Source organism: Paenibacillus sp. sgz302191 (genome assembly GCF_057749925.1).
Window position 1 is genome coordinate 57,672 of sequence record NZ_JBYLHY010000023.1, and the last position, 57,671, is coordinate 115,342.

Here is a 57,671-nt window from a genome sequence, read left to right on the forward strand (position 1 = left end):
AGCAAGAGCTGGGCCTTCAGACGAAGACGACGGGCCGGGATATGGTCCGGCTGGCCGCCGGCCAGTTCTCGCAATCGTCGATCGCCGTGCACAATATGCCTTATATCGTAAGGAGCTCAGGCGCCACGTACGGTGCAGTTACGTCGGAAAGCGGCGATTGGTCAGCGCCCTTTGCGGTCAGCGCCGGCCGTTTGGCCTATGCGCCTTATTTCGAGCAGGGCAACCTGAGCGAGCTGGCGCTGGCCTCCTTGCTCAGGGACTGGCTGGGGGTTAGCGGGGAGAGTCATACTTACCTCGTATTCAAGGCGATTTCTCCGTTCTCCAATCTCGATCTATTGGTGAAGCTAGCCGATAAGCTGTACGATGCCGGCATTCCTTTTGTCGTCAGCGCAAGTCCTGTATTTGCGAATACGGACTACCCGGCCATGCAGCGCTATCTGGAGACGCTGAAATATGTGCAGTCCAGAAACGGCAGTATTTTGGTGAACGCGCCTGTCGTGGCCCAGGCGATCAATCAGGACGATCCCGAGCTGAAAGCGAAGATGGCGGCTTTCGTGGACCGGCTGGCCGAGTACGGAGTTGCCCCGCTGGGTATGGGCGCGGAGTTGTATTGGTCGTATGACCGGCAGTATGCGGCGGCTGGAACCGGTTTTTTCGATTCCGCCGTGCTGTTTCCGAGCGTTCGGCCGCTTTACAAGGCGCAAACGAACGAATCTCAGCCGTTCGCGTCCTCAATGTACAGCGTGGGGCCCGGTTTTTTGCAGCAGTTTGACCGCAAAGGCAAAGCCGTGCAATCCTTGCCGATGGATACGGCGGTCACGATGGATTTCTTCGAGAATGAGGCGCAGCTCGATGAGGCCGTCCGGACGCTCTCCGGCAGTTGGATTACGTTTGCCGATTATAAGGACGGCGCTCATGCGGTACATACGGACGCTCATTCGATTGCTTCGCGCGGCAGCGTACTGCTGCTTGACGGAAAAAGCCTGGATCTGAACGGCACTTTGCAGGAAATCAGTCCGAAGTACGCTTACGCGGAAGCACAGAAACAAAGTTTAACGACGCTGTTTAATGTGCAAAATAATGTGTTTATGGTCATTATTTTGGCGACGCTTCTTATTTTCGGATTCTTTTTCACGATCGGGTCGCGGCTGTACAAACGTAAATTTTTCAAATAGGAGACGTTATGACTATTGCCGACATTTTAATGCTGATTGCAGTTACGTGTATTTGGTCGCTGCTGCTTGTGAACGTCGCCCTTATTATCGCCGGTTACTTGTACTATATGCAGAACGAGAACGAAGCCGCGCCGGACATTGAAGGAGAGGCGCCGTTCGTCTCGATTTTGGTGCCCGCCCACAACGAGGCCAAAGTGATCGGCCAGACGGTTGAGGCGCTGCTGGCGCTCGATTATCCGCACGACCGGTATGAAATTATCGTCATCAACGACAATTCTTCCGACAACAGCAGCACCCTGCTCGGGAATTTGCAGGCGGGTTATCCGGATCGCAATTTGCATGTCATCAACACGGACGCGTTAACGGGAGGCAAAGGCAAATCCAACGCCCTGAACATCGGGTTCGCGCGAAGCAAAGGCGAGCTGATCGCCATTTACGATGCCGACAATACGCCGGAGCGAAAGGCGCTGCGTTACCTTGTCGCCGAGATTACGCGCGACCGCTCGCTCGGTGCGGTAATCGGCAAGTTCCGTACCCGCAACCGCAATGCAAGCCTGCTGACGCGGTTTATTAATATAGAGACGCTGTCGTTTCAATGGATGGCGCAAGCCGGGCGGTGGAAGCTGTTCAAACTGTGCACCATTCCGGGCACCAATTTTATTATGAGGCGCCACATCGTGGAAAGCATCGGCGGCTGGGACATTAACGCGCTGGCCGAGGATACCGAAATCAGCTTTCAAATTTATTTGCTCGGCTACCGGATCAAATTTCAGCCGAAAGCCGTTACCTGGGAGCAGGAACCGCAAACGGTCAAGGTGTGGTTCAGGCAGCGGACGCGCTGGGTAAAAGGCAATGTTTATGTGCTTGTGAAAAATACCCGGCTGCTGTTCAAACGCTCGGCGAAGAACATCCGCTTCGATATCATTTATTTTTTATCGATCTATTTTTTGATGCTTACTTCGCTGGTCATGTCCGATCTGCTGCTGATTCTTCATGCATTAGGCTACGTGTATACGACGATCGCCGGTTTCAGCTCGTTTTTATGGATGCTGGCCATTCTGCTTTTTATCGTTGGCACTTATATGACATTAACGACGGAAAAGGGGGAAATGCGGTTTTCCAACGTGTGGATCATCATGCTCATGTACGTTTCCTATTGTCAAATGTGGATGGTTGTCGCGGCATACGGCTTGATCACGTTTTTCAAAGAGCGGTTGTTGAAACGGGAATTCAAATGGTACAAAACCGAACGTTATTAAGAAGGGACAGAAGACACGTGAACAAACGAGTGATCGTCGCATGGATGGCCTGCTTGTCATTGCTTTTCTCACAGCTCCCCGGGGCTTCGGCCGAAGAAGCGGGGGCGGCGAATCCGACCGGCTACGTCATGTCTTTAACGGATACGAACACCTCCTTGTCGGGGTTGATGTCATCCAAGCAAGTGTATTTTCAAATACCCGAATATTGGAATGTCGACGGCGTGACGGTGAATCTGGATTACAAAGCATCTCCTTTAACGAAAAACGACCGCTCAAGCGTTACACTGGTGATGAACGGAACTCATTTTTATTCGTTCAGACCTGCGGTCAGCGACGATCCCAAGCAGCGTCTGACGGTTACAGTGCCCAAGGAGCTGGTGATCAAAGGCACGAACACGCTATCCATCGAAGGCTCGATTCAGACGGTGAACGAGGTCATGGCCTGTACGCCGGATCAGTCGCAAGACAATTGGCTCCAGCTTTACAGCACTTCCAGCGTCGATGTGCAGCATACGAAAGCGCCGCTTACCGGAAGCATCAGCGATTTTAACCGGCATTTTACCGGGATGGACACCGTGATTCAGGGTCAAAATGCGGTTGCGGTGCCGGAGCGCAGCAACCAGACCGAATTGGAAGCGGCGGTGTACGCGCTGTCCGGCTATGCCAAAGCAAACGGCGTGAAAGACAAAACGATCCCGCTGCTTACATACACCGCGGATAATTTGAAAGATAAGACGGCTGTCGTGGCCGTAGCTTTGTATGACAACTTGCCGGGCGATATTAAAAGCTTGCTCGGTTCCCGGGATTTGAGCAAACAGGCGCTGATTCAACTGGTGAATAAGGATACGCAGCCGACGCTCGTCATCACGTCCCAGGACCCCGCTTTATTGGTTAAAGCCGGTCGTTTAGCGGCCAATCAGACGTTGATGGGGCAATTGGACGGCGACGCTAAAGTGGTGGATGCCGAAACGGATGTGTCAACGCCTCCGGTAAGCATCAGCAAAAACGTGCCGCTATCTGCCGGCGGGGACGAATTGAAGGGGCCGATGCACCAGGAGAAAACGTACTTCGTGCCGATGCCGGCCAACCGGGCTATTGCGGACGCCAGCAAAATCAGCCTCGATTTCCGCTATGCGCAAAATCTCGATTTTGACCGCTCCATGGTGACCGTTCTCGTCAATAATACACCGATCGGCAGCAAAAAATTAACGAAAGAGCTGGCCAATAACGACACGCTGACGCTGACGATTCCGCAAAATCTCGATATTGCCGGCAACTTTTCCGTCACGGCCGCATTTGACCTGGAGCTGAAAAACGCTCCCTGCACGCAGAACCAAGACCAAATGCCGTGGGCATTCGTCTCCAAAGATTCGCTGCTGCAGCTGAACATGAAAGACAGAACCGATTTGCTGTTCAACAATTATCCGTATCCGTTCCTGCGCGACGGCATTTACAACCAGGTTGCGGTCGTGCTGCCGGAGCAGCTTGATGGGTACACGTACCGGACCATATCCAATCTGTTCAACCTGCTGGGACGGTACGCGGAAGGCAATACGGGCGAAGTCCGGTTTTTCGCAGACAGCGCCGCGCCGGCCGATTTGCAGGACCGCAACATTATTGCGATCGGGACGTATCAGAACAACAAGCTGATCCGCGACAATAACGGCAAGCTTTATTTCCGGTATAGTCCGGACGGCAGCGGCATTGTATCCAACGAAAAAATAAGCATTGATGCCGGTTACGGCAAGCGGATCGGCACGCTGCAGCTTATCGATTCGCCCTTGAAAAGCGGGCACGGCTTGCTGGCTGTCACAGGCGCCGGCTCCGAGTATTACTACCTGGCTTCCAAATCGATCGCCAGCGAAAGCACGATGTGGAAAGTATACGGGGACGGCGTCATTGCGGACAAGGACGGCAATATCAACGCGTACCGCTTCAAAAAGCAGGCGGGCCAGCAGCAATCCACGCTCGTGAGCGACGTGCTCGCGCGGACCGATGTGCTCGGATTTATGGCCGCGGCCGTGCTGACCATGGTTCTGGTCCTGATGTCGCTGATTCTCATGATTCGCAAATACCGGAAGAAACGGAGGGAGAGCGATGAAACGCAATCAAAGTAGCCTGCTGTCGGACGGCGCCTTCCTGCTGCTGTTCGTGCTCTGTTTTATCAGCATTGTGTTCACGTCCGGCGATCCCAATCGTTACATCCAAAACATCATATTCCTGAACGTAGCCTTCCTTATTGCGGTCGTCACTTACTTTACGACGGTGACGACGGGGCTGATTTTGAATATCGTCTTTATTTTCGGCTACGGTACGTTTATTTTGTACCAAAGCGTCGTTCAAGGCGCTCTTGTCGGGGGACAGAGCTATTTTTGGCTCGTCATCACTCCGGCGTTCACCGTCGTGACGTGGATGCTGACACTGGCGAACAAGCAGTTGCAAAGCGAAAACGATCAGCTGCAAAAAACGAACGCGCGGCTCGCAACCATGGATGAAAACACAAATTTGAAAAACAGCCGCTCGTTTCAAAATGACGCCGCTATTTTCATGGCGCTGTCGGTCCGCTACAAAATCCCGCTGACGCTGCTCGTCATCAACGTGAAGTACTGGGACGAATTGCGGCGACTGATCAGCGAAGAGCAGATGACGGAGGCGATCCGGGACGTATCGAGGCTGAGCCAGACGAGCATCCGTACGAACGACTCCTTATACTTGTTCGACAAGGAGAACCCGACCTGGGGCATGCTGCTCTTCACGGACCGGGAAGGAGCGTCGGTCGTCATCGACCGGTTGAAGCAAAATGTAACAACGTTTAATAACGTTGATTTTGCCGACAAATACAAGGTCGAACTGAACCTGAAGATCGGGGCTGTAGAATACACTCCGGAGGAAATTCCAACGCCGCTTGATTTTATCGTACAGGCGAGACGAAGGCTTGAGTACGACGTGTAGGGTGGTGGGCGCAGAGGCGGGTGCGTGTGTGAGTAAGGGCGCGGTGCGAGTGTAGGTGCGGCGTGAGCTAGAGCGCGGGGGCAAAGTGTGAGTGCGGCGCGGGCACGGGCGCAGGTGCGGGTGCGATGCCGCTGAACTGGTGACGTGCCACCCACCATCGGTGTCTACGCCAGTACGCCGGTGTTCAGCAGCTCCAAGTGCGCACTAACGCCCGTGCCTGTGAGCGCGGGCACGAGCGCGATGCCGCCGAAACGAATGCAAAAACGCCGGAGACGATGACGTCTCCGGCGTTTTTGTGGTGCCCGGCTTGGCAGCGAGAGCAAAAGCCTGCAAAAGTGCAGGCTTTTACAGCGGCCGAAGCCGGAATGGAGGCAAAGCCTGCAAAAGTACAGGAATTTCCGCTCATGACGGGCCTGGAGCCCGAATTTTAGCGGGAAAGCCTGCACATTTGCAGGAATTTTTGAAGGAAAGGGGCATCAACGGGCAAAAAGATGCACTTTTGCAGGTTTTTTGCACTGGTGCTGGCGCCAGTAAGGTTGATGCCAGCGCCAGCACCACCGTCCACGGGTCCTTCGCCAGCGTCCTTACCCCGCGCGGCCGCGGTGGGTGCCAATTAGTAAGCGAGTGCGAACAGGCCGTGGATGTGGGACAGGTAGCGGATGTTGCTCGCTTCCTTCATCAGTGTGGCCGGCAAACCTTTGAGCTGCGTGCCGTTGCCGCCGATCATGCCGACGCCGTCTTTGCGGCCAAGGCTGCCCAGCGTTCCGGAGAATACCGGCACGAATTTGTCCATAACGCCGCCCTTGAACAGGACGGACAGGTTGTAGCCGACGGTTTCACCCATCTGCCAAGCAAGCTGCGCTGTCGGCGGATAAGGACGGTCGCCGCCTTCAGGGAATACAACCGCGCAGTCGCCTGCGAGGAATACATCCGAATGCGAAGTCGATTGCAGCGTCGGTGTAACCGTCGCGCGGCCGCGGTCTTCGGCAAGGCCGCTGCTGCCGACAACCGGATTGCCTTTTACGCCGCCTGTCCAAATAATCGTGCTGGACTCGATCGTGCGGCCGTCTTTCAGCGATACCGCCGTTTTTGTCGCTTCCGTAATGGCAACGCCTGTGATGAAGTTCACGCCGCGTTTCTCGAGGCTCGTTACCGCGCGCTCGATCAGCACTTTCGGGAATATCGGCAGAATGGAAGGACCGGCTTCTACGCAGTACAGCGCAATGTCGTTAAAGTCGATGCCTTTGCTGCGGCAAACTTCAGGAAGTTTGTCGGCGAATTCGCCGACAAGCTCGACGCCGGTCAAGCCGCCGCCGCCGACAACGATCGTCGCATCGGCTTTATTGCCGGATTTTTTGTAAGCGTCCAGACGGGCTTCGACATGCTCGCGAATGCGTTTGGCGTCGGCGGCCGATTTCAGGACGAGGCTGTTTTCTTCCAGTCCCGGAATGCCGAAGTAGTTCGTTTCGCTGCCGAGCGAGACGATAAGCGCATCGTAGCTGTGTACGGCGCCGCTTTCGAGAACGACACGCTTGTCGTTCGGTTTGATTTCTTTAACTCCATCAACAACAATGTTTATATTTTTGTCGCCTAGCAGCTTGCTGAGAGGAAGCGCAACCGCTTGCTCTTCAATTGTGCCTCCTGCAAGACGATGCAGTTCGGTAATAATTTGGTGAGTCGGAAAACGGTTAACAATCGTAATGTTCGCTTCCGCTGCCGACAAATATTTGCGTGCCGTTAAAGCCGTAAGAACTCCGCCATAACCGGCGCCCAGAATCAAAACTTGTTTCGACATGTCCATCCTCCATTATTTGTCAACGAATCCGTTGGTATCAGTTTGCGGTTTTGCGCTCAGCCAGCACGTTCAGGAAAGCTTGAGCAAAACGAAGCGTTTTTTGCACTTCGGGATCTTTCATCATTTTGAGAATAGCGAACAGGCCGACGGTGGAGCTTGCTTCGGCTTTCGAGCGTTCGCCGGCTTCGATAGCCGCTTGCGCGATATCTTTGGCTTTCTCTTGTACCGGTTTGACGAATTCGCCGATTCCTTGCGCAAAATCGTTGATCAGCACTTTATCCGTCGCGATATTTTGGGCAAAATCGTAAGCTTTGGTCATCAGCGTTACCATTTCGGCCAATTTAGGCAGGTTTTCCACCAATACGGTCAAAGATTGCTGAACCTCCGGCTTCAATAACTGATCCAGTACGTCGAGCGATTTTTTTTCTTCCGCGAGGCTTACAGCTACCTCTTGTTGAGCTGTTTGTGACATAAGAAAACGTCCTCCTTTGCGTAAAATTAAAATGTAGGTTGCTGTTTCGATTGTGTTAACCAACCACTCAACGAAAGCCGCATGTCCAGAGGATTGTAACATTTTTCACATATGAGACGGCAAGAATGCCGTTCTTTTTTGAAGGGCATCACAGCTTATTCTCGGTGAATAAATGAAGCGACAACGAACATGGTGTAATCGTCTTTCAACCATCTCTGTTTATTTTACACCTTTTGCGCCTAGAATTAAAATAAATTTTTTTTCTTGTCGAATTAGCGCGGCCGCGAACGTGAAAAATCCCCTCCTGAAAAAGATCATGGAGGGGATTTCCGCAAATTGTATAAATGCGATTAAATGATTCCATGCGCGAGCATGGCGTCCGCAACCTTGATAAATCCGGCAATGTTGGCGCCTACTACGAGATTGCCCGGGTGGCCGTATTCCTCTGCAGCGTTGACGGCATTTCGATAAATATTTTTCATAATATCATGGAGCTTGTCGTCAACTTCATGGAATCTCCACGAGTACCTCATGCTATTTTGCGACATTTCCAGCGCAGACACCGCTACGCCTCCCGCATTTGCGGCTTTGGCGGGACCGAACAGCACGTTCGCCTTCAAGAAGACGTCGATAGCTTCCAAGGTGGAAGGCATGTTGGCGCCTTCTCCGACCGCTTTAACGCCGCCATTCACCAGCAAAGCTGCCGACGTTTCGTCAATTTCATTTTGCGTGGCGCACGGAAGCGCGATATCGCACGGGATCGTCCAAATGTTGCGGCAGCCTTCTACATAAATCGCGTTCGGGTGCTCTTTGACGTACTCGCTGATGCGCACTCTCTCGACTTCCTTCAGTCTCCGAACCGTCTCAAGCTGAATCCCGTCTTTATCATAAATATAGCCGTTGGAATCGCTGCAAGCTACGACTTTCGCTCCCAGTTCGGCAGCCTTTTGCATCGCGTAAATAGCCACGTTTCCTGAGCCGGAAACGACAACGGTGCTGCCTTCGAAGCTCAATCCTTTAGATTTCAGCATTTCATTGACGAAATAAACGGCTCCGTAACCTGTAGCTTCCGTGCGAGCAAGGCTGCCGCCGTAAACGATGCCTTTACCGGTCAATACGCCGGCTTCATAGTTGCCGCGGATTCGTTTGTACTGGCCGAACATGTATCCGACTTCTCTGGCTCCTACGCCGATATCTCCGGCAGGCACATCTGTGTCGGGGCCGATATATTTGTACAATTCGGTCATAAAGCTTTGGGTAAACCGCATGATTTCCCCTTCGGATTTCCCTTTCGGATCAAAGTCGGATCCGCCCTTGCCGCCGCCGATCGGCTGGCCTGTAAGAGAGTTCTTGAAGATTTGCTCGAATCCGAGAAATTTGATAATGCTGGCATTCACGGAAGGATGGAACCGCAGTCCGCCTTTGAACGGGCCGATAGCGCTGTTAAATTGTACGCGGAATCCGCGATTCACTCTGACCGTACCCTGGTCGTCTACCCAAGGCACTCTGAAGGAAACCAACCGTTCCGGTTCGACGATCCGTTCCAGAATGCCGTTTTGTCTATACTTCGGATGTTTGGCAATGACAGGGACTAACGACTCGAGAATTTCCTTTACCGCTTGATGAAACTCACTTTCGTGAGGATTGCGTTTCACAACGGATTCGTACACTTCCTGCACATAATTTTTTGCGCTTACTTCTTCGTTGACCATAGTTTGAAGATTACTCAATGTGTTCTACCGCCTTCATTCGTTATTGTTCTGCATCCATCCAAAAAGAGGATATTCACCTTATTTATTTTTACATAATCCGCCAAAAGCTTCAATAATTATTTACAAGGCGTGTTAGGTTTATCGAATAGGAAGCGAAAAGAAGACTTGAGCGTGCCGGAGGGATAATCCTGAAATAGCGGGGGCATTGCCCCATTCCTTTTGCTCTGCAATGACATATCATAATCCAACCGAGCTAAATGGAGATGAAAATATGGCAAGCAGCAGTTCGCGAATAGACATCCTGATTCCGGCGATCGAAAAAGATTTGGCGACCCTCCCCTATGTCATCGATGCCGCAAGAAAACATGTGAAGCATCCGATCGGAAGCATCCTCATCGTAGCTCCCAAAAGCAAAAAATTGATGAAGCTGTGCCGCGATAAACAGTGCAAATTCGTCGACGAAAATACAGTTCTCCCGATTACCAAAAATCATATCCGCTACCGCTCCGCCAAATGGGACCGCTCCGGCTGGCTGTACCAGCAGCTCCTGAAGCTGGGCGGCGATTCCGTCTGCCGATCGGACGCTTATCTGGTTATCGACGCCGATACGGTGTTCATCCGCCCGCACGTTTTCAAATCGGGCGGCAAGACGGTGTTCTTTTGCAGAAACTGGAGCCAGAATGAATATTTTAATACGTATCGCAAGTTGTTGAAAAAAAAGCCCCTCTCCCCCAGGTCCTTCGTCACCCATTACATGTTGTTTGAGAAAGCGAAGCTCGCCAGGTTGAAAAAAGCGATCGAAGCGAAGCATAATACGCGCTGGTATTCCGCGATTTTGCGGAACATAGACAAAACGAAGCAGTTTTCGTTTTCGGAATTTGAAACGTACGGGAACTTTCTGTATGCTAGGTCCCCGGGATCGCTCATTCTCAAGCCTGCTTTGAACAAAAGCCTGAATATGAACGCCCGGCAGCTTTCATCTTTGCAGCTGCGGAACCTGGCGGCAAAGTACAGGTCCGTCTCTTTTCACAAACGCAAATGGTATACGAGAACGCCAAAGGGGGGAAGCCGATGATCCAGTATCAATGCGTCTGGAAAGGCCCGATGCGCAAAGCAAGCGGCTTGGGCATAGCGAGCAGGGAATACTTTCGAGCGTTAAAACGGCGGGGCGTCGACATCCGAACGGAGCCGCAGACGAACGGATCGCCTGGCGGCAGAAAAACAAACAAGCGCCGGGTTTTAATTTACCATTTCTTCCCATATATGATAAATATCCAAAAGGAAAGAAAGCATTTTGACCATATCATTTTGAATACGGTTTGGGAAACGACGAAAATACCGAACCGGTGGCGGCCGAACATAAATAAATTCGACGCCATATGCGTGCCCTCGGTTCAAAACAGGCAAGCCTTGAGAAACAGCGGCGTTAAGGTTCCAATATTCATCGTTCCCCATGGCGTCGATACGAGAAAATATCACCCCGGCAATAAGAAGATGCCGCTGCCCGGCTCGCAGGGGAAGTTTATTTTCGTATCCGTATTCGGCTTCCAGCACCGCAAAAATCCCGAAGCTTTGCTGCGCGCGTTTTGGGAAGAATTTTCCCCGGCCGACAAGGTAATGCTCGTCATCAAAACGAGCGGAACTGGCCTTTTTGAAAACGAACAATGGATTTTGAACCGGATTAAGCGCTATAAAAAGAAGCTTGGCATCCGCAAGCAGACGGCTCCGGTCAAGGTCATTGCCCGGCATTTGTCCCCTGAACGGCTTAAAGGGGTCTATACGCTCGGCCATGCGTTTGTGCTTCCTACCCGCGGAGAAGGCGTCGGCCTGCCGTTCCTTGAATCGTTGTCAAGCGGCGTTCCCGTTATCGCTACCGGGTGGGGCGGGCACATGGATTTCCTGACCCGTAAAAATTCATTTTTGATCAACTATAAATTAATGAATCCGGTGGTTAAAATGAGAGGAGGACAATCGATAGCGTATCAATTTCGCAAATTTTTTGCCGAAAAAGGCCAGCGATGGGCGGAGGTCGATATCGCCAGCCTGAAAAGGCAGATGCGGACCGCTTATAGGAATCCGGCGCTGTGCAGGCAAAAAGGCCGGCAAGGCCGGCTGGATGTGAGCAAGCTATCGTGGGGCAGAGCCGGCTTATCGTTGAAGCGGGTCGTGGAAAAAGTGGTGGCGTCTAAAAAATAACGGAAACCGGCTTGAAAGCGAGTGCCCGGTATACTATACTTTTGGGGAAACTTGTACCGTACAGGAGACCAAGCGCATGGAACATCCGGCTCCATCTTCTCATTCCATTAACGATATCGCCCAGGTGTGTTTGCTGGCCGGGAAAATCATGCTGGAGAACGGCGGGGAAACGTACCGGGTCGAAGATACGATGACCCGCGTTGCCGATGCTTTCGGCGTCGCGAACTCCCACAGCTTTGTAACCCCGACGGGCATCATCTTTTCTATAGACGGTGCGGAATCTATAACCCGGTTGGTCCGCATTTCGCAGCGCTCGACGGACTTGCGCAAAGTTACGGTCGTGAACGCCGTCTCCCGCAGAATAAGCCGGGGAGAGCTGTCGGTGGCGGACGCTTGCCGGCTGCTCCAGGAAATCGATGCCTCCAGCCGCGGCTATCCGGTTTGGCTCAAAATCTTTGCCGCAGCCATCGCGAGCGGCTGCTTCCTGATCATGTTCGACGGGACCTGGAACGACTTCGTCCCTGCAATGGCGGCGGGCGGAGCGGGCTTCGCGTTCCTGACCGCAATCCATCGTCTGATCCCGATCAAATTTTTTGCCGAGTGTCTGGCTTCTCTGTTGATCGGGACGATGGCTTATTTGTTCGTGAAAGCGGGGTTTGGCCGCGATCTGGACAAAATGATCATCGGCTCTGTCATGCCTCTGGTGCCGGGGCTTCTTATCACCAATGCGGTGCGCGATTTGATGGCCGGCCATTTTGTGTCCGGGCTTTCGAAGGGAGCGGAAGCGTTTCTGACCGCTTTCGCCATCGGAGCGGGAATCGCCTTTGTGCTTTCCTTTTACGGCGGGGAGGGACTCGCATGATGATCGAGCAGCTGCTGACGAGCTTCGTTGCTTCGGCCGCCTTTGCGATCCTGTTCAACGTGCCGAAGGGCACTTTGCTGCAATGCGGCTTTGTCGGTATGTTCGGCTGGCTGTTGTACATATCCTTTTTGAAAGTTCCCGTCGATCCGATTGTGGCGACGCTGATCGCATCTTTTTGCGTGACGGTGACGAGCCAATTGTTCGCCAAAATTTATAAAACGCCGATCATCGTCTTCAGCGTATCCGGCATCATACCTTTAGTTCCCGGCGGACTGGCCTTCGACGCTATGCGGAACGTGGTCGAGAACCAGTACGATCAGGCCGTTCAGCTGGCGGCCAAAGCGTTCATGCTCTCCGGCGCGATCGCGTTCGGACTCGTTTTTTCGGAAGTGATCAACCACGTCATCAGAAAGTCGCGCCTGTAGCCGGCACCAGCGCAAAAAAAAAACAGCCCGCGCCCTCATCGGGCCGGACTGTTTTTTTTTGCGCCGTTCGCATACTGCCGTTTATTTATAGTTTCCGTCTTTTTCTTAAATACCATACCAGCATTTGGATGGAGTCCCGGATTGAAACGGTTGGTTGAAGAACAAATACATTTGTCATAAGCAAGAAGCCTCCCTGACCCTGAAAATGATCGTGCATAAATGAATACTACGTAAAGAGAATCGAGTTGGTTTTATTTTTTTTTCGCGCTGCCGGGAAAAGAAGTTGACACCTCTTTTTAAATATGTCATATTGATAATATCAAATAGAAATTATAAGACTCATTTCAAGGAGAGTGACTGACGATGAAAGCACTTCTTGTAATCGATTATACGGTTGATTTTATAACGGGGAAATTGCCGTGCGGAGATCCCGGCATTGCCATCGAGGGGCGCATTGCCGAGTTGACAAGGCAGTTCGTCCGGCAGGGCGATTTTGTCGTCATGGCGGTGGATTTGCACGACGAGGCGGATACGTACCATCCCGAGCATCGCTTGTTCCCTCCGCACAACATTCGCGGCACCGAGGGCCGGCAGCTGTACGGGAAGCTGAAAGAAGTTTATGACGCTGACGCGCAGCGGATATATTGGATGGATAAGACGCGGTACAGCGCCTTTTGCGGGACGGACCTGGAACTGCAGCTCCGGGCAAGGGGCATTGACGAAGTTCATTTGGCCGGCGTTTGCACAGACATCTGTGTGCTGCATACGGCGGTGGATGCGTACAACAAAGGGCTGCGGATCGTCGTGCACGAGGACGCAGCGGCGACTTTTAACCCGCAGGGCCATGATTGGGCGCTCGGACATTTTCGGACGGTGCTGGGCGCAGAAGTCGTCAGCGCATGGAACGGCAAGGACAACGGAACGGAGTGAACTCTTATGAACTACGATAACCTGACGCTTCATACGGATAAATATCAGATCAACATGATGTACGCTCATTGGGCGCAAGGCTCGCTCAACGATAAAGCCGTTTTCGAGGTATATTTCCGCAAGCTGCCGTTCGGCAACGGCTACGCGGTGTTTGCCGGGCTGGAGCGCATTGTGCATTATATCCGCAGCTTGCGGTTCGGCGAAGATGAAATCCGCTACCTGCAAAGCCAGGAGGAAAATTACAAGGAAGCTTTTTACGATGAGCTGAGGCGTTTTCGTTTCACGGGGAATTTGCACTGCGTGCCCGAGGGAACGCTGGTTTTTCCGGGCGAACCGCTGATCCGTGTGGAAGCGAGAGTGTTTGAAGCGCAGCTGATTGAGACGGCCGTGCTCAATTTCATGAACTATCAGACGCTCGTCGCAACGAAAGCGTCGCGGATCAAGCAAGTGGCTCCGCACGATGTGCTGCTGGAGTTCGGAACGAGGCGGGCGCAGGAGGCTGACGCCGCCGTATGGGGAGCGCGGGCCGCCTATGTGGCGGGCTTCCATGCGACAAGCAACCTGCGGGCGGGGATGCTGTTCGGCATTCCGACCAAAGGGACGCACGCTCATGCCTGGGTACAGGGTCACGACACGGAGGAAGAAGCTTTTCGCAAATATGCGGAAGTGCTGCCCGATCAGGTGACTTTGCTGGTGGACACTTACGATACTTTGAAAAGCGGAGTGCCCAATGCCATTACCATTGCCCGCTATTTGCAAAGCCAGGGGAAAAAAATGAACGGCATCCGCCTCGACAGCGGCGACTTGGCGTACTTGTCGCAGCAGGCGAGACAAATGCTGGACGATGCGGGGTTCCCCGATGTGCAAATCGTCGCATCCAACGACCTCGACGAGAATATTATTTTCAACCTGAAGGGTCAGGATGCGCGCATCGATGTGTGGGGAGTGGGCACGCAGCTGATTACCGCAGCCGACCAGCCCGCATTGGGCGGAGTCTACAAGCTGGTAGCCCGGGAGAAAAACGGCGCTTACGTGCCGGTCATCAAAATTTCCGGCAACCCGGAAAAAGTGTCGAATCCCGGTTTTAAAGACGTGTACCGGATCGTCAACCGGAAGACGGGGAAAGCGGAAGCCGACTATTTGGCTTTGCGCGACGAGGAAGATATCAGGCGCGGCGAACGGATCAAGCTGTTCGATCCCACCCACCCCTACATTCATAAATATATCGAAAATTATGACGCCGTGCCGCTGCTGGAGCCGATTTTTGCGGACGGCGAGCTGGTCTATGAGCTTCCCTCCCTGCAGCAAATCCGCGAATACCATGCCGAGCAGAAAAAACTGTTCTGGTCGCAATATTTGCGCAAGCTGAATCCGGAAGTGTACCGCGTCAATTTGAGCACGAAAGCATGGCAGCTGAAAATGGACCTGATTCATGCGCATCAGGAGTAATCGCCGGCGCGGATTTTGATTTACAATGTTTGGGTGGTATGATGGATGTGTTCATATGAATTGAAGGAGGTATCATTCATGTCTTTGCAGGCAGGCCATGCTTTTACCGAAGGAGTTACGCTCAATAACGGTGTGAAAATGCCTTGGCTCGGACTTGGCGTCTGGAAATCCCAGGAAGGCGATGAAGTGATCAACGCTGTCAGAACGGCTTTAAACGTTGGATACCGGAGCATTGATACCGCAGCCGTATACGGCAACGAGCAAGGCGTCGGACAAGGAATTCGCGACAGCGGCGTACCGCGTGAACATATTTTCGTGACCACCAAAGTGTGGAATGCGGACCAGGGCTACGAGTCGACGCTGCAAGCGTTCGAAACGAGCCGCAAAAAACTCGGCCTTGATATGATTGATTTGTATCTCGTTCATTGGGCCGTTCCCGGCAAATACAGAGAAACCTGGAAAGCTCTTGTCCATCTCTACAATCAAGGGTATGTGCGGGCGATCGGCGTGAGCAATTTTCAAATTCACCATTTGAACGATATTATCGAAGATACGGGTGTCGTTCCGGCCGTCAATCAGGTGGAATTTCATCCGAACCTTTCGCAGAAAGAGCTGCTGCAGTTCTGTAAAGACAAAGGCGTACAGTTGGAAGCGTGGAGTCCGCTGATGCAAGGCCGCCTGGATCATCCGGCGCTCGCCGGGCTTGCCGCCAAGTACGGCAAAACGCCGGCGCAAATCATTCTCCGCTGGGACATCCAGAACGGCGTCGTGACGATTCCGAAGTCCGTTACGGAACAGCGTATCCGCGACAACGCGAACATTTTCGACTTCCAGCTCAGCGACGAAGATATGAGCGCCATCGATGCACTGAACAAAAACGAGCGTCTCGGCCCGAATCCCGATAACGTGACGTTCTAATCCATACGTATCCGGCCGAATCCGCCTCATTCCTTATAGGAAACGGGGCGGATTTTTGCTGCGATGCGGGCCCAAAACGTGCGAAAGCGAAAGTCAATCGCGCTCGAGCGAGCTGGCAGCACAGCTGCTTGGCGAAGCGCGGAAGCGAAAGTCACACACTCTCGAGCGAGCTGGCAGCACAGCTGCTTGGCGAAGCGCGCAGAAAGCCTGCAAAAGTGCAGGTTTTTGCTTCTCAAAGCGCTCGCCGCGCAACATTCCTGCAAAAGTGCAGGCTTTTTGCCGCGCGCGTGGGTTTAGGCTCGTTTTAGGCGAAAATTCCTGCACTTTCGCAGGCTTTTTGCCAAAACGAGCCACTTTCCCGGAAAAAGCCTGCACTTTTGCAGGCTTTCCGGCATGCGTAGCCGCTGCACAGAGCCTACTGCGCTCCCAATTGAGGGCGCCCCCTCCCCCGCCGGCAGCCCTAACGGAAAATCATGATTGTCACGGTCCATCTGACAATCGCAGATTTTCCCGGCACCGCGCGCTAAGAGCTGCACGCGGTGCGCAGCTTGCCAAGCCGCTGCACAGAGCCTGCTGCGCCTCTAATTGAGGGTGCCCCTCCCCCAACGGGCAGCCCCCTCCAATCCCCGCCTTCAGTTCAACAGTGTGATCATCTGGAACACTTCCCGGTGGTCGCCGGGGAGAGCGGCGTTGGCCAGCTTCAACTGGGAGGAGCCGTCTCCGTCGAGGAACAGTCCGTCTACCAAGCGGCCCTCTCCGACCTGCTCCCGCACGGCGCTGCGGAATTGCTCGCCGGTGCAGGGTGTCGGAGCGACGACGAGATAGACGTTGTTGCTTTTGTCGTAAACGATGCCCGAGCGCATTCTTTTCTCGTCGATGACGGGCATTTCTTCCGAAACGGCCTGCGCGGCCCAGCCCTGCTCGTTTTGGAGCCCCATGCTTACCCCGCCCTGCGCCCAATACTTCGTCCGGTCGGTCATCTTCAACTCCTCCGCGCTTTCCACGACTTGTATCGAAAAAGCTTTCGCTTTTTCATCCCACACGAGCGTTCCCCGCTTGCGGTCGATATTATACCAGCCTGAACCGTAGTCCCCCTGCTTCCCTTTGACCGGCTGATCGTTAATCACCGCTATGCTGAGCAAGTAGCCCTGCCAGAAAAATCCCCCGTTGATCCCGTTGAACGACAGATCCGTCACATTGGAAGTTATCGCTTTTAATCCGATATTTTGCGGGCTTGTCCGAATGGTATGGAGCTGAACCTGGTTGGTGGCGGTGAAGGTTTCGTATTCGTATGGAGCTGGCGGCGGTTGTGCCGGGCGAAAGCGGGTCGCCAAAATGATAGTAAACATGAAGCTGACGAGCATGATCAAAAAATAGATGAAAATTTGCTGCGGTTGTATGCGAGCGGCCCGGAAATTCTGCATATTTCAGCTCCTGTTCTGGGAAGATAAGCTCCTTTTTCTATCAGTCTATGAAAGTTTGCACCGGAATATACCGGGATGACTAACAAACTTCTAAGGATAAACTAAAAGTTTCCAAACATTTATTCGATATACTCACCGTATAGAAGGATTAGGAGGTTGAGAGATATGGCACAGAAATTGCTCGATAAAGACGTTCAAGAGCTGGTGAATCATTTGCACGAAGATGACAGAGAAATTTTGAAAAAATTCAATTTCACACTGGATGGGGAACAGTTGACGGAATCGGCTTCTCTCCGGTTTATCCAATTCGTAAAGCAGGAGTTTTTTAAAAATCAGTGACCGTCCCCGCCGAGGGTACGCCATATACGAGCATGGCTGAAGGCGACCGTTTCCTTGCATGGAGGAAGGAGCGGGCGTCTTTTTTGCCGATTCCGGTTGCGAATCAGAAAATACAACAATTTTCGATAATTTATGCTATAATTTTGGTAAAATTTACTTATTCAATTATCGGATAAAGAGGGAATCCTGGATGCTTGATTTGCAGAATTTCGATCAGCTTGAAGTTTTTATTGTCATCGCAGTGCTAATCTCCTTATCGATGTATGTTTTTTTTGCCTATTATGAAATTCGGAAAAGCAGACAAGATGCGCAGACAAACTTTATAGATAACATCATTTCCTTCTCTTTGATATGGATTATCGAATGCATCGTGATGGTTCTTGGTCTTCTGTATGCGGATCATCAGAAACAGATCGCTCTTTTGCTCGATATTACGATTTTTGCGGGCGTTGTGGCATCGGGGGTTTTGTTCGGGGCGATCGATTTGTACCGCAAAGGAAAATTCCATTTGATTCCACTAGTGCCGGCGACTCTAGTTATTACGTTTTTGGTGCATATAGCTTTTTATATCGGGCTCTCGCTGCATCTCATTTTGAATTTGGCACTGACTCTTTTTTTTGTAATGTCCGTTTTATTTGCCAGAGCGGCTCTAAAGCAAAACAAGCAAGTTACCCGAGTCGGCCTTTATTATTTAATAAGCGGGGCCATCGTCATTATTTTGATCAATAACCTGAAGTCGTGGGTAAGCTTCCACCTTACGTTAACCCTTGATCTTGCTTTTTCGCTGCTGCTGATCGTCGGTTTTTTTCTGTATTACTGCGAGATTTATTCCAAAAATATTTTGGACAACGTCCGGAAAATTCAAGCGAAAAACGAGCGGCTGCTGGCGGCGGAGAAGCGGATTGCGCAGCTGGCGTATTACGATCAAATTACGCAAATCAAAAACGTGCACCAGCTCCGGGAAGACCTGGCTTCGTTCCGGCAACAACGCAGCGAGCAGCCGGAAGAGGGGGCACAGTTCATTTTAATCAATTTGCACAGTTTTAAAAGCTTCAGCAATTTTGTAGGCTATGACAAAGGAAACGCGGTTTTGTGCGAAATTGCGCAAAAGCTCAAATTTTTGTGCGGCGGCAATGACGAAGTATACCGTTTTTATTCCGAGCGTTTTATTTTGGTGCATGCCGGCAATCGTCAAACAGGGAATCGGCTTATAGAGGCGATCCAGGACATGTTCAGCGTTACGCGCTTCTATGGCCGGCACTTTCGTCCTTACCTGGGGATTACGGAGCTGACGGATGCGGCCAAATCGCTCGACGTTCTGATCAAGGAAATGGAATTGGCGGCGCAGGAGGCGCACAGTCAAAACCAGTCGTTTGCTTATTACTACGATGATATGTATCAAGCTCTTGAGCAGCAGCTGGCTATGGAAAACGATCTGCGCAAAGCATCCGAAGAGAACGCCTGGGAGGTCGTCTACCAACCGAAGGTGTCTCTGAAGCATAACCGCGTTGTCGGCGCAGAAGCGCTCATCCGCTGGCAGCGGCACGGGGAACACGTGTCCCCGGAACTGTTTGTTCCGATGGCCGAGAGGCTGGGGCTGATTGGCGCGATCGGCATGCACGTTATGGAAACGGTATTTTCTTTTTTGCGCGAAATGGAAGCAGGCGGCGGCGCTTCCTTAAGCCTGGCCATCAATTTATCTCCCTATCAACTGATGGAGCCTGATTTCGCAGAGCACGTCAATCAAGCCGCCAGCCGTTACAACGTGAATCCGCAGCTCATCACTTTTGAAATTACCGAATCGGCTTTGATCAGCAATCTGGCCAAAGTGAACGAAACGATACAAACTTTGAAAAGCGCCGGCTTCTCTTTTGCGCTGGATGATTTTGGGGTCGGCTATTCATCGATTCATTATTTCTCCCAGTTGGACCTGGACGAAGTCAAGCTGGACAAAACGTTTACGAAAAGTCTGCTCCATGACAGGAAAAGTCAGATCATTTTGCGTTCCGTCATAGCGATGGCCAAACAGCTCGGTATTGAAATCGTCATTGAAGGCGTGGAATGCAAAGAACAGCTTGACATGATCCGCGAAATGAACTGCGACTACTACCAAGGCTACTATTTCAGCAAGCCTGTCGAGGCTGGAGAATTGGTCCGCCTGATCATGGCTGACGCGCCGCAAGTACGTTCCTGAGACCTGTTCGGCCCCATATTCAACGGCTGTTCGGGTCCGGATTCCCCGATAAGTTTCCCCCTAGCCTTATTTGTGCTCGCCATACTTTCACCCTGTTCGATCCTTTCCAAATGAGCGATGATAGTACCTGTCAGTCAGAGATCAGGATTGACAAGATCGGGATTTATGCACGGGTGACTGTACCAAGGCGGGGATTTCCGACAATTCCGCAGTGCTCGCTCATCCTATGTGCTTGTATATTGTATAGATTCGGCCGGCATAGATCTAACAGGGGAGCAGAGCCCCAAGATATCGCCTTCCACGCGAAAAATCATTGAGAAAAAACCTTTTTGAAGAAATCCTCGGCGGGCATTCGTGTCCGCGCTGCGGCAAAGCTTTGCAATCGGCAGATACCGATAAGAGTAAATTGGTTTTTATTTGGCCGGCATGACGCGGAACGTTTTCGGGTTTGCAGTTCGGGCTCGAAATGTTTCGCCGTACGGTGCCGGACGATAGGACATATGAACTCTTTTCTCAAGCTTGATTCCGCCAATGCTTCAGGAGGATTTCTTACATAAGGTTCAAACAGCCGTAAATCGGTTCATGGGGGAATGAACATGTTGAAAACAATAAATATTCAGACGGACGAACGCGGTTTGTTGTTTAAAAAAGGAAATTACGTCCGGCACTTGCAGCCGGGAATGTATCGGTTCGGGCCATTTTCGGATACTGCGGTAGCGGTCCAAAATGTAATGAAACCTTTTGACGCCGCGGGCAAAGAGCTTGTGCTGTTTTTGCAGGATGAGCAGCTGCGGAAGGAACTGAGCACGATCGATGTCGCCGATCACGAATATGTGCTGCACTACGAAGACGGCAAATTTGCAGGTCTGCTTACGGCGGGAACTTATGCGTTCTGGAACGTGCTGAAGAAACATGATTACGTGCGCTTCGACATTCGCAAGCCGGAACTGCCGCCGGAAGTGGATCTGGCGATCCTGCCCAAGTTGACCGGGTATTTCCACACTGTGGAAGTCGGGAGCTACGAGTCCGGCATCCTATTTTACAACAATGTGATGCAAAGAGAGCTTCGACCTGGCAAATACTATTTCTGGAAAAGCCCTGTCGCCGCAGCTGTAAAAACGGTGGATTTGCGCCAGCAGCAGCTGGACATGACGGGGCAAGAGATCATGACCGAGGACAAGGTCGCTCTGCGCTTGAACTTTGTCTGCCAGTACAAAATCGTCAATCCCCTCAAAGCCTTGAGCATCAAGGGTTTCGAGGATCAAGTTTATATTGCGCTGCAGCTGATTTTGCGCGAATATATCGGAACGTTGAAACTGGACGATCTGCTCCGCATGAAGCAGGAAATCGCCGGCTTCGTACTGTCGCGCCTGAACGAAAAGGAACAGGAATACGGCGTACAGTTTTTGTCGGCCGGCGTCAAGGATATCGTTCTGCCCGGGGACATCAAGGACATTCTCAACACGGTGCTGCTTGCGGAGAAAAAGGCTCAGGCCAACATCATCACCCGCCGCGAGGAAACGGCGTCTACCCGCAGCCTGTTGAACACTGCCAAGCTGATGGATGACAACCAAACGCTTTATCGTCTCAAGGAGCTTGAATTTCTGGAAAAAATATGCGAGAAAATCGGTACGATTTCACTGACCGGCGGCGGCAATTTGCTGGAACAGCTCAACTCGCTGCTAGGAGACAGAAATCATTATAATTAATATTTCCGCCCGGGCCGGATTGACAGGTTGCGGGGTGCGACTTTATGATGTTTGTAAATGAATGGAAAGGAGGCCGATGGATATGATCTCGAGATTAAATAACATCACAATTGCACAAACAACTCCGATTCATCGGTCTCGACGGGACATGTGAGAGCTTGGCGGGTGTCAGCCTATGTAATGCGGGCGCCTGCTTGCAAGGTTTCTGCGCACAGCCATGGACGATGACGTCTATGGCTGTTTTGTTTTGACCGGACCTAATGGATTAAGCTGAAAAAAGAAAGGATAACTGATAGATGGACGAAAATTACTATCGGCAGGTGCAGCTCCCTTCGGGTGTCGTGCACGTATACGCAGGTCCCGACCTGTATAAATCTTTGGATTACAAAATATTTGAAATGGCTAACAACAACTTGCAAATCCCGAATCAAGTGTATATGAGCTATACACCGGACGTTCACGTCGGCGTGGGTACGTGTATCGGCACTACGGCGGTGTGGAACGCGCACGACGGCTATGTGTCGCCTTCGATCGTGGGCAGCGATATAGGCTGCGGCATGAGAGTCCATTTAACGAATTTGCACAAGGAAGAACTGAAGGAAGTGAAACTGCGCCGCAAGCTCGTAAAAACGATCGAGAAATATTTGCCTGTAGAGGACCATGCGCGGGGGCATTTCTCAGATATTCGGCTCGAGCACGTCGTTGCCAAAGGGCTGCACGGCTTGCCGAAAAAATATATCCCGGACGGCTACACCCCGCGAAAAGCGACATCGCTCACGCATGTGGAACAAAGCAAGTTCGCTTTGGACGAAAACGCGCTGAACCGGTTCCCGGAGCGCATTTGGCATCGTTCGCACCGGCAGCTCGGCACGCTCGGGAACGGCAATCATTTTGCCGAAATCCAGTATGTGGAGATCGATGAGGAAAACCGGGAAACCGCCGAAGCCTGGGGGCTGTTTGACGGCCAGGTCATCGTGATGATCCATTCCGGATCACGCGCCTGGGGCGGTTCGGTGAGCCAGTACTGCGGGAGCGATATGGCGAAAGCGATGCGTTCCCTTGGGCTCGGAACGGCCGATCCGAAGCTGCTGTTCGCTCCGCTCGAGCATCCGCTGGCGCAGACTTATGTGAACCTCATGTACTCCGCATTGAATTATGCGGTCGTGAATCGGCACCTCATCGCTTACGCCGTCAGAGAGGCGTGCAAGGATGTGTTCGGCTCGAAATTTGAAATGACGACGCTGTACGATCTGATGCACAATTATGCGTGGGAGGAGCGGCACGAGGGCAGCGCTTATTTTGTCCACCGCAAAGGGGCTACAAGGGCGCTTCCCGCCAACCACCCGGATAATCCCGAACCGTATGTCAGCACCGGACATCCGGCCCTGATCCCCGGCTCCATGGGGACCGCTTCCTACATTATGGCAGGCGCTCCCGGGGGCCAAGCGAACTACTACTCGATCTGCCACGGAGCGGGCCGGATCCGTTCGCGCAGCGCGACAAAGCGTTTGATTACGCTAAACGAATTTTCGTCTTCCATGCGGGTCGGCACTGACGAGGAAATCGTCGTGAACCAGCGCTCTCTGGAGACGCTGCTGGACGAATCGCCCCAGGCTTATAAAGACGTGGATCAAATCATAGAAAGCGTCGTAAGCGCCGGGCTGGCTCAAGTTGTAGCCAAATGCAAGCCGATGGCGGCGATAAAAGGCGCTTAGGGTGAGCTCGCCGGCACCGGCGCAGGATCAATTAATGAAATCAGGAAGTGATTACATGTTAAACAAACAAGAAGAAACGAGCTTAAGCAAGCTCATGAGCAAAATATTGCGGCATGCGCCGGAACAATTCGGCATCAGGTTAGATGCCGAAGACGGATCTTGTGCGGTCGAGGATCTGCTGAGAGCGCTGCGCGCGAAAGCAAAATGGTCTGCTTTAACTTTGGCGGACATTGAGCAAGTCGTCGCCAACTCGGAAAAGCAGCGCTATGCGATAACGGATGGCCGAATTTGCGCCCGCTATGGGCACAGCCACACCAAAATCAGTTATCCTGCGGCTGTTCCGCCTGCTGTTTTGTACCACGGGACGAACAAACAGGCGGCGCCGATTATTTTAAAAGAGGGCATTGTTCCGATGCAGCGGCAGTATGTGCATTTGTCGGAAGGGCTGCATTTCGCGGCCCTCGCCGGGAGGCGGAGAGGGGAGCTTGTCATTTTGGCGGTCGATACGGCCAAAGCCGCAAGCTATGGCGCAGCCTTTTACTATGCGGGGAATGAAGTTTGGCTCGCCGATGAAATCCCGGCCGATTGCTGCGCTGTATATGAAACATCCGGAAAGGTTTGATCTATTATGCATACACAGATGATCGATATCGGAGTCAATTTGATGCATCGTTCTTATCAGCATGATCGCGACGCGGTTGTTGCACGGGCGGAAGCGGAGGGCGTGTCGCCGCTGATTTTGACAGGAACGCATTTGCGAAACAGCGAAGAGGCTGCGCGCTATGCTGGGCGATTTCCCGGGAAATTGTACGCTACGGCCGGCATTCACCCGCACGATGTCCGGAACTGCACGGCAAACACGATTGAGAAGCTTCGGGAACTTGCCGCACTCCCTCAGGTTGTTGCCATCGGGGAGTGCGGCCTGGATTACAATCGCGATTTTTCTCCGAGGGATATGCAGAAGCACTGGTTCGAGGAGCAAATCCGGCTGGCGTGCGAGCTGCGAATGCCGCTTTTTCTGCACGAACGGGAGGCGCATTACGATTTTACGCGCATTCTCAGGCCGTATTTGCCGCGTCTGAATAAGGCGGTCGTGCACTGTTTTACAGGCAGCTTGCAGGAACTGCACGTATATTTGAACATGGGCTTCCATATCGGAATTACAGGATGGATTTGCGATGAGCGCCGTGGCAAGCATTTGCGGGAATTGGTAACGAAGGTGCCGCTTGACCGGTTGATGGTGGAGACGGACGCCCCGTTCCTGACGCCGAGGGATTTGCCGGCGAAGCCTGCGGAGGGACGCAACGAGCCCATGTTTTTGCCGCATATTGTACGGACAGTAGCGGCATGTATCGGAAAGACGGCCGATGAGGTGGCGGAAGCTGCGACGAGGACGGCGAAAGCGTTTTTTGGGGTGGAGTGAGGCGAATGCCGCCGAAGGCCCCGCCCCGCCTCGCGCCTGGAGCGACGGAGAAGCGGCTTGCACGCCGGAGGCAGCGCAATCTACCGAGTGCGTGGAGAAAGCCTGCAAAAGTGCAGGTTTTTGCACGTCGATGAGCTGGCAGCGAAAAATTCCTGCAAAAATGCAGGTTTTTCAGCTCATACACGAGCTTAGCTCCGTTTTCATCGAAAATTCCTGCACAATCGCAGGCTTTTCGCCAAAACGAGCCACTTTTATGGAAAAAGCCTGCACTTTTGCAGGCTTTGCGTCTTGCGTAGCGCCAGCTGCCTATCGCACGGGCTGCGCCGTGTCTTTGGCGGCAAAGCTTTCGCAGGCTTTGCTTTGCGGCTTGCCAAGCCATGCGGTCGGCGGACCGCCGTCATGCAGCGCAGCACCGAGCGCTGGGAGCTGCGCGCTCAAGCCCCAGCGGCAGCCTTACCGCAGCGCTGCGCAATAAAAAGACGCCTCCATCCGCGGCTGGAAGCGTCTTTTTATTGGCTCGGGTCCCCCCTCCCCTTACAAAAACCTCCGATGATGCTTTTTCCCGTCGTAGGTAAACAACACGGGCTTATCTTCCACTAATGTGTGCAGATGGATTGGCTTACCCCAAAGCTTGTTGACGTAAGGCAGCGTCTTTTCGATATATTTCAAGTCAAGCTCTACACCCTCGAACGCATGGCTGAGGTACAGCTCGCCGTTTCGCTGGTAGTCGCCGTCCTCCACGACGATATAGGGGAAACCGCCGTTGACTCGGGAGTACACCAACTGGTCGCGGATGTTTTCCCACGATTTGTCGGTTATTTTCCACTCCGGGCCTTTTTTCTCGAACACGTACAGATCAAGCTCCTCCACAAGCTCTTTGTTCATATAGTTGCGGATGAAGGAGGTGTCGGATTCGTATTCGCGGACTTCGAACATTTTGCGCCGGCCTTCGCCCGGTTTGCGGCCATGCCTGCGGATTTCCTCCTCGGTCGGATTGTCCCAACGCTTCTCGATATCCTCGTAAATTTTCAGCCCGAGGTAATACGGATTGAGGCTGTGGCGGGACGGCACAACGACGGAGGAGTTCAGCTTGGAGTACTCGATCGTCTCCTCCTCCGTCAAATCCAGCTCGCGCAGAATGCGCTGGTGCCAGTACGAGGCCCAGCCCTCGTTCATGATTTTGGTTTCCAGCTGCGGCCAAAAATACAGCATTTCATCGCGCAGCATCGTCAGCACGTCCCGCTGCCAATCTTCCAAATAAGGAGCGTGCTCTTCGATGAAGAGCAGCAAATCTTTTTCCGGCTTCAGCGGGAACCGCTTTGCTTCTTCTTTCTCAGTCGCATCCGCCGTACCGCTGCGGTCCAACTCCCACAAATCCTCGTAGCCGGATTTTCCTTCGGCCGGCGCTTCGGGAACAGCAGGTTTACGGGCTTCCTGCCGGGCCCGCGACTGCTTATAGGACAGCATCAAAACAGGATCGATGTGCTCCTGAATCGCCAGGACGGCGTCGATGAACTGTTCCACCTCTACTGCGCCGAACTCCAGTTCATATTGGCGAATCCGCTCCGCGGTTGCGGACATGCTCTCGACCATGTTGCGGTTCGTTTTGGAGAAACGGACGTTGTTCTTGAAAAAATCGCAATGCGCCAGCACGTGCGCGACGATCAGCTTATTCTGGATCAGCGAATTTCCGTCAAGCAAAAACGCGTAGCACGGATCGGAGTTGATGACCAGCTCGTAAATTTTGCTGAGACCGAAATCGTATTGCGTTTTCATGCGGTGAAAATTCTTTCCAAAGCTCCAGTGGCTGTATCGGGTCGGCATCCCGTATGCGCCGAACGTATAAATGATGTCTGCCGGGCAAATTTCGTACCGCATCGGGTAATAGTCGAGTCCGAAACCGCTGGCGATTTCCGTAATTTCCGCTATGGCATATTCAAGCTGTTCGATTTCCGATGGACTCATTTGGCAGTCTCTCCCTCTTGCTTCGAGAAGAAGGTTCGCAGCGCTTTATAAACTTCGCCTTTTTCCCGGATTACATAGTGAAGAAATTTAGGGTCCTGAATGTGGCGGAACGCCGACATGAGCGTACTGCTGCGGTTGTATTGATTCACTTCGCCGTAGCCGAACATATTCGCCCTTTCGATCAACTGGCCGATCAGTTTCACGCAGCGTTCATTGTCCGAAGTCAAATTATCTCCGTCCGAAAAGTGGAACGGATAAATGTTAAACTGCGAAGGCGGGTAGCGCTTGTCGATAATATCGATGGCCGCTTGGTAAGCCGAGGAGCAGATCGTTCCGCCGCTTTCGCCTTTCGTGAAAAATTCTTCCTCCGTCACGACCTTTGCTTCGGTGTGATGGGCGATAAAAATAATTTCGACATTCTCGTATTTCGTGCGCAAAAAGCGCGTCATCCAGAAAAAAAAGCTTCTTGCAATGTATTTTTCAAAGGAACCCATGGAACCGGACGTATCCATCATTGCAATAATCAAAGCATTGGAGTGCGGTTTTTCAACCTCATCCCACGTTTTGAAACGCAAATCATCGGGCGAAATACTATGGATGCCGGGGCTGCCCGTTTGCGAATTGCGCCGTAAATTTTCCAGGATGGTGCGTTTTTTATCGATGTTGGACATAATCCCTTTTTTGCGAATATCGTTGAAGATGACCTCTTTGGTCGACAAATTGCGTTTTTCCTTCTGCTGCAAATTGGGCAGCTCCAGCTCGGAGAACAGCATCGTTTGCAGTTCTTCCATGGTCACTTCCGCTTCGTAATAATCATCCCCGGCTTGATCGCCGGCACCTTCGCCTTTGCCCGGACCTTGCGCGGGTGTCGGGTCGACACCGAGCACATCTCCGACCTGGGAATCTCCGTCCCCTTGCCCGACGTGCTTGCTCTTGTTGTAATTGTAGCGAAAACGGTATTCATCGAGGCTTTTAATAGGGACCTTGACGACTTGTTTCCCGCTGGACATCACGATGCTTTCGTCGGTAACGAGGTCCGGCAAATTTTGTTTGATCGCTTCGCGCACTTTCTCTTGGTGCCTGTTTTGATCTTGGTATCCTTTACGATGCAGCGACCAGTCTTCACGGGAGACGATAAATAAAGGCTCAGACATGCGGGACACCTCCTTAGAGCTTTCCCTCGGAAAAGCTTTCTTCGCAAGCACAGGCTGTGTGAAACCGATCTCTCTATGGAAAGCCGGCTTGCAAGCATATAAGCAAACAGCGATAAGCTTCAAAAAAGAAGCTTATTACTAACTATATTCAAGCGCATGGCGGATATGTGACAATATCTTTCATGCCGTTATAAATATGTGTATTTCGCAGAATGACGCTTGCCGGGTGCGGGAATCTTTAGATGGCGAGTGGTTATGAGGCGGCTTGTTAGGTCAAGCCAGGGGGAAAACCTGCGAAAGTGCAGGCTTTTGCTATGGAAATGGTCTGTTTTGGTAAAAAGCCTGCGATTGTGCAGGAATTTTCGCTGAAAATGAACCTTGGCCCCTGTACGCTGGGAAAAGCCTGCACAATTGCAGGAATATTTCGCTGCCGGGCGTTACAACGAGCAAAAAGCTGCACTATTGCAGGCTTTTTTCGGCGCATCTAGTCAGAGTGTAAAAGAAAGAGGGTTAAGTACAGCAAAATATTGGTAGATGGTATGAAACAACTGTTATTATTCGGGTAATACTGATCTTAAATACAGGAGTAAAAATTCGCGACGCCCGGCTTGATCATATGTCGCCTGCCCTGACTTCCGTGCATCAATTTATTGTAGGAGAGCTTCATTTCGCGCTGCGGACATTTCTTCAGAATCGGAGCCGCCTGGTGTTCGTGGCTCCATTTGATGTTTTTTTTAGTGAAACCGAAGAGTATGAAACACCCGATCATGTTACGCAGCCGGATCTCTCGGTTGTTTGCTCGAAGAATCAAATAGCCAAGAATGGCTGTTATGGCGCCCCGGCTTTAATCGTTGAAGTGCTGTCGCCGTCCACCGCGTTGAAGGATTTTAATGAAAAATTCAACTTATATCAGAAGTACGGGGTGCAGGAATATTGGATTGTCGATCCCGGGAATCGAACGGCTCACGTATATTCACTGGAGGATAACGCTTATCAGGTACGGAATCTCTATACTGAGCAGGAAAAGATTCAATCTTTCGTTTTTAAAGACTTCCAAGTGCCCATGAGCAGGCTGTTTAGTCTGGGGTCATTTTAATCATGTCAAAGAAGAAGAAGAAAAACAAAGAGTTTGAGCTGAATGAATATGAGCTGATTGAACAAGACGAACATTATTATTTTATTGCCGGATATACCGACGGTGGGTTTGCCTATGGGATAACTTGGGAAGAACATGAAGCAGATCAAAAACGGTTTGCGAGGAATAATGCGCGTTTGGAGGAGTTAAAGAAGAAGACGGCAAATCTCAAACTAACTGAGGATCAAATGAATGAGCTCGTTGGAACTTACGGCACTTATGTAGAAGAAGTCGAGTTTTTTCTAAATGTAGAGACTGGCGAAACTGTCACATTAAGATCTTTTGACATGGACGAGGAAGACGAAGAACTGAGTGATCTCATCGAGGAAGGGTTTAACGAAATTTATTTTCGCGTACCCCATCTGGAATCCCATGAAGGCTTTAAAGATATGGTTGATTTTGCGGAAACGGTTTCGAACGAGAAGCTGAGGAGACGGCTTGAAGGGGTATTTTCCGGCGGCCGTCGAACATTCCGTAGATTCAAAGACACGTTATCAGCGTATAGCGGCGAGCTCGATAGGTATTATGCATTTATGGAAAGCCGCATTCGCGAGCGCGTTTTGGAATGGCTGCAAGAACTCGGGTTCCAGGTGGAGATAGTCAGCTCTCGATAACAAGCGGTACATAGATTTAAAAAAAGTCTGCCCCGCCTCCCGCGGCAACGCCTCGGGGACCAGGCAGGCTTTTTCGTTTGTTTTTTCTGATATAATAGACACATCTTTGCAAACAGGAGCATATGTTCATGGAAGCCAAATCGCGAATACGGGGTTACCTGCAATCTTCAAAAAAACATACGGCATTGCTTTCAGAGTTGGAGGCACTGTTTGTCGGGCAGTCTTGCACGTATGAGGAATTTTCCGAGGCTGTGCTGGATCTTGAAGCCGATGAAGTGCTGCAAATGGTTCAAAGCAAGGGCAGAACAGGCAAACAACCGTCCCTTGCCTATCAATATAGAGTGCAGAAGAGCCGTCTGAAGGAAGATTTGCATAAGGAAATCCATCGGGCCAGACTTCTCGTACATTCTTTAATCGGGTTGGATGCCTATTATGCTTTGGAGCCAAGCGATTGGCAGCAAGACTGGCCCTATATTGAACGCATAGATGGTTATTTGAAAAGGCATGCGCTGCCCCAGACTCCTGCACCGGCTCCGGAGCGAAGCTTTGAGCTTGTCGGCGATGAGAAGTGGATAACGGAGAAGCAGGGAAAAGAGCTGCTGATCCGAACGGGGCTATGGGATAAGCTTCGGATTATTCCCGCCGCCGACCCGTTGATGATGGCGGTCAATCCGGGCTGCATAGCAAACGCTGTGCACAGGCACCTTATCGTCGAAAATAAAACGACCTACCTGGCATTGCTGCAAGCACTGCCGGATGTCCCGTTTACGACGCTGATTTTTGGCGGCGGCTACCGCATTGCCAAAAGCATCGAGCTGCTTCCTATGCAGCTGCCGCTTAGGGACGCCGCACATCAATTCTATTATTTTGGCGATATCGATAAAGAAGGGATGGCCATTTGGCATATGCTCAGCGGGCGCGTGCTTGAATGGTTCGGCTCACCGGCGAATCCGGCGCTGCCTTTTTACCGGGCGTGCCTTGCGAGGAGCTTCGCCTGCGGCAAAGAGAATCAACGGGATCATGAAGAGGCTGTTCAAGCGTTTATGCGCCACTTCTCCCCGGAGGAGCAGGTTTTGATAAGCGATTGTTTGGCCGCCGGAGGCTACTATCCGCAGGAAATTTTACATACGCAAGAGCTTTGCGCGATATGGAGGAACACGCAATGGATTACGTAGAAATCGGGCAGATCGTTTCCGGGTTCAGGGAACGCATGACCAAGCTGGCGCTGTTTGACCCGCTCTACGAGCTGCAGCGGAAACGGCAGACGGATCGGCAAAACAAGCCGATTGATTTCATGGAGCTTGGGCTGCTGACGCTGCTTTATTTCTTCGAGCAGAAGCTGATGCGCAATAACAAGGCGGGCGTCAAAGACCTGGCTCAGTTTCTGTTGAAAACGACGGGAATTTTCATCGACTTGGACGATGACGGATTCGAGGATTTGGCCAGGCAGATCATTCAGATCTTTCGGCCTGCGACAGGGAAGAAACGGGATTTTTCTTTCATGAATTGGGAGACCGGGCGGCAGGATCATATTTACATTTCGATTTTGAAAGCGAATGCTTTCGATCTGAAAACGAATACCCAATATTATACACTCGACGACGACGGTTTGGAGCTTATTTTTGCGACCAAGGAATTTTACTCGGAGTTTCAGCTGTCGATTCATCAGTTGGTGCTGCGCAAACAATTGGAAAAAGGCGAGTTCGAAGGCGCTTTGCGGCAAATTAATGAAATGCGCATCGACGTAGAGGCTTTGCAGGAGCGGATGGTCAAGCTGGAGCATGAGTTGAAAAGAAACATTGTGTCGGAGGACACGTTCGGACGCTATAAAAGTCTGCTTGAAGATATTTATCTTCGGCTGCACATGGAGAACGACGAATTCGAGGAATTGCGCCAGTTTGTGAAAGAGACGAAGGACCGCGTCCAGGCGGAAACGGTCAGGCAGGCGGATCAGCGGCCTTATGAGTTAATTTTGCGCATATCCAACGAACTGGAGATGGTGCATGGCGAGCATTCGATCCTTTTCCAGCAAAGCATGGCGCTGAAATCGCATGCATTAGGCGCCGCTCAGGAATCGCTGTACTACACCGGACTGGATTCCTTTAATTTTGACCAGGATATCGGTTCGTTGATTTTCAGTACGCCGTTGCCTTTGGAATCGATGAAGGGCGTGCTGGCCCCGTTCCTTCCCGTTCAGGAGACGAAGATGTGGTCGCTGCTGACCGTGTGGGCTGAGCAAAATGTTGTGGAAGACGGGAACGGGCAGGAGCGGGACGACAAGTTTCTGGAAATTGGCGGGGACAGCGATGAGCTGCGTTATCATGCGGTCCAGCAGAAGCTGTACAAGCTGCTCATGGAGCAGCTTGTACAGCTGATGGAAGAAAGCGGCAGAGCCGAATTAAAGCAGTTCATCAGCGGCTTTGAAACGGGCGAGCATGCGCGGCTGCTTCACGAGCGTTCGTTTTATGATTTTTGGATCTACCTGCACCAAAGAAGTCCGCTTCAGGCGGGCGATAGCGAGGCGCAGCAGAGCGAAGCGCAAGGTGCGTGGCTGGATGATATGTACGCGCTTCTCGGAAATCGCTGTCTGATCGTGACCGAGCAGCAGGATGCGATTCATGTCAACGACAGGTTTACGATTCAGAATATGCAGATTGTATGGGGAGATACCGACAATGGAGCTTGATAACGGGACAATCATGAGAGCTTTTCGCATCTATACGCTGCTTGCCCGCGACAGCGCGGTGGGGAAGGAGTGGCTTCAGGAATACATGGCGGATGACGCGGTGCGCGGCTTGGTCGATCAATTCGCCCGCGAGGTCGACTGCGCGACGATTATTGCCGGAGAACAACTGCATATGATTCCGGAAACGCGGTTATCGCCTTTTCATATCAACAATGATACGCTCAAACGCACCTATCTGCGGGCTAACGCCGTCAATGCCGATCTGTATCTGATGTATGTGAGCATCATTGTGCTGATCGGCGCTTTCTACGACAGCTATCAAACGATGGAGCCGACCCGAAGCTTTATCGGGCTGGATGAATGGACAGCGCTTGTGAATGAGCGCATCGAGCTGCTGAAGACGCATCCTGAGGCCGAGCTCAAAGAAATGGAGCGGGAATTTTCCTACAACTGGACGTCTTTGATTGAAAAATGGAGCGCTATGGACGATATTAAGGAAACGGCCTCCAGGCAAAGCGGCAATACGATCAGCCGGGTGAGCTTTATGGATACGGTGCGGAAATTTCTCGTCGCGCAGGAACTGGTATCCGATATCGGCAATCAGGAAGTCGCGTTGACGGAAAAGGCGAAAGTGATTGTGCAGCGATATTTCATGGAATTGGAGTATAATCGCGGCATTTTGGAGTTTCTATACCAATTCGATGCTGAAGATAAGGAGGGAAGCGGTCATGCCGGCCATATCTAAAATACGTTTCACCAATGTCGTCTATGAGGATGGCAATAAGCGGTACAACGACGAAATGTTTCATTTTGACGGACATAACGGAGCGATATTGCTGGAAAATGGCGGCGGCAAGACGGTTTTTATACAGACTGCGATGCAGGCTGTGCTCCCGCATGCGGATCTTGCCGGGCGGAAGATGAAGGATACGCTGAGTCTGGAAAATGGCCCCGCTCACATTGCGATTGAGTGGATTCTGAGCGAAAGGCCGCGCAGATACGTCGTTACTTGCGTCAGTTTGTTTCTCACGTCAACCGGTCTGGATTCGTACCGCTATTTGTACGATTATCCGGCGCTTGACCCTGATGCGATTGATCGGATTCCTTTTGTTAAAGAAAGCGCAGGCAAGCTTCGGGCGGCGGATAAAGGCGAGATTTATGACTACTATCAGAGCATGACGTCCAAACGGATGAACGCCAATCTGCCCACCACGATCAAAGAGTACAAGCAATTATTGGAAAAAGATTACCATATTATTGCCTCGGAATGGGAACGCATCGCCAAGATCAACGGCTCGGAGGGCGGTGTGGAGAGTTTTTTTGACGAGTGCAAAACGACCAGCCAACTGTTTGACCGCCTGCTGATCCCGACGGTAGAAGATGCCATGGCGGGATACGAACAGGGCGAGTTTGCCGATGCCTTTGAATCCCACAGAGACAGCTTCAAAAAATATAAAGAACTCAAAGAAAAGATCGAAGAAAATAAAAAAATTCTTGCTGAATTGGACAGGTATGTGCACATTTTTGCCAAATCGGACGCCAAGCAGCAGGAGTACGCCGCCGCTCAAGCCGAGGCGAAAGCTTATTGGCTGTTAGCGGGCGAGCAGAAAGAGGAAGAATCCGCGAAGCTGATTCAACTGCGCAATCAAATGTCGGAGTGCGAGCGGCAGCAGCAGCTCTTGACCCAACGAAGAGAGTCGCTTCATATCGCGAAGCAGCAGCAAGAGCAGTCCGCTTTGGAAACGAAGCTGAACATGGCCGAAGATGAAGTGGAACGAATCGTGACGCAGGTTCGAGCCGCCAAGCAGCGCTACTATTCCCTGCGGCTGGCTGACTATAAGCAGCAATGGAAGCAGGCGGAGGAGCGCATGAGCTACTTGCAGCGCGAGCTGGAGCAGTTCGGGAGCACCAAAGAGGAAGGTGAGCTTCAAGCGGCATGGGAAACGAACAGCGGGCAGATTCGCGGCTTGATGATGAACATGGAGCGGGAGTGGCAGCTTGAAGAAGCGAAGCTTCAGCAGGATGCGGCCGCCCATGAGGAGCGAATGCGCCTGGAAGCAGCGCTTCTGGAAGAGCTGATCGGGCAATTGGAGGACTTGAATAACCGCATCATCGAACACAGGTCCATCGTGCAGGCGCGCGAGAAGGACAGAGACATGCTGCGCAAAAACGTACTGGCGAATCCCGCTGCCCAAAACATGGAAGGAAGCCTCAAGGAGTGGATTCAGCGTTATCAAAAATTGGATGACAGCAACGTCCTGCTCGTGCAGAAAAACAGGGAATTGGCCTCAGGCAAGGAGGTGAGCGGCAGGGAGCTTGAGCAAATCGGCCTGAGCCTCAAGCAAGCCTACGGGGAACGCGCCGGCTTTGAGCGGAATCTGGAGGTTTTCAAGAACGAGCATCAAGTTTTGCTGGCGAAGCTTGCCATGTACAGGCCGTCATGGGGAAGACTCGCGTCGGTTTACGATAAGCAGAGCTCCATTGAAGAACAACTGAACGACGATATCGAGAAGCTGCGCTTGGAAAAGGAAGCCTACCTGCTCAAAGAGCGCCTCGCTTTTCGCTATATCGATGACTACAGCGGCCAGCATACTTTTTTCGCGGACGTCTACGTGGCGGGATTGCTGGATAAATGGAGAAATCAGTTCTCTCTGCTGGAGACAGGCATTCAGTACTTGCAAGGCATAGGCTTGACACAGCAGGCGTCGCTTCATCCTCTCTGGTCCGTGACCTTGATCACGACTGAAGGGGAAGTCGCCCAATTGACGAACAAATTGCTTCACCATGCGGAGGATATGCAATTTCCGATCCAGATCATCTCTTCGCAGGAGGCCTCACGCCTTGCCAATTTGGAAAAGCCGGTCGCCGCGGCAGAGCAAGCTTGGATTGAACCGCAGCATTGGCGTGAGAACGCGGATGCCGCGGCATTCGCGAGCTGGAAGCAAGCCGTTTCCCGCGAAGGCGAAGAGGTGCTGACAGCAAGACAGGCCAAGGAACAGGAATTGCAGCGCGTTTCGGAGCTGCAGACGGCGTTCAGCCGCTTCATTGCCGCATACCCGCTTGAAGCCGTACAAGAGATGGAAAAGCAGGTTGGACTGGGGCGCGAACAGGTTCGCGAGCTGGAGAGCCGGGAGGATGCGCTCAAGCAATCGGTTCGGCTGGCTGAGCATACGATGGATCAGCACAGTAAAATGATAGACGAACAGAAGGATGAGATGGTTCAGCTCCAGCAATGGATTGAGAAAGGGCAAAAATATCTCGATCTGGGCAAAGAAATCGGTACGTACAGTCTGGCTATCGATGAGCTGACCGAGCAAGCCGGCGGGCTGCAAAGCAAAGTGAGCAGCAGCCGGCGCTCTATGGACCATGTCAAGCAGATGCTCGAATCCGCCAAAGAGCGAATGACCTATTTGAAAATGGAAAAGGCGAGTCTTCAAGGCCAGGAGCTGTATAGTGAGGTTCTTGATGTGCAGCCGATTCCGGCGGATCATAGTCTGGATTGGTTAAAAAATGAAAGGAAAGACCTGCACCTTAAGCTGCATCGCATTTCTCAGGGACGACAGCGGCTTGAAGCGGATTGGAACCATGCCAGAACCAGCAGCGTCTCTCTGGAAAAGGAAATGAACAAGCTCCGCCTGGAGCAGGCCGATCTGGAGCTGGACGAGGAGCTCTCGTTCTCTGCGACAGGCGAAGAGCAGATGTCGGCGCTGCTCGGCGAGCTTAGAGATCAGGAAGCCCGGCTTGTGCGGGAAAAGCGAGATTTCGGCCGTATCGAAAAGGAGCGCAATGAGCAGGCGGCAAGGGTTGAGCTGTTGATCGAGCAGTATGCCGAAGCCCATTCCGGGCAGCAGCCGATAGTCTTTCATGAAGCGCTGCATGCGGTGGAGGAGCAGGTTCAAATCGAGGACCGGCGCTTAAAAGAGCAGCAGCAGGGCTTGCAGCAGCTTTATGCCCGGGTTCAAGCACAATTGAGCGAGATCGAAGAGGTCATTCAATACTTCAATCAGTACAAAGTCATGCACGGATTTGAAAATCCGCTCATTCAGGCGGCGCTAATGACGCAGGAGGCGAAAGCGGAATTCCCTTATGGCAGGATGGCCATTGCCCGCAAATCATTGACCAAGCTGACCACCGCTATGGACGGACTGGAAATAGAACAAGCATCTGTCAAAAAGGCGAGAACCCATTTCGTTGACTTTTGCCGGAAGCACGTCAAAGATGTGAAGCTGAGAGAAATGGCCGAGCAGGGCGTTGAGAAAAAAGACAGCTACCAGGAGGCGACGCTGTTTCAGCAAAAAATGCACAGCAGAATCGAACGCGTCAACCATGTCGCGGAAGAGACGATGCGCACCCATAATCAACAACTGGAGCAGTACATAATCCATGTGCACAGCCACCTCAAGCTGATCGCTTCGGAGCTTAGAGATATCCCGAACAAAACGAAAGTGAAAGTCGAGGATCACTGGAAGCTGGTCTACTCGTTTCATATACCGGAATGGGATGAACTTGAGGCTAAAGACCATCTGCGCAAACATCTGGAATGGATTCTGGCCGAGTTGGAAAAAGCCCATTACCGGGACGATATCGGGCAGGAGGTAAAGCCTGCGGTTCGCAAAGAGATTGAAAAGTGGCTGGATACCAAGCAGCTTTTGCAAATCGTTTTACAGGAAAGGCCGATGAAAGTATCGTGCCGGAAAGTGACGAACGAGAATAACGTGACGAAGGCTTCTTTCTCGTGGGAGCAGTCGAACAATTGGTCGGGCGGTGAAAAATGGAGCAAGAATATGACGCTGTTCCTGGGGCTGCTCAATTATGTCGCGGAGAAGCGCCAGCATATCCAGGCGAATATGAAAAGGCACCGTACCGTCATTCTGGACAATCCTTTCGGCAAGGCTTCCAGCGATCACGTGCTGAGTCCCGTATTTTTTATCGCCGAGCAGCTCGGCTTCCAGATCATTGCCCTTACGGCCCACGCCGAAGGCAAGTTTCTGAAAGACTACTTCCCGGTCGTCTTTAGCTGCAGACTCAGGCAGGTTGCCGGCGGAAACAAGCTGGTCATGACCAAAGAAAAAGAAATTAACCATGCTTATTTCCGCGATCATGCGCCAATTTCCCTGGAAAGACTGGGGGACGTCAAGCAGATGGAGCTGTTCGTGTAGCAATGTCCGGGTGAATAGTAAATAAAAAGTCTGCCAAACCTCCCGCGGCTGCGTGGAGATCGGGCGGACTTTTTGTTGTGCGCTTTGCAGCATTGCGACCGGCGCCAAAGCTCAAGTGCGGGTGCGGAAAAGCGCAGGCGTGTAATAGAAAAACTCTATTCGACGAGTGGCAGCCTTAGGTGTTAGAATATTTGGGGAGTAAATCATACTTTATCGATATGAATTATATGATTTAAATGAATTGCGGTTGAAAAGTTGAATATGGATCAAGCGCTGCCATTTTGGAGGAGGAATACGAAAGATGAAATTCGCACTGTTCAGTCTGATGATGAATATTCGGAACGCTGTGACCGGGGAAACTTTGACGACGCAGCAAAAATTTCAAAATGTGCTGAAGCAGGCGGTCCTTGCCGAGGAGCTCGGCTTTGAAGCTTACGGCGTCGGCGAACGGCACGGCGCGCCGTTCCTGTCCTCCGCGCCGCCGGTCGTCCTGACGGCCGTCGCAGCCAAAACTTCCCGGATCCGTTTGCTGACTACGGTGACGGTTCTGAGTGTGCTCGACCCGGTTCGGGTGGCCGAGGATTACGCGACGCTCGATCACCTCTCGGGAGGGCGGCTGGAGCTGATCATCGGCAAAGGCAACGATCCGCGCCATTATCCGCTTTTCGGCATTGCCGAGGAGGAGCAATGGGAATCTCTGGCCGAGCGCTATGCGCTTCTCAAGCGGCTGTGGAATGAGGAAAACGTCAGCTGGCAGGGACGCTACCGGGCGCCGCTCGATAACGTGACCACGCAGCCGCGTCCGTTTCAGCAGCAGATCCCGGTGTGGCACGGCAGCGCGTCCAGCACGCTTTCCACCGAACTTGCCGCCAAATACGGCGAGCCGATTTTCTCATCCAACAGCTTTCATCCTCAAAGCAAGTATAAGGCCCTGATCGATCATTACCGGGAACGCTTGGCTTACTACGGGCACGATCCCCGGAATGCGATCGTCGGCGCGGGCTGCGGCAGCTTGTACCTGGCGAATACCGACGAGGAGGCGATCCGCCGATTTCGCCCCTATTACGACGCTTTTCATTCGACGGCATCCGCGCAGCATAATCAATCGCCGTTCATCGACCTCGAGGACAACATCAAAAACGGCCCGTCGTTGGTCGGCAGCGCGGAAAGCGTAATCGAGAAAATACTGAATTACCATGATGCGTACGGGCATCAAGTGCTCAGCATCAGCGTGGACGGGTTGAGCGAAGCGGAGCAGCGCGAGCAAGTCGAGCGATTTGCGGCCGACGTCATGCCGGTGCTAAGGCGCGAGATTCCGAGCACAGTGTGGAACGATCCGCCGGCGCTGCGGCGGGAGGCGGTTGCGGCGCAGGCAGGCGGGGCGGGGTAGGAGAACCCCGGGTTTAGCGGCGAAACCGAGTGATGCGAGGCATTTTAACAATTTGCCTGCTAGAGGGGCTCATCCACTTGGCGCGAGGGGAAAACCTGCAAAAGTGCATCCTTTTGCCCGTTGGAGATGCTGGCAATGGACAATTCCTGCAAAAGTGCAGTTTTTCCATCGAACAACCGGGTCCAGACTCATTTTCATCGATAATTCCTGCACAATCGCAGGCTTTTCTGCTAAACGAAGCGGTTTCGTCGAAAAAGCCTGCACTTTCGCAGGCTTTTTGGTTTGCCATGCCGCTTAATGAACGGCTGCGCCATCTTTGACGGCAAAATGTGGTCGACCGACCGCCGTCATGCAGTGCAACACCGCGCGCTGGGAGCTGCATGCAGTGCCCTTCTTTTAGCTAATCTGGCAGAGTGGAACGCTGAATGCTTTTTTCGGCGAGTACTTATTCACTTCTTTGTAAAAAATTATAAAATAAGTAAAACCCTTTAGTAGAAAGGGATTTGAGCGCCTAGTAATTTAGCAACCGGAAAAAATGTTAAAATTCTCACAGAATTACTCTATGAAATAAGATAATATAGGTCATTGGGACATGTGACAGTTCAACTCAGGACCTGTCCTACACTTGGTGTATGATTTATTTTACAGAAAACTGCGATTTTTGCTGCACTAAGGCCCTGGTTAGAATTTTTAAACTACATACTTTGGAGGCAACAACATGAAGAAACGATTGGCTGGTTTGGTTTTGGCATTTTGTATGGTTTTGACAGGCGGTGGCAGTGCCTCTGCGGAGACGACCTACAACTGGATTGAAGGCGGCAAAAAAGTTGATTTGAAGAGCATGGCGGAGGTCGATCTTGGCAAAGATTTTGTATTTCTGAATGCGGCGGACACGATCAAAATGAAAAAAGAAAATCACGAAACGCCGACGGGCAATGAACTTGGCAGCATTTTTCCGGTGGATGAAAAGCAAACGTGGGCCGTGATTTTCCGATATGAAGAAACCGGCCACATCAAGGATGCTGAAAAAGAGAAGATCGACGCCAAAGCGATTTTGAAGAGCTATAAAGAAGGAACCGAGGAAGCGAACAAGGAGCGGCAGGCGGGCGAGCGTATTTATGTGAAAGGTTGGGATATTGAGCCGTTTTACGATGCCAAGACGCACAATTTGACCTGGTCCTTGCTGGCTGAGGATGACAACAAAGAAGAGCTGCTCAACTACAACGTCCGCCTGCTGACGCGAAAAGGCACGATCTCGGCCGTTCTCGTCTCCGACCCGCAGCACCGGGAAGAGGACAAAAAAATATTGAACGAGCAAATTTTGCCGAAGCTGGCGATCAAAACGGGGGAGCGGTACGAGGATTTCGACGCTGCGAAAGATAAGGTGGCGGAGTACGGCCTGACCGGGCTCATTTTGGGCGGAGCCGGGCTTGCGGTAGCGAAAAAAGTGGGTCTGATCGGTGTACTCCTCGTTTTGGTCAAAAAGTTCTGGTTCGTCGCCCTGATCGCTATCGGAGCCATAGGTTCTTTGGTGAAAAGGCTGTTCCGCAGGAAGCCCGCAGAGCCCGTTCAGAACGATGCTGAGAAGCAAGGGGAATCGTCTTCGCAGTAAGACGGTCCCTTTATTGCAACCAATGGGAGACGCTGAAAAAGAAGTCGGTCTTTCGCGGTGAGATTACATCATCTAATTTGATCGAGCTCAAAGATGTTTTGTAGCTTTGTTTAAAATTACGGGTGATTATGTCTCTGACGAAGAAATTATCGGAGTTTTTTTCCCAACCGGCAATGGCGCGATATATAGCGCGAGCCTTAGAGCCGTAAGACTTAGGGGCAATTCAGCTGTAAATTTCTCTAATACTATCTCCGGTTGGGAAAAAATTGATAAATCCTTATGGCTGTAGTAGAATTTGGATGTGGATGATTTAAGAAAGCTTGATTTTATTAGCATTTAACCGTAACACTACGTGTATTGAAACAATTGCTGACGAGTTTTTCAATGTTCATATTTTCCTCATTTAACCGTAACACTACGTGTATTGAAACAGCCTGGGGACCGGATCGTCATGGATAGCAAGAACCATTTAACCGTAACACTACGTGTATTGAAACATCGGCACGCCAAACATTTGAGAAGCCGAAGATTCGATTTAACCGTAACACTACGTGTATTGAAACTATGCATTCGGCGCATGGAGCGAGCTTTTCAGAATATATTTAACCGTAACACTACGTGTATTGAAACTTTGCTTTTCGACGATTGAAAGGAAATCGGGTTGACCATTTAACCGTAACACTACGTGTTTTGTAGTCATGTGTTCAATTTAACCGTAATACTAAGCTCATTGAAACAGCGTTCTTGTAAAAAGTTATCGTTGCCTTTTTTCGGTTTAGCCAAGCCGTTTCATGAACGGCTCATGTGTCGATTACACAGGTATTGCGACTCATAGGGGGGAATTCCTGTAAATTTGCAGCAATATTGCGAAGCAAGAGCATCAAGGAGCTGAAAGACGCATCTTGACAGGTTTTCTGCGCGCTGTTGCCGGCTGTGACTTACCGAGCAAGCTTTACCGAAAGGCCAGTTATCTCTCTGACCCAATTAACAAAAACAAATTTAGAAGGCAGCCGCGAGGCTGCTTTTTCATTTTCTGAGAATATTTTACGTTTTAATTTAATTTGATATTTACATATCTTACCATTGTATGATATTGTAATTTTATGCCATAAAAAGGAACTGATCAAAGGGGGGCAATACGCATAAGCGTTACGGTTGAATATAGCGTGGTACGCGTTAATGTAATTATTTCAATACACTAACGTAGCGTGTGTTAAGGTTATTACCAGAAGTATACAGTATTTTACAGTAAATCTCAACAGGTAATTATAGAAACAGAGGTGAAGCAAGATGTATGAAGAGCTTAGAATCACGCTTCTTTTAAAACAATCCTCACATCACCTGGACATACAGGAGCACATCGGACATTGGCTTCATCAGGCGCAGTTGTCGGATGACGGCTTCAAGCAAACCCATTATGACAGGGATTACAAACATCTCGCATTCAGCAGCTTGTATCCTATTGAGAAAGATGGGGTTTACCGGCAGGGCCGGGTTTATATTCTGACGGTACGCAGCCCTCTGCGGGATACGATCAACCGTATGAGAAACTGTTTGCAGCAATGCCGTGAGAACGCCTACTTTCAGTTGATCAGCAGCGAGCAGCGCTCGAAGCGTTTGGCGCACATTACGGAAATGATCAGCATCACCCCCGTTATCGTGACCATCGCGCATAAACCTTGGCTGCAGGAGAATAGCATCGAGCTTTTGAGGCAGCAGCTCCATGCGAACGCCGAGAAGAAGTTGAGAAGCCTTGACCCTCACGCGGAGGGGCAGGCTGTTCAATCATTTATTCAAGGCATACTAAAAGAGAACCGTAAGCCCATCGCATTGCGTTACAAAGACCGCAAGCTGCTTGGCAATAAGTTGCGGTTGTTCGTACATGACGATCCATTCTCGCAGAAATTGGCGCAGATTGTATTGGGCAGCGGAGTTGGAGAAAAATCAAGCTCCGTAGGAGCCGGATTTTGCCTGGCTAAATAATCGTTCCAGCGCAAAGGAGGTGAATGGCATGATCAAAGATTTGGCAGCGTCTTTTGCTATGGCGAAACGCGAATTCCCTGATATTATCCAGAACAATTATAAGCTGAAGGAAGGGCTTTATGTTCGGTTGAACCCGGAACAGAGCTGGGCGGAGCAATCCGCGTTGTTCGAGCACAATCATCTGATCATTCGCGCCAAAGAGGAAGAACCGTCCAAAGCGGATTTGCTGAACTGGTTCAAGCAAAGGGATTACTTGAGTTCTCTGGTCGATATGAATAAAGCTGTCGACGGCAAAAAGCAGGTGCACAGCAATAATCCGTTCGCTCTTTTCGTCAAGCGGGATGTGTTTCTGGGAGAGAAGAAGGATGCCAAATTCAGCATGTCGGAAAATATTGAAAGATATTTGAATGCCGTGAGCGCAGAGCCTATTCGGCAAAAGTGGAACGAACTGTTTCCGGGCAAAGACAACGATAAAGACCCTATAAGCTTTTTTCAGGATACCGTTTACGCCGGGGCGCTGAACTATTTGGAAAGTCCTGTCCGCAGCCGATGGCTGGAACAAGTAACGCAATGGTACGAGCACAATGCCGAGCCGCTAGCGGATTTTATCCGGACACTAACATTCAAAAATTACGTTAAGCTATTTTTCACCCTCGATGATCCTCTCAACTCAGAATCCCCTTCCTGCGAGCAAGTCTATGCTTACGAATTCGACCTGTATCTCATTCCCAAAGTATATAACAGCAATGATTACAACCAAATTGTAGCCGGCGAGCTTGTGGGGCTTCCGGGCTATGATATGACGATGAATAGCAAGAAGCCTTTTTTGGAGCATAAAACGATGCGTGTAGAAGCACCCGACCGCGTTCCGCTGGGGCAAGCTTTGCTGGCGAAGGAAGCCACCGAGTGGCTGGCTTTGGCTTATCGCAAGTACAGAGTGAACAAACTTGGCTATGAATCCGGTTTTATGCAGGGCAATCGAACGCGGCTTGAAGGTACGTTTCATGTGTACATGGATGGCGGCTACAACGAACTGTACAGCTTCGAAAATGTTCCTTTTCCGGCCGGGGTCGATGTGGAGGTAGAATGGCTGAATGTTCTTGAACTGCGGGTGAAGGACAAGGAGCAGAGCGAGGAACAAGCATGGTTTCCGAAATATTATGAGCCGATTCAAAATGCCGAGCTTTTGCAGCAAACGATCAGCAGCTATTTTTTCCGCGGACGGATGAACGGACAGTTCTTATTTAACGAGCCCGATGTAAAAACGAAAGAATTTACCAGCGTGATGGCCGCTCTGTTCCTGCAAAGCCGGCAAGCTTTTCACGATTGGTTTGCAAAAGGCACGACGTTGACGCTGCGCGGAATGTTTGCCAAAGTAACGCTGCGCTTGCTGGAAGAACAGCTGCTTTATGTGGAATCGGTGCGTTGGACAAATCTGGCTGATGCTATGAATTTGCGATTATCCATTGATAAAATATTGAGAAATGAAGGAGGCGGAAGCATGGCGGATCGTATCCCGCATATCCTAGCTTCCCTGCGTGCGAAATTGACCGCAGACGAACCGGTGGCAAGCTGTGCAAATGACGGGGAATTTTACTTTTTGGCGGGGCAGCTGGCCCGGTATTTAATAAGTCAATCCGAGGCGAAGGAAAAGAAAGGAAATATGTATGAGCCGTTCTTGCGGGCTAGAACCAGCAGGCAGCTGAAAAACAGGCTGAAAGAAGCTTACATGCTGTATAAGCATAAAATTTTGCTGGATTATCGGAAGTTTAATGCGGCTTTTGCGATGATCATAGGCTATGAAACGGAGCAGGACAGTGAAGAAGATGCGCGCGAGCTGCTGTTGGCGGGGCTTTTTGCGGTTAATTTGATGTACGAGAAAAAGGAAGAGGAGTGAAATTTCGATGGCAAAACGGTCAAAACGGGTAATCGGATTGGTAGGCATAGTGAGCAGGATGGCGAATTGGAATGCGGATTTTACAGGGCTTCCCAAGACTACGAGCGATGGAATTATTTTTGGCAGCGATAAGGCTTTGAAGTACAGTATCAAACGGCTGTGGCAGGAGCAGGGGGAGCAGGTGCTGTATATTCGTTCGTACAAACTGGGCAAGGGTAAAGAGGGCGAGAAAATGCAGCCCCGCGATTTAAAAGAGCGCTACCAGCATTTGTTCAATGAAGAGGTGTCCAAGGATTCGACGACTGTGTTGAAGCGTTTGTTCTCTTGCATCGATGTGATGAATTTCGGAGCGACGTTTGCGATTGAAGGGCAAAATCTGGGCTTGACCGGAGCCGTGCAGATCGGGCAGGGCTTTAATAAATATGCGTATTCGAACGTCGAGGTGCAGGATATTCTCTCGCCTTTCCGCAATTCCAACGAGAAGAGTGAAGACAAAGACGCCACAACGATCGGGAAAAAAACAACCGTGAACGAGGCGCACTACATTTATCCGCTCACGGTCAATCCGACCCACTATGACGGATATATCGGACTTCCGGGGATGGACGGTTTTGAAGGTTATACGGAGGAAGCGTACGAAGCTTTTAAAGAAGGCGCCCTAACCGGGGCAACGGCGCTGAACACGAATAGTAAGGCCGGATGTGAGAATGCGTTTGGTTTGTTTATTGTGTTTAAAGAGAATGCCCGGACGTATTTACCGAGCCTGGATTCTTATGTTCGCGTCTATAAAGAAGACGGCCATGCGGGAGAGCTGCCCGGAACCGTATACGATTTGAGCGCTATTTCCCCGCTGCTTGCTGCGATTCAGGAGCAGATTGAATGTGTCGAGCTTTATGTGAATCCTTATGCTGCAGAGGTTCGACTGAATGCGGAGGGGCTGCGGCGTTACAACCTGTTCAGCAGGACTGAGCTGTAGGGCAGCGTGCTGCGGTATGTGAAATTAAACGTTAAGGGGGATGCCATGCGTGCGCTCCGATTTGAGTTGAGAGGCGAGACGGCATTTTTTAAAAAGCCGGACGTCAATGTATATGCTTATTTTACTTACAGCCATATTCATAAAGTCGCTTTGTTTGGCCTGTTAGGCGCAGTGCTTGGGCTTGGCGGGTACATGGAGCAGTACGACGAGAATTATACGTTGTCTGCGAACAGAAAGAAAGGGGAGCTTTTGAGGGTGTTTCCGGAGTTTTACGAGGTATTTCGGCGTGCCCGAATCGGTATTGTCCCGCATGGGGATCGCGGTTATTTTGCCAAGAAGATTCAAATATTCAACAATACCGTCGGCTATGCCAGCCAGGAAGAAGGCAGCGTACTGAACGTCCGGGAGCAATGGCTGGAAAAGCCGCATTGGACCATCTATGTGGGTGACGACGAGGGATTGCCTTCCGGCATCTTCGATAGGCTGGCCGATAGCTTCCTGCGATTGCAAAGCGTGTATATGCCGTATCTTGGCAAGAACGATCATCCGGCATCGATCGGGGAGCCGGCGATTGTCGAGATGATTGGGGCGACCCGGCCCCGGTTCATAGATTCGCTCCATCGCGCCGAGCATATCCGCTATGATGCGGAAGGAGAGTCTAAGCCGGGGCAGCGGCTCAGCTTCTTCAAAGAATTTATGCCCGTCGGTTTGAATGAGGCGAATAACGGATACGTTTATGAAGCACTTGTGCTGACGAATCAGGAAGTGGATGCGGATGATTTGTGCGAAAGCGATCTGATGAACCTATTTTGCGATGGGGATCGCATCATTTATTTTATATAGGCGACGAGCGGGACAGGGGGACAAACGATGGGACTGCGCGCATATTTGGCAGAGGGGGCGGAGACGCTGCTGCTGGCGCATACGGCCAGGGAGGGAACGGGGGCGCTTCCGGAAACGCTTCTTGACCATTCCAATCGGGTGCTGGCTTTTATGGAGAAGCTAAATGTAGTGAATGGCTTGGCGACTTCCGTGGAACGCGCAATCGACCGGTTGGGGATCGATGGTTTGCCGCTTGAACCTGCTGCTCAGGAAATGATCAAAACATGGTTCACTCAGGCGATCTATTTGCACGATCTCGGCAAGCTCAATCCGATGTTCCAAATGAAGCGGATGCGTAATCCGGGGATCGGGAAGCTGCGCATGCTGTCCGGCGATTCGAAGCATGCGCTGCTCTCGGCCCTGTTGTACCTGCATATTCATCTTCCTGACATTGAGCAAATCGAGCTTGCCGGCGACTACAAGCGAACCCGGTCGGTTCGTAAGCTTCTAAGGCATGTGCTGTATGTATTTGCTTATATCATTTCCCGGCATCATACCTATTTGGTCAGCAATGAAGAACTGAATGGCGACGGTTTGTCACGTTTTGAAGAAGAACTCGAAACGCTGCACAAGCAGCTTGTCCGCAATCCCGACCATTTGTATTATTACAGGTACAAAGAGCAGCTTTTGAACCCGTCGGGCGACACGGCGAACGGGCCAATTTATGATCAGATCAGCGAACGAAGGGGGCAGCGCTTAATGGATAAGCATGCGCCCTTTCCTTTCTATGTGATTACCAAATTACTGTACTCGACGATGGTGGCGTGCGACTTCTATGCCACCCATGCTTATGACAGCGGGGTTGAACTGCCGTTTCGCTATTTCGGACAAAACTACCCGCTTGGACCCGTGCTGGAGCAGTATCGGCAGACGGCTAATTATCATACTGTCCAGACATACCGCAGCGATCCCGGGTCGGCAGATATCGCGCCAATCAATAGGCTGCGCGCATCCTTGTTCCTGGAGACCGAGCGTCAGCTCAAGATGTACAGGAATGAATATATCTACAGTCTGGAGGCTCCTACAGGCTCGGGGAAAACGTTCATGTCGCTCAATCTGGCGCTGCAATTGCTGGATAGCGATCTTGGACTCAACAAGCTGGTGTACGTGTTTCCTTTTAATACGCTGATCGAGCAGATAAAGCAAACGCTGGATCAGATTTTTCCCGCAGATTTGCAGGAGCGCTATCGCATGGCTGTCGTGAATTCGGTAACTCCGATTGTGACCGAGCGTGAACTGAACGCCGACAAGGCCCGGACGAATGAGCATGGGGAGCAGGAGCCGGATATTCCGCTCGATTACAGGGTTGAACTCATGCAGCGGCAAATGCTGCAATATCCGCTTACCTTAACCTCGCATGTGAACTTTTTCAATTACTTGTTCGGGATAGGGCGAGAGTCGAATCTTGCTTTTACACATCTGTGCAACAGCGTTATCGTGCTCGATGAAATCCAAAGCTACCGCAACCAAATCTGGAAGGAAATCATCTATTTCCTGCACGCTTTTGCCGAACTGATGAATATTCGGATCATTATTATGTCTGCGACGCTGCCTCAGCTGGATCTATTGATGGAAGACGGAGCTGCGAAGACCTGCCCTCTGGTGCCGGAGCGTGAGCTTTATTTTCATCATCCGCTGTTTCGCGAGCGGGTGCAGCTGCATTTTGAGCTGCTGCAGCATAAAGAGATGGACGAGGATACGCTGCTTGAAGAAGTGATGGCTGTGCTGGATGAGCGGAAGTCCCGTGGGAAGCCGACGCGCTTGCTGATCGAATTCATTACCAAGAAAACGGCGCGGAGTTTCTATAATAGGCTGAGTGAATGGGGGCGGGACACGCCTGTTTTCGAACTGACGGGAGACGACAGCAACCTGCTGCGGAAGCAGGTTCTGAGTAAATTGGGCAAGGATGCGGCCGGGGAATTTATTTTGCCCGATGTGGTCGTGGTCGCCACACAAGTCATCGAAGCGGGTGTCGATATCGATATGGATGTCGGGTTCAAAGATATTTCGATACTCGACAGCGAGGAACAATTTCTCGGACGGATTAATCGATCTTGCTTGCGGACGGATTGCCATGCTTACTTTTTCAATATGTTTGAGGCTGGACAAGTGTACCGTGACGATTGGCGCACGGAGCTGGACCTGCGTTCGAGTGATTACCAACAGATGCTGCTCAATAAGGATTTTAGCGGCTTTTACCGCCTGTGCATGAACAGGTTGAACGAACAGCGTGCCCAAGGCAACTTGAAGCATTGGTCGAATCTCCTCGCCTCTGTACAAAAGCTGGATTATCCGGATATTGAACAGCGTATGAAACTTATTACCGATAAAACCTATACGCTTTTCATTGACCATGAAATCGTTTATACGAATGAATCGGGCCAGCTTGTGACGCTGAACGGCGAGCAGGTCTGGGAAAAGTTCAAGCATCTCATGGCTGACAAGGAATTGGACTATGCCGAACGTGTAGTCAGGCTCTCGCAAACGCGGGAGAAAATGGCTTATTTTATCTACAGCTACGGACCGGAGCGCAAGGGTAGGCAAGGGGAACCTGGGGTGTACAGCGAGCGAATTGGAAGCCTGTATTATGTGCCTTACGGTGAACGGTTTATGATCGAAGATAAGATGACAGGGGCTAAAAAGTTCGACCACAGCGCTTATGCGGCTGAGGAGGGGTCTTTATGAAACATTTGCTTCGATTTTACCGAAGATTTTGTAATGAACCGCAGAGTGAAGCGCCCGCCGGACAATCCATTGAACGCGCTTATCAGTTTTGGCAATATGATCTTGTATACAAAAACCGTTTCGCAAATCTATCATACCCATTTAGATCAATCGATCAGCTTCCTGCACGAGCCGAGTGACCGCAGGTTTTCATTGAGTCTCGATCTGGCCGAGCCGTTCAAGCCACTGATCGTATTCCGCACCATTTTTGAAGTCGTCAATAACCGTAAAATTCAAATCAGCAAGCATTTTGACAAGAAATATAATTATTGTCTGCTAAATGAAGCAGGCCGCGATGTGTTTATAACGGCGCTGGAGGAACGCCTTTCTGGAAAAAGAGCGGAAGTGAGTTGGTCATTGTGCCAAAAGGGAAAAATTACAACTACGTGATTTTGGTGTATGATATCGGGGAAAAACGTGTAGGAAAAGTGTACAAAATATGCAAGCAATATCTGGTCCCGTTTCAAAAGTCGGTCTTTCGCGGTGAGATCACACCATCTAATTTGATCAAGCTCAAGGATGATCTGAAAAAGGTAATCGATAAGAGCGTTGATTTTGTAGCTTTGTTTAAAATGACGGGTGATTATGTCTTCGACGAAGAAGTTATCGGAGTCCGTCTTCATAATCAGGAATCCATGCTACTGTAGCTTTTTTCCCCCGGCAATGGAGCGATTTATGGCGCGAACCTTAGAGCCGTAAGGCTTAGGGGGCGATTCAGCTGTAAACTTCTCCAACCCTATCTCCGGTTGGGAAAAAATTGATAAATCCTTATGGCTGTAGTAGAATTCGGCTATGGATGATTTGAAAAAGCTTGGTTTTATTAGCATTTAACCGTAACACTAGGTGTATTGAAACTTCAAAACGTCCAGAAGATCGCCGTTCTTGTTTGCGCATTTAACCGTAACACTAGGTGTATTGAAACTCCCTACAGAAGTCCAGTTGAGCGTGATCGTACTAGATTTAACCGTAACACTAGGTGTATTGAAACTGACCATAACGATAGATAATATTTCCCTCTGGATCAATTTAACCGTAACACTAGGTGTATTGAAACATCGAAAAGTTGACCGGGGTCGTTGTCGTCGTGTTATTTAACCGTAACACTATGTGTATTGAAACCCTAATAGCCTTGCTCAAATAGTCTGAAATTTGTGAAAATTTTAAATGGAACTCTTTTTTGGGATTGCCTTCAGCAGATTGAACTATCGTTTCTCAATTGTGGCACTGTTCTCCCCAACCATAAATATCACATCTATGCTAAAATTCAATCTGATATCTTTCATCGAGAGGGTGTTGTTATTTTGATTAGAAAAGCGTTTCTGAGTGATTCCCAAGAGATCGCTAGACTTTCAAGCCAATTGGGCTATCCAGTGGATGTCTCCCAACTTAATGAGAGACTCCAATATATCTCTAACCACAACGATCATATTGTTTATGTGATGGAATCAAACCACGTTTTGTTCGGATGGATTCATGCTAATGTACGTTTCTTAATCGAATCGTCACCATTTGTTGAGATAGTTGGACTTGTAGTCGACAGTATCTATCGAGGAAATGGGATTGGCAAACAATTAGTACAAGCATGTGAGCAATGGGCAGTAGAATCCGGATTCACAAAAATTAGAGTGCGTACCAATCAGACTAGATCAGATGCCGTCCAATTCTATAATCGAATTGGTTTTACAATTAAAAAATCGCAGCATGTGCTTGATAAAGAAATTTAGCGATCGACACCATTCGTTGCTTTTTGGGGGGGAATTTAACCCGAAACTCTTGAAAATTTAGTGTTAATATTCTCAGTCTTTTACCTTTATCCTGCCAGTTAGTTTAGCGGCCGGGGTCGAGCTGCGCATATGATCTCATGAATCCCGTCTTTTATCTAGGTGTGCGGGATTTGACGCTTACAAAAAGAGCGGAAGTGAGTTGGTCATTGCGCCAAAAGGGAAAAATTACAACTACGTGATTTTGGTGTATAATATCGGGGAAAAACGTGTAGGAAAAGTATATAAAATATGCAAACAATACCTGGTCCCGTTTCAGAAGTCGGTCTTTCGCGGCGAGATCACGCCATCTAATTTGATCAAGCTCAAAGACGATCTGAAAAAGGTAATCGATAAGAGCGTTGATTTCGTAGCTTTGTTTAAAATGACGAGTGATTATGTCTTCGATTAATCAGGAATCCATGCTGCTGTAGCTTTTTTCCCAACGGCAATAGCGCGATATATGGCGCGAGCCTTAGAGCCGTAAGGCTTAGGGGGCGATTCAGCTGTAAAATTCTCCAACCCTATCTCCGGTTGGGAAAAAATTGATAAATCCTTATGGCTGTAGTAGAATTTTGCTATGGATGATTTGAAAAAGCTTGATTTTATTAGCATTTAACCGTAACACTAGGTGTATTGAAACGATACATGCCCCCCATCATCCAGGTTTCCGCTTCAATTTAACCGTAACACTAGGTGTATTGAAACTACTTGAGCTTGTTTTTCGTGTGCTTCGCCAGCAGCATTTAACCGTAACACTACGTGTATTGAAACTCGACGGCGCGTTCTTGAGCGTGAGCATTCGGTATTATTTAACCGTAACACTACGTATTTTGAAACTCCTGTCTGATTCCAAAACCGTTTTTCTAGCCTAGATTCGAATTTTTTGTAATTATGTTAAAGTTAGGGGAATATCGGTAAGATAGCGAGATATTCTTCGTGAAACGGCGCAAAGGTTCACCCGTGCTGGCGTCAGACTATATAAGCAACAAAGGAGATACAACACAATGAACAAAGCGGCAAAAGACGCCTTATGGGCGGATGCGAAGAAACGGTGCGGATTAAGCAGTATAGAAATTCAGATGGCCAAGGAACTGGGCCTGAACCCCAAAAGCTTGATAAAAAACATACCGTCCAAGACACAGATGTGGAAAGCGCCCGTACGCGAATGGGTGAGAGAGCTTTATGAGAAAAAATTTGGCAGAAAGACGCCGATGGTCGCGTCTGCAGTAAACGCTGCAGCAAAACCGAAGCCTCAGCGAAAGGCCGAACCCGGGCAGCCGCTCGTCGCGGATGCGGAGTTGCCGTTCTAGGACTCTTCCGTCGGAGCTATTTTTCTATTGCATTCGTCGAAATCGGAAACGGAGGAGCAAGCTTGATGCAGCCAGTGACCGAATCGGCCGACGGCCAGTGCCTTCGGCCGGATACTCTTTTAAACAATACTTACAAAATCGGCAGCCTCATAGCTTCCAGCGAGCTGACGATTGTTTATTTGGCTCATCATGCCGCAAGCGGGCAGGAGCTTGCGATCAAAGAGTTTTTTCCGAAGCCGCTGGCACTGCGGGATATCGACGGCAAAACAGCCGTATGCCGAAAGCCGTCGCTGCGGGCGAAATGGAGCGCGCTGCTGGAAGCTTTTCAAAGAGAGGGGCACATTCTGCAGCAGCTGCGCCATCCGAACATTGTCGGTTTTGCCGACATGTTCGAAGAGAACGGAACGATGTATCTCGTGACGGAATTCTGCCGGGGGCAAACTCTAGGTCGCCGATTAAAAGACGGTAAAATGTTGTATGCAGCCGACGCCATATACAAAACGCTGCTGCCGCTGGCCGCTGCCGTCGAAGCCGTTCATGCGGCCGGCGTCATTCACCGGGATCTCAAGCCGGGCAATATTATCGTGACGGACGACGGCAGGCCGCTGCTGCTGGATTTCGGTTCAGCCGTGTACGGCGATCGGCGTTCCGGTCATCCGATTGTGACCTCATCCGGATTTTCCGCTCTTGAGCTGTATTCGGAGAAAGCCAGGCAGGGCAAATACTCGGATACGTTCAGTTTTGCGTCGCTTCTCTACTATGTGATGACCGGAAATGTCCCCCTGGACGTATCCCGCCGGTTAGTGGAAGACCGGATCGAGCCGGTCAGGCGGGTGAACCGGGAAGTGAACCCGTTGTCTTCGGCGATCGTGATGTGGGGGCTTGCCGTGCATGCCCGCAAAAGATGCCCTTCCATCAAGCTGCTCAAGGCAGCGCTGTATCTCGAATATTTTCGCTTGAAACGAAAAGAACGCCAAAAAACCAACCCCCGTTTATGACAGGGCGTTGGTTTTTATTTCTTTGTAGCGCAGCTCGATTTCCGTGAGCCGGTCCTCGAAGGTAATGTAGACTTTGTCGTTGTAACGGATCGTTTCTTTTTTATTTTTGGCGATCGGTGTCCTGCCTTTTTCCACTGTGCAGCGGGTGTTGTGCTTGAACAGGAGAGTGCCGTTCTTGCCGGGTTCGATGAAGATACGCTCCGATTCCGGCAGCGGCTCATTCATATCGAGGCTGCTGAACAGCTCGCTGAGCCGGATCGTCCGCTGCTTTTCGAATGAGGACAAGGGCCAGTATTTGACGGGAATATCGTTGCCGCTCGCCGTATGGAGGAAATAGCCCTCAATTCGCCCGGCGAATTTGGGCTTCGGCCGAAGCAGCAGATAGACCAGCAGGCCGGCCAGAAGGGCCGCAAGCGCGATTCCACCGGCGATGTAATAGCGGGTCCACACGGAGTGAACAGTGATGCTCAAGACGGAAGTGACGGCGCCTCCCTCCGGATCTTTGGCGGTAATCGTTACCGTGGATGTCCCGGTTTGCAAAGGAGTGACGGCCAAGGTGCCGTTGTTTTCCAAAGCGAAGGCGGCCGATTTGCCGGTGCTTCCCGAATCGATGATATAGGTCAACTCATCCATATTGGCATCTTTGAAATAGTTCGAAAGATTCAATTTTGCAGCGCCATTTTCCTTGGTTAACGTAACCGTTCCGTCCCCTGTTGCCACCGGAGGCGTATTGGTTAATTCCAGCTCGCTGACCCCGGTTTCCCGGTAAAAGTCCTGTCCGCTGAGCAGAACGCGGGTCTGATATTTCCCGGAGTGGCGGAACGTCGCATCGGCGGCGAAGCCGTTGCCCTGCAGATTCATCGGGATTTTTTCTTCCTGCCCGGTGCTCAAATCTTTGACGACCAGCTCGGATTTGACAGCTTGATAGACATCGGCATCCGCCAGCTTCGAACCGTCGCCGGCCGTTCGCTTCAGAAAAGACGAGAAGGCGGCCGGAATGCCTTTGACGGCTTGCGGAACGTCCACCCCGGCTTGCAGGCTGTAATTATTCAGCAGGCTGATTTTCACAAGATCGCCGGGACTGCCCTTGAACTTCAACAGATAGCTGCCTTTTTGCGGCTGCGGCATTTTCATCAGCGAATATTTGGCGGATTTGTAAAAACGAATGCGGTTCGCGTTGGCGTACAGCTGTGTTTCCGCAATCGGATGCTCGGAAAGCAAAATGATGTTCGTCTCGTTAACGCTTGAGTTCGGAATGCTGACGCTCACTTCCTGCAGCTCCCCGGTTGCCGTCACGGCAGCGACGGGGACAAGCACGGAACGGATCTGTTTGGCAAAAATTTTGTTGAAAATTTCCGGCAGATCGGCGGCGCTTTCCGTGATGTACGAGGCCCCGCCGGTCTTGGCGGCAATCGTCTCAAGCTGGGGCGCATTGACCGAGCCGTCGCGATTCAAGCCGATCGTATAGATGGGGAAGCCTGCGGACTGGGCCTTTTCGATGACCCGTTCCACATCCCTATTGGAATCTTCCACGCTTCTTCCTGTGGATATAGGACCAAAGTCCGTGCCTCCGTCGGACAGCAAAATCATAAACGGCTGGGCGGAGCCATTTTTGCCGCTTGTCAAAAGCTCCTCCCCCCTGCTGAGCCCCAAGCCGAGATCGGTGTAACCGGAAAATTTCAGCGCCTCGATTTTTTTCTTCAGCTGTGTCTTTTGCTCCTCGGTCGAAAGCAAAGTCAGCGCCTGCTCGGCGACAACCTTATGATTGTAAGCCAGAAACCCGATGCGGGTGCGTTCGGTTTCGCTCATATCCATAAACATTTTAATGACTTCGGCGGCGATGCGGTCAGAATCGGTAGCGTTCATCGAATAGCTGGTATCCATGACGAACATCGCCGCCAAATCCGCATCGGGATCGCTTTGGGCGAGGGCGGTCCCGGCTGGCGGGCAGACGGACAGAGCCGAGAAGACGGCGATGGATACAAAGAAGCACGCCTTCCGGCATATCTTGATGATTTTGTTTGCAGCGAGCATTCGTTCACCTCTTTGTAACAAAAAATTTAAAATGAGTAAACCCTTTCCACGCAAGGGTTTTGGGCATTTTGCCAACAAGTGCCGTCAAAAATGTTAAATTATACACAGAATTACTTAGCATGTTAAGGTAATATATGGAACACTAGGGACATATTATTACAGAATATAGCATATGGGTAATAAATAATAATGGGGAAAAAGTCCTGGATTCGACAAATTATACATTAATTTTTCCAATGTTGACAAATTAAAACAACATCGCCTATGATGAATCCAAGACTAGGACTTATTCCCACAACGATTTGGAAAGGAGTAGGCTGTAAGATTCGCAGGCCACTGCTGCCGGGAGAATGGTTATAGCTGACACATCAGAATGGACATTATTAATCAGACCAATCGAACTATGTTGTTTGAGGAAATGAATCCGGAAAAGCTGGATCTCATGACCATAGTCGGGGACGTTCGGGGCATCGACAGCCTGAGCGACGACAAGATCAAGGAGATCAACCAGCATCTGCTTGTCAAAAGCTTTGACGAGTTTTTGGACAAATTTTCACCCAGCGTGTATTCGTTTTTTAATGCGGCCAATCAGAAGGTCATGTATACGCTGAAAAAGCCGGAAGGCATTTCCGATGACAGTGTCTCTGAAATCAAGATCGACCAAACGAACGATTTTCTGAAAATGCTGTTCACCTTGATCGACACGAAAAGAAGTCAGGGAATTACCAATGTGGATTTCAAATTTGAAAACTTGCTTGATATGATTTCGCCGAAGAAAGTGATGGACGATATCCGTCAGGTGCGCAAAGAGATACATTACATGTATGATTTGTACGACAAATTGGATGACGGCGATCCGAAAAAGCTCGATTTCGGCGACAAGCTGAACATCATGTTCGAGGATGCGAGCAAAAATTACAACAACGTGATGGCGATGCTTCCGCTTGCGATCGAGGACATCAAGACAAGGCTGCTCCTTGGAAGCGCGCAGGAGGAGAATCAGTCCGAAGTCATTCAAATCGGCCAGTTGATGATCGGGGAAACCGGGGAACTGAAAATTATCGAAGCGCCCAAAAGCGACAACATGCAGCTGATGGTTATGGACGAAAACAGCGGAAACGGGCTGATCGGCGTGTTTGAGGACGATTACGACTCGGTGTCCGACACCCCTTCTTCTTACGTGAAGGATCTTGTGGTCCGGACCTTCTGCCCGCTCCCTGCGGTGCAAAGCCAGATCGATGTCGAGACGGAAGTTCAGAACTACAACACCTATCTTGAATTTTACAAAAACGCTAAAGACGAATTTGTCAAAACGGTCAAGCCGCTGGTGGAAAAAATATTGGGCGTGAAAATGTTCTTCGACCAGTATTCGACCAAAAACAAAGGCATGCAGCCGTCGCTGCTCATTACCAACACGAAGCTGGACATGATCGTAAAAAGCAGCAACATTCCAAGGCTGGAAACGTACCTGAACACGGTCAACTCGAAAAACGATTTCTCCGATACGATCTGGTTCGGCATCGTTCCTTCCGTACAGCTGGAGTCCTCCGGGGCGTCGAAGGTCAGCAGAGAGCGCTTCAAGGGCAACGAGAAGGTGGTCAAGCAGGACGGCAACACGATGGAATCCTTGTCCATGCTGCTGCAGGTCATCAAAGATTACAAAGTGCAAGTTTTCTTCAGCTTCGAAACCGGCGAGGAAACGACGTTCAACAGCATGGCTACTTCCGGCATCGATAAATATATCGACAAATGCGGCGTGCTGGTCAGAAAAGACTACAGCGAGTTTGCCGTCCCGTGCGTGCCTAACTTCACGATTATACCGAAGGATAAGTCCGGCGTAATCATAGACAGCAAAATGCTGCAAACCGAAGAGGGCGTCAAGCTGTCGAAGGAGAAGGAAGATGTCCTCAAGCTGTGGATCGAAGGAGTCTATGTCGGTGCGGCTTATGTAGGCGCCGGCATTGTGGCGGCCTATCAGTGCCCTGAATACTTGCGCGAAGCGTTCAAGAACGTGAGCAAGGAATTCCCGGGCGTCCGCTTCGATATCGAAGCCGGAGAGAACAGTCTCAGAGCGATAACGACGATGGCGAAGGAAATTTCCGGTTTTACGAACAACATCAAGGATTCGATCAACAGGAAAAACTTCGGCTTCGTATTTTCCTCCGAGAACGCGCAGCTGCAGGGCAAAGACATCAAGCGGATTACCGTCTACAAGGCGAGAAGCCTTGCTTCGGCGGAAGACGGCTTCGACTCCCTGTACAAGACGCTGGTCAGCACGTACATTGAGCGCATTTTGCGGTTCCAGACCGGGGACTTCAAGCATGACAACATCGTCAAGTTTTTCAGCAACAATCCGAACAGCCAGAAGAGCAGGTGGCTGGGCACACGAGGCTTCGTGAATTCGATTATCCATGACGGGGACGACATGAGCTACATCATC

At 50.8% G+C, this 57,671-nt stretch carries 47 protein-coding genes and 1 CRISPR repeat array (2 of these 48 cut by a window edge); of the genes, 40 read left to right on the top strand and 7 right to left on the bottom strand.

Features of this window, described 5'->3' with window-relative positions; all coding sequences use genetic code 11:
* The 5 genes from AC3G2T_RS26750 to AC3G2T_RS26770 all read left to right on the top strand — a co-directional run.
* Positions 1–1,175: the 3' portion of a hypothetical protein gene (locus AC3G2T_RS26750; protein WP_488437502.1), read on the top strand. The gene continues 364 nt to the left of window position 1, outside the view; 1,175 of the gene's 1,539 nt are visible here — the last part of the coding sequence; its start codon lies off the left edge, out of view; it ends in the stop codon at positions 1,173–1,175.
* A gap of 8 nt (positions 1,176–1,183) precedes the next feature.
* Positions 1,184–2,434: a glycosyltransferase family 2 protein gene (locus AC3G2T_RS26755; protein ID WP_488437503.1), complete on the top strand. Its 1,251-nt coding sequence runs from the start codon at positions 1,184–1,186 to the stop codon at positions 2,432–2,434.
* 17 nt (positions 2,435–2,451) lie between these two features.
* On the top strand, positions 2,452–4,551 hold the full coding sequence (locus AC3G2T_RS26760) for a cellulose biosynthesis cyclic di-GMP-binding regulatory protein BcsB (RefSeq protein ID WP_488437504.1): 2,100 nt from the start codon (positions 2,452–2,454) through the stop codon (positions 4,549–4,551).
* Entirely contained in the window at positions 4,532–5,386 is an 855-nt protein-coding gene (locus tag AC3G2T_RS26765; protein WP_474683594.1) for a diguanylate cyclase domain-containing protein, read from the top strand. Before AC3G2T_RS26760 ends, AC3G2T_RS26765 begins: the two co-directional genes overlap by 20 nt.
* Positions 5,387–5,583: 197 nt before the next feature.
* Positions 5,584–5,817, top strand: a complete 234-nt coding sequence (locus tag AC3G2T_RS26770) for a hypothetical protein (RefSeq protein WP_488437505.1) — start codon at positions 5,584–5,586, stop codon at positions 5,815–5,817.
* A gap of 182 nt (positions 5,818–5,999) precedes the next feature.
* On the opposite strand, the gene AC3G2T_RS26775 is transcribed toward AC3G2T_RS26770, so the two are convergent.
* The 3 genes from AC3G2T_RS26775 to gdhA all read right to left on the bottom strand — a co-directional run bounded on the left by AC3G2T_RS26775 (position 6,000) and on the right by gdhA (position 9,365).
* Complete coding sequence (locus AC3G2T_RS26775) at positions 6,000–7,181, bottom strand: NAD(P)/FAD-dependent oxidoreductase (RefSeq protein WP_488437506.1); 1,182 nt, start codon at positions 7,179–7,181, stop codon at positions 6,000–6,002.
* Positions 7,182–7,218: 37 nt separating this feature from the next.
* Positions 7,219–7,653 (bottom strand): helical membrane plugin domain-containing protein, encoded by a 435-nt coding sequence (locus AC3G2T_RS26780; protein ID WP_474683596.1) that lies wholly within the window; start codon positions 7,651–7,653, stop codon positions 7,219–7,221.
* Positions 7,654–8,003: 350 nt separating this feature from the next.
* Positions 8,004–9,365 (bottom strand): NADP-specific glutamate dehydrogenase, encoded by a 1,362-nt coding sequence (gene gdhA / locus AC3G2T_RS26785; protein WP_474683668.1) that lies wholly within the window; start codon positions 9,363–9,365, stop codon positions 8,004–8,006.
* Between the two features lie 271 nt (positions 9,366–9,636).
* Between gdhA and AC3G2T_RS26790 the strand changes: the two genes are divergently transcribed.
* From AC3G2T_RS26790 to AC3G2T_RS26820, 7 genes are all read left to right on the top strand, one after another.
* Positions 9,637–10,440, top strand: coding sequence for a DUF6492 family protein (locus AC3G2T_RS26790; protein WP_488437507.1), 804 nt, complete (start codon positions 9,637–9,639; stop codon positions 10,438–10,440).
* A complete protein-coding gene (locus tag AC3G2T_RS26795) occupies positions 10,437–11,561 on the top strand; it encodes a glycosyltransferase family 4 protein (protein ID WP_474683598.1) in 1,125 nt (374 codons plus the stop codon). Before AC3G2T_RS26790 ends, AC3G2T_RS26795 begins: the two co-directional genes overlap by 4 nt.
* A gap of 76 nt (positions 11,562–11,637) precedes the next feature.
* The gene (locus AC3G2T_RS26800; protein ID WP_488437508.1) at positions 11,638–12,423 is read left to right on the top strand and encodes a threonine/serine exporter family protein; all 786 of its coding nucleotides are present in this window, start codon (positions 11,638–11,640) and stop codon (positions 12,421–12,423) included.
* Entirely contained in the window at positions 12,420–12,848 is a 429-nt protein-coding gene (locus tag AC3G2T_RS26805) for a threonine/serine exporter family protein (RefSeq protein WP_474683600.1), read from the top strand. The genes AC3G2T_RS26800 and AC3G2T_RS26805 overlap by 4 nt, the downstream gene beginning before the upstream one ends.
* Before the next feature lie 363 nt (positions 12,849–13,211).
* Positions 13,212–13,778, top strand: coding sequence for a cysteine hydrolase family protein (locus AC3G2T_RS26810; RefSeq protein ID WP_474683601.1), 567 nt, complete (start codon positions 13,212–13,214; stop codon positions 13,776–13,778).
* A gap of 6 nt (positions 13,779–13,784) precedes the next feature.
* Positions 13,785–15,227 (top strand): nicotinate phosphoribosyltransferase, encoded by a 1,443-nt coding sequence (locus AC3G2T_RS26815; RefSeq protein WP_474683602.1) that lies wholly within the window; start codon positions 13,785–13,787, stop codon positions 15,225–15,227.
* 78 nt (positions 15,228–15,305) lie between these two features.
* On the top strand, positions 15,306–16,145 hold the full coding sequence (locus AC3G2T_RS26820) for an aldo/keto reductase (protein WP_488437509.1): 840 nt from the start codon (positions 15,306–15,308) through the stop codon (positions 16,143–16,145).
* Between the two features lie 632 nt (positions 16,146–16,777).
* Here the strand turns inward: AC3G2T_RS26820 and AC3G2T_RS26825 are convergent.
* Positions 16,778–17,569, bottom strand: a complete 792-nt coding sequence (locus AC3G2T_RS26825; RefSeq protein WP_488437510.1) for a hypothetical protein — start codon at positions 17,567–17,569, stop codon at positions 16,778–16,780.
* Positions 17,570–17,734: 165 nt separating this feature from the next.
* On the opposite strand from AC3G2T_RS26825, the gene AC3G2T_RS26830 reads away from it, so the two are divergent.
* The 6 genes from AC3G2T_RS26830 (at position 17,735) to AC3G2T_RS26855 (ending at position 24,949) form a co-directional block, all read left to right on the top strand.
* Complete coding sequence (locus tag AC3G2T_RS26830) at positions 17,735–17,908, top strand: hypothetical protein (protein WP_474683605.1); 174 nt, start codon at positions 17,735–17,737, stop codon at positions 17,906–17,908.
* Between the two features lie 190 nt (positions 17,909–18,098).
* Complete coding sequence (locus AC3G2T_RS26835) at positions 18,099–20,102, top strand: putative bifunctional diguanylate cyclase/phosphodiesterase (RefSeq protein WP_474683606.1); 2,004 nt, start codon at positions 18,099–18,101, stop codon at positions 20,100–20,102.
* Positions 20,103–20,698: 596 nt separating this feature from the next.
* A complete protein-coding gene (locus AC3G2T_RS26840) occupies positions 20,699–21,811 on the top strand; it encodes a slipin family protein (RefSeq protein WP_488437511.1) in 1,113 nt (370 codons plus the stop codon).
* Between the two features lie 296 nt (positions 21,812–22,107).
* The gene (locus tag AC3G2T_RS26845; RefSeq protein WP_488437512.1) at positions 22,108–23,526 is read left to right on the top strand and encodes an RtcB family protein; all 1,419 of its coding nucleotides are present in this window, start codon (positions 22,108–22,110) and stop codon (positions 23,524–23,526) included.
* 55 nt (positions 23,527–23,581) lie between these two features.
* On the top strand, positions 23,582–24,148 hold the full coding sequence (locus AC3G2T_RS26850; RefSeq protein ID WP_474683609.1) for an RNA 2'-phosphotransferase: 567 nt from the start codon (positions 23,582–23,584) through the stop codon (positions 24,146–24,148).
* A gap of 6 nt (positions 24,149–24,154) precedes the next feature.
* Positions 24,155–24,949 carry a TatD family hydrolase gene (locus tag AC3G2T_RS26855; protein WP_474683610.1) on the top strand — a complete coding sequence of 265 codons (795 nt, stop codon included), beginning with the start codon at positions 24,155–24,157 and terminating at the stop codon, positions 24,947–24,949.
* 534 nt (positions 24,950–25,483) lie between these two features.
* On the opposite strand, the gene AC3G2T_RS26860 is transcribed toward AC3G2T_RS26855, so the two are convergent.
* Both AC3G2T_RS26860 and yhbH read right to left on the bottom strand, forming a co-directional pair.
* Positions 25,484–26,914: a SpoVR family protein gene (locus tag AC3G2T_RS26860; RefSeq protein WP_488437513.1), complete on the bottom strand. Its 1,431-nt coding sequence runs from the start codon at positions 26,912–26,914 to the stop codon at positions 25,484–25,486.
* Positions 26,911–28,068 (bottom strand): sporulation protein YhbH, encoded by a 1,158-nt coding sequence (gene yhbH, locus AC3G2T_RS26865; protein ID WP_474683613.1) that lies wholly within the window; start codon positions 28,066–28,068, stop codon positions 26,911–26,913. Before yhbH ends, AC3G2T_RS26860 begins: the two co-directional genes overlap by 4 nt.
* 299 nt (positions 28,069–28,367) lie before the next feature.
* On the opposite strand from yhbH, the gene AC3G2T_RS26870 reads away from it, so the two are divergent.
* The 21 genes from AC3G2T_RS26870 to AC3G2T_RS26970 all read left to right on the top strand — a co-directional run bounded on the left by AC3G2T_RS26870 (position 28,368) and on the right by AC3G2T_RS26970 (position 53,197).
* Positions 28,368–28,556, top strand: a complete 189-nt coding sequence (locus tag AC3G2T_RS26870) for a hypothetical protein (RefSeq protein WP_488437514.1) — start codon at positions 28,368–28,370, stop codon at positions 28,554–28,556.
* A 128-nt stretch (positions 28,557–28,684) separates the two neighbouring features.
* Positions 28,685–29,164 (top strand): Uma2 family endonuclease, encoded by a 480-nt coding sequence (locus AC3G2T_RS26875; RefSeq protein ID WP_488437515.1) that lies wholly within the window; start codon positions 28,685–28,687, stop codon positions 29,162–29,164.
* A 2-nt stretch (positions 29,165–29,166) separates the two neighbouring features.
* Positions 29,167–29,817: a UPF0158 family protein gene (locus tag AC3G2T_RS26880; RefSeq protein WP_488437516.1), complete on the top strand. Its 651-nt coding sequence runs from the start codon at positions 29,167–29,169 to the stop codon at positions 29,815–29,817.
* A 128-nt stretch (positions 29,818–29,945) separates the two neighbouring features.
* Positions 29,946–30,992, top strand: a complete 1,047-nt coding sequence (locus tag AC3G2T_RS26885; protein WP_488437517.1) for a Wadjet anti-phage system protein JetD domain-containing protein — start codon at positions 29,946–29,948, stop codon at positions 30,990–30,992.
* Positions 30,980–32,503 (top strand): replicative DNA helicase, encoded by a 1,524-nt coding sequence (locus AC3G2T_RS26890; RefSeq protein WP_488437518.1) that lies wholly within the window; start codon positions 30,980–30,982, stop codon positions 32,501–32,503. Before AC3G2T_RS26885 ends, AC3G2T_RS26890 begins: the two co-directional genes overlap by 13 nt.
* A complete protein-coding gene (locus AC3G2T_RS26895; protein WP_474683618.1) occupies positions 32,493–33,248 on the top strand; it encodes a DUF6063 family protein in 756 nt (251 codons plus the stop codon). Before AC3G2T_RS26890 ends, AC3G2T_RS26895 begins: the two co-directional genes overlap by 11 nt.
* Entirely contained in the window at positions 33,232–37,662 is a 4,431-nt protein-coding gene (locus AC3G2T_RS26900; RefSeq protein ID WP_488437519.1) for a coiled-coil domain-containing protein, read from the top strand. Before AC3G2T_RS26895 ends, AC3G2T_RS26900 begins: the two co-directional genes overlap by 17 nt.
* Positions 37,663–37,963: 301 nt before the next feature.
* Positions 37,964–39,052 (top strand): LLM class flavin-dependent oxidoreductase, encoded by a 1,089-nt coding sequence (locus AC3G2T_RS26905; RefSeq protein WP_488437520.1) that lies wholly within the window; start codon positions 37,964–37,966, stop codon positions 39,050–39,052.
* Between the two features lie 77 nt (positions 39,053–39,129).
* The gene (locus tag AC3G2T_RS26910; RefSeq protein ID WP_488437521.1) at positions 39,130–39,372 is read left to right on the top strand and encodes a hypothetical protein; all 243 of its coding nucleotides are present in this window, start codon (positions 39,130–39,132) and stop codon (positions 39,370–39,372) included.
* Positions 39,373–39,770: 398 nt separating this feature from the next.
* Positions 39,771–40,664 carry a DUF2167 domain-containing protein gene (locus AC3G2T_RS26915; RefSeq protein ID WP_488437522.1) on the top strand — a complete coding sequence of 298 codons (894 nt, stop codon included), beginning with the start codon at positions 39,771–39,773 and terminating at the stop codon, positions 40,662–40,664.
* A gap of 1,290 nt (positions 40,665–41,954) precedes the next feature.
* A complete protein-coding gene (locus AC3G2T_RS26920; protein ID WP_488437523.1) occupies positions 41,955–42,647 on the top strand; it encodes a CRISPR-associated protein Cas6 in 693 nt (230 codons plus the stop codon).
* Positions 42,648–42,675: 28 nt separating this feature from the next.
* Complete coding sequence (locus AC3G2T_RS26925) at positions 42,676–44,544, top strand: hypothetical protein (protein WP_474683623.1); 1,869 nt, start codon at positions 42,676–42,678, stop codon at positions 44,542–44,544.
* Positions 44,545–44,551: 7 nt separating this feature from the next.
* Positions 44,552–45,520 carry a type I CRISPR-associated protein Cas7 gene (locus tag AC3G2T_RS26930; RefSeq protein WP_474683624.1) on the top strand — a complete coding sequence of 323 codons (969 nt, stop codon included), beginning with the start codon at positions 44,552–44,554 and terminating at the stop codon, positions 45,518–45,520.
* 45 nt (positions 45,521–45,565) lie between these two features.
* Positions 45,566–46,363 (top strand): type I-B CRISPR-associated protein Cas5b, encoded by a 798-nt coding sequence (cas5b, locus tag AC3G2T_RS26935; RefSeq protein ID WP_474683625.1) that lies wholly within the window; start codon positions 45,566–45,568, stop codon positions 46,361–46,363.
* 27 nt (positions 46,364–46,390) lie between these two features.
* On the top strand, positions 46,391–49,087 hold the full coding sequence (cas3, locus tag AC3G2T_RS26940; protein WP_474683626.1) for a CRISPR-associated helicase Cas3': 2,697 nt from the start codon (positions 46,391–46,393) through the stop codon (positions 49,085–49,087).
* A gap of 33 nt (positions 49,088–49,120) precedes the next feature.
* The gene (gene cas1, locus AC3G2T_RS26945; RefSeq protein WP_474683627.1) at positions 49,121–49,516 is read left to right on the top strand and encodes a CRISPR-associated endonuclease Cas1; all 396 of its coding nucleotides are present in this window, start codon (positions 49,121–49,123) and stop codon (positions 49,514–49,516) included.
* A complete protein-coding gene (cas2, locus tag AC3G2T_RS26950; RefSeq protein WP_488437544.1) occupies positions 49,486–49,773 on the top strand; it encodes a CRISPR-associated endonuclease Cas2 in 288 nt (95 codons plus the stop codon). Before cas1 ends, cas2 (AC3G2T_RS26950) begins: the two co-directional genes overlap by 31 nt.
* 178 nt (positions 49,774–49,951) lie before the next feature.
* Positions 49,952–50,246: direct repeats of the CRISPR family, unit length 30 nt; unit sequence ATTTAACCGTAACACTAGGTGTATTGAAAC.
* Between the two features lie 181 nt (positions 50,247–50,427).
* Positions 50,428–50,850, top strand: coding sequence for a GNAT family N-acetyltransferase (locus tag AC3G2T_RS26955; RefSeq protein ID WP_474683629.1), 423 nt, complete (start codon positions 50,428–50,430; stop codon positions 50,848–50,850).
* 199 nt (positions 50,851–51,049) lie between these two features.
* On the top strand, positions 51,050–51,298 hold the full coding sequence (gene cas2 / locus AC3G2T_RS26960) for a CRISPR-associated endonuclease Cas2 (protein WP_474683630.1): 249 nt from the start codon (positions 51,050–51,052) through the stop codon (positions 51,296–51,298).
* Between the two features lie 595 nt (positions 51,299–51,893).
* Positions 51,894–52,199 carry a hypothetical protein gene (locus AC3G2T_RS26965; RefSeq protein WP_474683631.1) on the top strand — a complete coding sequence of 102 codons (306 nt, stop codon included), beginning with the start codon at positions 51,894–51,896 and terminating at the stop codon, positions 52,197–52,199.
* 65 nt (positions 52,200–52,264) lie between these two features.
* A complete protein-coding gene (locus AC3G2T_RS26970; RefSeq protein ID WP_488437524.1) occupies positions 52,265–53,197 on the top strand; it encodes a serine/threonine protein kinase in 933 nt (310 codons plus the stop codon).
* On the opposite strand, the gene AC3G2T_RS26975 is transcribed toward AC3G2T_RS26970, so the two are convergent.
* Positions 53,192–55,231 carry a VWA domain-containing protein gene (locus AC3G2T_RS26975; RefSeq protein WP_488437525.1) on the bottom strand — a complete coding sequence of 680 codons (2,040 nt, stop codon included), beginning with the start codon at positions 55,229–55,231 and terminating at the stop codon, positions 53,192–53,194. The genes AC3G2T_RS26970 and AC3G2T_RS26975 overlap by 6 nt on opposite strands.
* 373 nt (positions 55,232–55,604) lie before the next feature.
* On the opposite strand from AC3G2T_RS26975, the gene AC3G2T_RS26980 reads away from it, so the two are divergent.
* Positions 55,605–57,671, top strand: the 5' portion of a protein-coding gene (locus tag AC3G2T_RS26980) for a transcriptional regulator (RefSeq protein WP_488437526.1). 102 nt of this gene lie beyond the right edge of the window; 2,067 of the gene's 2,169 nt are visible here — the first part of the coding sequence; its start codon is at positions 55,605–55,607; its stop codon lies off the right edge, out of view.

What these genes read in the sequence shown, in the direction of transcription:
- AC3G2T_RS26820 (WP_488437509.1), top strand. Translation starts at nt 15,306, where the DNA reads ATGTCTTTGCAGGCAGGCCATGCTTTTACCGAAGGAGTTACGCTCAAT.
- AC3G2T_RS26890 (WP_488437518.1), top strand. Translation starts at nt 30,980, where the DNA reads ATGGATTACGTAGAAATCGGGCAGATCGTTTCCGGGTTCAGGGAACGC.
- AC3G2T_RS26965 (WP_474683631.1), top strand. Translation starts at nt 51,894, where the DNA reads ATGAACAAAGCGGCAAAAGACGCCTTATGGGCGGATGCGAAGAAACGG.
- AC3G2T_RS26860 (WP_488437513.1), bottom strand. Translation starts at nt 26,914, where the DNA reads ATGAGTCCATCGGAAATCGAACAGCTTGAATATGCCATAGCGGAAATT.
- AC3G2T_RS26930 (WP_474683624.1), top strand. Translation starts at nt 44,552, where the DNA reads ATGGCAAAACGGTCAAAACGGGTAATCGGATTGGTAGGCATAGTGAGC.
- AC3G2T_RS26805 (WP_474683600.1), top strand. Translation starts at nt 12,420, where the DNA reads ATGATGATCGAGCAGCTGCTGACGAGCTTCGTTGCTTCGGCCGCCTTT.
- AC3G2T_RS26825 (WP_488437510.1), bottom strand. Translation starts at nt 17,569, where the DNA reads ATGCAGAATTTCCGGGCCGCTCGCATACAACCGCAGCAAATTTTCATC.
- AC3G2T_RS26780 (WP_474683596.1), bottom strand. Translation starts at nt 7,653, where the DNA reads ATGTCACAAACAGCTCAACAAGAGGTAGCTGTAAGCCTCGCGGAAGAA.
- AC3G2T_RS26885 (WP_488437517.1), top strand. Translation starts at nt 29,946, where the DNA reads ATGGAAGCCAAATCGCGAATACGGGGTTACCTGCAATCTTCAAAAAAA.
- AC3G2T_RS26840 (WP_488437511.1), top strand. Translation starts at nt 20,699, where the DNA reads ATGTTGAAAACAATAAATATTCAGACGGACGAACGCGGTTTGTTGTTT.
- AC3G2T_RS26800 (WP_488437508.1), top strand. Translation starts at nt 11,638, where the DNA reads ATGGAACATCCGGCTCCATCTTCTCATTCCATTAACGATATCGCCCAG.
- AC3G2T_RS26830 (WP_474683605.1), top strand. Translation starts at nt 17,735, where the DNA reads ATGGCACAGAAATTGCTCGATAAAGACGTTCAAGAGCTGGTGAATCAT.
- AC3G2T_RS26925 (WP_474683623.1), top strand. Translation starts at nt 42,676, where the DNA reads ATGATCAAAGATTTGGCAGCGTCTTTTGCTATGGCGAAACGCGAATTC.
- AC3G2T_RS26975 (WP_488437525.1), bottom strand. Translation starts at nt 55,231, where the DNA reads ATGCTCGCTGCAAACAAAATCATCAAGATATGCCGGAAGGCGTGCTTC.
- AC3G2T_RS26810 (WP_474683601.1), top strand. Translation starts at nt 13,212, where the DNA reads ATGAAAGCACTTCTTGTAATCGATTATACGGTTGATTTTATAACGGGG.
- AC3G2T_RS26845 (WP_488437512.1), top strand. Translation starts at nt 22,108, where the DNA reads ATGGACGAAAATTACTATCGGCAGGTGCAGCTCCCTTCGGGTGTCGTG.
- AC3G2T_RS26855 (WP_474683610.1), top strand. Translation starts at nt 24,155, where the DNA reads ATGCATACACAGATGATCGATATCGGAGTCAATTTGATGCATCGTTCT.
- AC3G2T_RS26755 (WP_488437503.1), top strand. Translation starts at nt 1,184, where the DNA reads ATGACTATTGCCGACATTTTAATGCTGATTGCAGTTACGTGTATTTGG.
- AC3G2T_RS26900 (WP_488437519.1), top strand. Translation starts at nt 33,232, where the DNA reads ATGCCGGCCATATCTAAAATACGTTTCACCAATGTCGTCTATGAGGAT.
- yhbH (WP_474683613.1), bottom strand. Translation starts at nt 28,068, where the DNA reads ATGTCTGAGCCTTTATTTATCGTCTCCCGTGAAGACTGGTCGCTGCAT.
- AC3G2T_RS26920 (WP_488437523.1), top strand. Translation starts at nt 41,955, where the DNA reads ATGTATGAAGAGCTTAGAATCACGCTTCTTTTAAAACAATCCTCACAT.
- AC3G2T_RS26915 (WP_488437522.1), top strand. Translation starts at nt 39,771, where the DNA reads ATGAAGAAACGATTGGCTGGTTTGGTTTTGGCATTTTGTATGGTTTTG.
- AC3G2T_RS26775 (WP_488437506.1), bottom strand. Translation starts at nt 7,181, where the DNA reads ATGTCGAAACAAGTTTTGATTCTGGGCGCCGGTTATGGCGGAGTTCTT.
- AC3G2T_RS26905 (WP_488437520.1), top strand. Translation starts at nt 37,964, where the DNA reads ATGAAATTCGCACTGTTCAGTCTGATGATGAATATTCGGAACGCTGTG.
- AC3G2T_RS26895 (WP_474683618.1), top strand. Translation starts at nt 32,493, where the DNA reads ATGGAGCTTGATAACGGGACAATCATGAGAGCTTTTCGCATCTATACG.
- AC3G2T_RS26790 (WP_488437507.1), top strand. Translation starts at nt 9,637, where the DNA reads ATGGCAAGCAGCAGTTCGCGAATAGACATCCTGATTCCGGCGATCGAA.
- AC3G2T_RS26970 (WP_488437524.1), top strand. Translation starts at nt 52,265, where the DNA reads ATGCAGCCAGTGACCGAATCGGCCGACGGCCAGTGCCTTCGGCCGGAT.
- cas5b (WP_474683625.1), top strand. Translation starts at nt 45,566, where the DNA reads ATGCGTGCGCTCCGATTTGAGTTGAGAGGCGAGACGGCATTTTTTAAA.
- AC3G2T_RS26880 (WP_488437516.1), top strand. Translation starts at nt 29,167, where the DNA reads ATGTCAAAGAAGAAGAAGAAAAACAAAGAGTTTGAGCTGAATGAATAT.
- AC3G2T_RS26875 (WP_488437515.1), top strand. Translation starts at nt 28,685, where the DNA reads ATGTCGCCTGCCCTGACTTCCGTGCATCAATTTATTGTAGGAGAGCTT.
- AC3G2T_RS26795 (WP_474683598.1), top strand. Translation starts at nt 10,437, where the DNA reads ATGATCCAGTATCAATGCGTCTGGAAAGGCCCGATGCGCAAAGCAAGC.
- AC3G2T_RS26765 (WP_474683594.1), top strand. Translation starts at nt 4,532, where the DNA reads ATGAAACGCAATCAAAGTAGCCTGCTGTCGGACGGCGCCTTCCTGCTG.
- cas1 (WP_474683627.1), top strand. Translation starts at nt 49,121, where the DNA reads ATGAACCGCAGAGTGAAGCGCCCGCCGGACAATCCATTGAACGCGCTT.
- AC3G2T_RS26815 (WP_474683602.1), top strand. Translation starts at nt 13,785, where the DNA reads ATGAACTACGATAACCTGACGCTTCATACGGATAAATATCAGATCAAC.
- gdhA (WP_474683668.1), bottom strand. Translation starts at nt 9,365, where the DNA reads ATGGTCAACGAAGAAGTAAGCGCAAAAAATTATGTGCAGGAAGTGTAC.
- AC3G2T_RS26835 (WP_474683606.1), top strand. Translation starts at nt 18,099, where the DNA reads ATGCTTGATTTGCAGAATTTCGATCAGCTTGAAGTTTTTATTGTCATC.
- AC3G2T_RS26850 (WP_474683609.1), top strand. Translation starts at nt 23,582, where the DNA reads ATGTTAAACAAACAAGAAGAAACGAGCTTAAGCAAGCTCATGAGCAAA.
- cas3 (WP_474683626.1), top strand. Translation starts at nt 46,391, where the DNA reads ATGGGACTGCGCGCATATTTGGCAGAGGGGGCGGAGACGCTGCTGCTG.